The sequence below is a fragment of the Mesorhizobium sp. WSM4807 genome, from assembly GCF_055811615.1.
This window is the reverse complement of record NZ_JBVVQY010000001.1, coordinates 168,485-225,092: the sequence shown is the minus strand read 5'-3', so window position 1 is coordinate 225,092 and position 56,608 is coordinate 168,485. Positions and strand designations below refer to the sequence as shown.

Genomic DNA, 56,608 nt, shown 5'->3' with positions numbered 1-56,608 from the left:
TCATGGCCGAGCGTGGTGCAGCCGCACATCGGTTGCACGGCCGCCGGATTGTACTTGTCGCCGATGGTCAGCACCATCAGCTTTTCGACCAGCCCGGTGCAGGAGCCGCAGGAAGCGGACGCCTTGGTGTGGGCACGCACGTCGTCTAGCGAGGTCAGGCCCTTGGCCGTGATTGCGCCTGATATCTTTCCCTTGCAAACGCCGTTGCAGCCGCAGATTTCCGCATCATCCGGCAAGGCTGCAACGGCCGCCATAGGGTCCAGGGAGGCGCCTCCCTGGTAGGACTGGCCGAAGATAAGCGTGTCGCGCATTTCCGATATGTCGGTCTGCTTCTTCTTGAGGTCGTTGAACCAGGCGCCGTCGGCCGTCTCGCCGTAGAGCACGGTGCCGATGATGCGGTCATCCCTAAGCACCAGCCGCTTGTAGACGCCGGCGGCGGCATCGCGCAGCACGATCTCCTGGCGGTCCTCGCCCTCGGCGAAGTCGCCGAGCGAGAACAGCTCGATACCGGTGACCTTGAGCTTGGTCGGCGTGTCCATATGGACGAAAGCCGCCGCCTCGTTGCCGGCAAGCTGGCTGGCTGCGACGCGCGCCATCTCGTAGAGCGGCGCGACCAGCCCGTAAACCTGACCGTTGACCTCCGCGCATTCGCCGAGCGCATAGATGTCAGGATCGTTGCTGCGCATCCCGGCGTCGACGACGATGCCGCGGTTGACGGCAATGCCGGCTTCCTTCGCCAGCGCCGCATTCGGCCTGATGCCCACCGCCATGACGACGAGCGTCGCCGGGATGATGGTGCCGTCGGCGAGCTCCACCTGCTCGACCTTGCCCTTGCCCGTGATCGCCTGGGTGTTGGCCTTGGTGATGACCTTGATGCCGCGTTGTTCGACGGCGCGCTGCAAGAGATATCCGGCGGCCGGATCGAGCTGACGCTCCATCAGCGTCGGCATGACATGCAGCACGGTGACGTCCATGCCTTGCGAGTTCAAGCCCGCCGCCGCCTCCAGCCCAAGCAGGCCGCCGCCGATGACAACGGCCTTGGCCCGCGACTGGGCGGCAAGCAGCATGGCCTGGACGTCATCGAGATCGCGATAGGTGAGCACGCCCGGCAGATCGTGGCCGGGCACCGGAATGATGAACGGCACCGAGCCGGTGGCGATGACGAGCTTGTCATAGGGCTCGGTGACGCCGTGGTCGGAGGTGACGGTCTTCGCCGACCGGTCGATGGCGACAATCTTGTGGCCCTTGTAGAGGATGATGCCGTTGGCGATGTACCAGCCGTCGCCATGGATGATGATCTCCTCAAAGGCCTTTTCGCCGGACAGCACCGGCGACAGCATGATGCGGTCGTAATTGACCCGCGGCTCGGCGTTGAAGATGGTGACCTGGTAGCGACCGGGCGCCTGTTCGAACAGGTGCTCCAGCATCCGCCCGGGCGCCATGCCGTTGCCGATGATGACGAGTTTTTCGGTCATTGAGCTACTCCGCGGCTTCGACGAAGCGGTGGCGTTCGTAGAGGAACTTCAGCACCGCCTCGCGGCAGCGCAGGAAGGTCCGGTCGGAGGACAGCTCGACGCGCCGGCGTGGTCGGGCCAGCGGCACGGGAAGCACCTCGCCGATGGTCGCCGATGGACCGTTGGTCATCATGACGATGCGATCGGACAACAGCACCGCCTCGTCGACATCGTGGGTGATCATGATCGTCGTCGAGCCAAGCCTCGAATGGATATCCATCACCGCATCCTGCAGATGGGCGCGCGTCAGAGCGTCGAGCGCACCGAAGGGCTCGTCGAGCAGCAGGATCTTCGGCTCCATGGCCAGCGCGCGGGCGATGCCGACGCGCTGCTTCATGCCACCCGATATCTCGGCGGGTCGCTTGTCCCTGGCATGCGCCATTTGCACGAGGTCGAGATTGCGCATGATCCAGTCGTGCCGTTCGGCCCGGCTCCTGGTGCGGCCGAAGACTTTCGACACCGCCAGGTTGATGTTTTCGTAGACAGTGAGCCAGGGCAGCAGGCTGTGGTTCTGGAACACCACGGCGCGTTCAGGACCGGGGCTGTCGACCTCCTTGTCTTCGAGCAGGACCGCACCGGCGGACACTTTCGTCAGCCCGGCTATCAGATTGAGCAAGGTCGACTTGCCGCAGCCGGAATGGCCGATGATCGAGACGAATTCGCCCTTGTCGATAGTCAGCCGGATGTCCTTCAGCACCTCGCTGACCTGACCACCGCGGGCGAAGGATTTGTCGATATGGTCGAGTTTCAGGTAGGCCGTCATGACGCCTCTCCTCACTTTGCCGTTGTGCCGCGGGTGACGAAGGCGCCGACCGCCGCGACCAGGCGATCGAGGCAAAAGCCGGTGACGCCGATATAGGCGAGCGCAACGATGATGTCGGGCAGCCGCGACGAGTTCCAGGCATCCCAGATGAAGAAGCCGATGCCGACGCCGCCTGTCAGCATTTCGGCGGCGACGATGGCAAGCCAGGACAGGCCGATGCCGATGCGCAGGCCGGTGAAGATGTAAGGTGCCGCGGCCGGCACCATGATCTTTACGAAGAACTCGAGCTGGTTGAGCCTGAGGATGCGGGAGACGTTGCGATAGTCCTCTGGAATGTTGCGGACACCGACGGCGGTGTTGATGATCACCGGCCAGATCGAGGTGATGAAGATGACGAAGATCGCCGATGGGCTGGAATCGCGGAACGCGGCCAGTGACAGCGGCAGCCAGGCGAGCGGCGGCACGGTGCGCAGAATCTGGAACACAGGGTCGAGGCCGCGCATCGCCCAGATCGACTGGCCGACCAGAGCGCCGAGCGCGACGCCGACGATTGCAGCCAGGCCGAAGCCGATGGCGACGCGCTGCAACGAGATCAGCACCCGCCAGGCCAATCCGATATCCTGCGGACCATAGTCGAAGAACGGATGGGCGATCAGATCGTAGGCCTCGGTCCATACCTGGCTAGGTGGCGGCAAGCTGGCGTTGAGCGACGAGCAGGCGATCTGCCAGATGACGAGCATGACGACGATGACGACTGCCGGCGGCACCAGCGTGCTCGCCAGTTTGCCGGCGATCGCGCCGGGATCGAAGCGGCGCCTCACCTTGGCAGTGAAAGCTATGACCTCTGCGGGCTTGGCAGGCGTGGGGAACGCCTTCCCCTTGGTGTCCTCGATGGCTTGGATAGACATTTCGCAAAAAGCTCCTTGAGCACTTGGAGTGACAAGCGGCGCCAGCGGCGCCGCTTGTCGTCAACGTCAGGCCGATGCCTTGATCTTCAGGCTGTCGAGATAGGCGGACGGATCGGCCGGATCGAATATCTTGCCGTCGAAGAAGGTCTCGGCACCGCGCGATGAAGACGCCGGGATGTCGGCCGCAGCGACGCCGAGATCCTTCGCCGCCTCGCGCCACAGATCTTCCCGGTTGACTTGATCGACCAGCGCCTTGATGTCGGTGGTCGCCGCGAATTTGCCCCAGCGGATGTTTTCGGCGAGGAACCAGCTGTCGTGGCTCTTGAACGGATAGGACACACCGCCCTTCCAGAACTTCATGTAGAGGTCGGTGCCGGTGGCGACGCGGTCATTGCCGTAATTGATGTCGCCCTTAAGGCGACCGATGATGTCGGCGGTCGGCACGTTCATCCATTGCCGCTTGCCGATGATGGCCGCCATCTCGTCCTTGTTCTCCATGGCTTCGCACCATTGCTGGGCTTCCATGACGGCCATCAGGATCGCCTTGGTGGCGTTCGGGTTCTTGTCGATGAAGGCGGCGCGCAGGCCGAGCGCCTTTTCCGGATGGCCTTTCCACAACTCGCCCGTCGTGGCGGCGGTGAAGCCGACGCCCTGATGGACGAGCTGCTCGTTCCATGGCTCGCCGACGCAGAACACGTCCATATTGCCGACCTTCATGTTGGCGACCATCTGCGGCGGCGGCACAACGATGGTCGAGACATCCTTGTCGGGATCGATGCCGCCGGCAGCCAGCCAGTAGCGCAACCAGAGATCATGGGTGCCGCCCGGGAAGGTCATGGCGGCTTTCACCTCCTTGCCTTCGGCCTTCTTGGCCGCAAAGGCGTCCTTCAGCTTGGAGGCATCGAGGCCGACGCCGGTGCCGGCATATTCCTGCGCGACGGAAATCGCCTGGCAGTCATAGTTGAGCCGCGCCACGATCGCCATCGGCATCGGCTGATTGTTCTGCGTCACCTTGCCGGCGTGCATCAGGTAAGGCATCGGCGTCAGGATATGGGCGCCGTCGATGCCGTTGGCTTCGCCGCCGAGCATCAGATTGTCGCGTGTCGCGCCCCAGGAGGCCTGCTTGAGCACCTCGACATCGGGCATGCCGAATTTTTCGAACAGGCCCTTCTCCTTGGCGATCATCAGCGGCGCTGCATCGGTCAGCGCGATGAAGCCGAGCTTGGCGCCAGTGACTTCCGGCGCCGCCGTTGCCGCATAGGCGCCGGACGGCAACAGCGCGCGTGCCGCCGCCAGCGTTGCCGCGGTGGCCGCGCTCATCATCAGGAAATCGCGGCGCGTTACGCCCGTGAGGGCGGATTGGGTTTTGATGCGTTTCGTCATCGTCATCTCCGTTGGGCGCGGCTTGGGATCTGCGCCGTCGATTGCGTGTTCGACCAAAACAAAAAAGCCGCCGGCCAGGCCGCCGCATCCGTTGATCCGGATCGCGTGTTGACCTGAGCGGCAGCTTTGCCTGTGGCGCCCGCCATTGGACGCCGTATTCAATGGCCCTGAGGCCCATGGATTACTAAGCAGGAACCGTGCCAGTTTGAAGAAACGGTAGATTCAGCAATGAAAACAATCGAGAGAGCGGGCGTAAAGGCTGGAGCGCCGGATTGTCGATGCTCATGCGACAATCACGTTCATTGTGCAGCGGCACAAAAATTGTGCAGTGCATGATAGTGCGCAAGGAATGCTCAACCCGTCGGCATTGCCCAGTCGCGGATGGCGAGATAGTCGTCGATCCTGTCCGGATCGAAGATGCGGCCGTCGAAGAAACCATCCGGACCAAGCACGAGGCTGGCGCCCGCCGAGCCGACCGGCGTGGCAGCGGTCAGGGCCCCCTCGACCTTGGCATTGGCTCCCGGCAGAGCGACGCCGAGCGGCTTCAGCGCTGCGCGATAGAGGTCGGGTCGGTAGGTGTCGCGCGCGAGCGCCATGTGGGCAGCGCTGTGCTTGACCTGCCCCCAACGGACCATCTGCGTGTAGAACCACAGCGCATGGCTCTTCCACGGAAAATTCGCCGCCTTGCCGAAAGGAAGAAAGAAGTCCTCGACGCTCAATTCCGCGCCGCCGCCCAGCGCAAGATGTCCGGTCAGGATCGGCATCTGCAGCGCCGGCGAAACGCCGAGGAAGGAAGGCTGCGCCATCAGGGCGGCCAGTTCACCGCGGTTTGCCGGATCCTGGCACCAGCGCGCGGCATGATGCAGCGCACGCAGCAGGGCCGAAAGGGCCTCCGGGTGTTTTTCGGCCCAGGCCTTGCGCACGCCGAGGACTTTCTCGGGGCTGGTCTTCCAGATAGCGGCCTTGACCGTGGCGATATGGCCGGTGCCGGCGACGACCGAGGCGCTGTTCCAGGGTTCGCCGACGCAGTAGCCGTCGATCCTGCCGGCGGCGAGTGCGTCGGCCATGAAGGGCGGCGGCACGATGACGATTTCTATTTCACGCGACGGATCGATGCCGCAGGCCGCGAGCCAGTAGCGCAGTTCGTAATTATGCCCCGAGTGCGGATGCACGACCGCAAAGCGCATCGGCTCGCGACCAGCATTTGCCCGTTCACGGATCAGCGCTCCCAAGGCCTTGCCGGCCCGCGCCGGATCGAGGTCGGGCAAGGCACCGTGCGCGGCCATGCCGGCCCAGAGCATATTCGAAACCGTTACGCAGTTGCCGCCCAGCCCAAGCGAAAACGGCACGATCGTATCGGAGGCGAGCGGGGTGAGCCCCAGATTGCAGGCGATCGGCATCGGTCCCAGCATATGCGCCAGGTCGAAATGTCCGATCGCAATGCGATCGCGGATGTTGGCCCAGGACGTTTCGCGACTGAGCGTCAGGTCGACGCCTTCGCGCGCGGCAAAGCCGATCTCCCTCGCTGCGACAAGAACGGCACTGTCGAAGAGCGGTATGAAACCGGCATTGATCTGGTGTTCGGCCGCCATGCTCAACTCTCTCCGGGATCCAGAAGGCCTGCCGCCGTCACCAGGCTCTGCGCGATTTCGCTGATCTTGCGATTCTGGTTCATGGCGGTCTTGCGCAAAAGCGTATAGGCCGCGTCCTCCGACAGGCCGCGCGACTTCATAAGGATGCCCTTGGCGCGGTCGATGACCTTGCGGTCCTCCAATTCACTTCGGGCCTCTTCCAGTTCGCGCGCCATCCGCGAAAAGGCGTTGAAGCGGCTGATCGCCATGTCGAGGATCGGCTTGACGCGCTCCTGGCGCAGCCCGTCGACGACGTAGGCGGAGACCCCCGCTTCCACCGCAGCTTCGATCGAAGCCTGGTCGGACCGGTCGACGAACATGGCGATCGGCCGCTTCACCACGCGCGATAGCTGGAACATGTTTTCAAGCATGTCGCGGTTGGGGTTTTCGAGGTCGATGACGATCACGTCCGGTTCGATCTCGGCAATGCGCCGCGCTATTCCCGCAACATCGTGAACGACCGTGACCTGCTCATGCCCGGCCTCCCGCAATCCCGCCTCAATGATGGAGGCGCGGATGTGGTTTTCGTCGATCACCAGGACGGTGAGGGATTTCCGGATCATGCTGCATTTTGCGCACGCTGCGTGATTGTGCAATGCGGCATATGAGAGAATTGACGCAGTTATCGCTTCGGGGACTGCCACAAGTTTGCGGAGCCGACCCCGTTAAGCTTCTTTAAATACCATTCATAGGGTCTACTTTGCTTTGTATCGCCTGCGCTATTTTTCAGTTTGCGAACCTTGTCTCGCTGGCTAGAAGATTGGAGGTTTCCATGGATCGGCGATCATTTTTGACAGGAATGTTTGGCATTGCTTGGGCAGCAGCCCTTGCGAGCGCAGTTCGGCCAATCAACGCGGTCGCCGGCGTACCGGGCGCCAGAAGCGGCATTCTCGATGAACTCGACGCGCTGGATACGGAAGCCTTCGAGGATGAAGATACTCAAGCGGAGCCGGTCCGCCATCGGCACTGGCACCGCAGGCGGCGGCGCAGGCGGCGCGCTTGGAGAAGGATCTGCCGTCGTTACTGGCGAAATGGCTATCGGCGCGTCCGGTGCCGTCGCAGGCGTGTTTGGGTCTGGGATTGGTATTACTAGCAGCTGTTGTGCTGAAAACCCCGGTGGTTGCCGGGGTTTTCAGCTTCAGACTAGCCGAAATACAGCGAAATTATTTCAGGGGACCCGCCCGGTTTTGTCGAGCCTGCCAGTGACAGGCAGGTCTAAAGAGACTGATTTTCCCGAGAGAAACTGGTGGAGCCAATCGGAATCGAACCGACGACCTCTTGAATGCCATTCAAGCGCTCTCCCAACTGAGCTATGGCCCCACTCCGGCAGTTTACCGGCGCCGTTGCCGGCGAAGAGATCCGGCGCGGGTTGAGACCGCGCCGTTAGTGCAGCGGCTTCTAACCCCGCCTTCCGTCAATATCAAGCCTTCAAGAGCCGCTTTTTCTCAAGACGCCGCGAAAGTCGGCATCCGCCTGCGCCACAGGCCGGATCAGACTTCGTCGTCGTCGTCGCCGACGCCGATCATGTCGGCGACATCATCGTCTTCTTCCTCTTCGTCGGCGAGGAAAGTATCGTCGTCATCGCCGAGGTCCACATCGTCCTCGTCATCGCCGAGATCGGGAAGATCGTCGGGTTTCGCATCCTCATCCGCCTCTTCGAGCGAGACGACCTCGACGCCCTCTTCCTCCTCGGCGTCCACTTCCTTCTCGGCAACTTCCTCTTCCTCCTCAAGGGGGGCAATCTTGCCTTCCTCGAAATAAGAGCGGGGATAGCTCTTGCCGGTATAGGGCGAGACGACCGGATCCTTGTTCAGGTCGTAGAATTTTTGACCCGTTTCGGGGTCGATGCGTTTGGTGCCAAGTTCGGGTTTTGCCACAGCAAGCCTCGTCGATGAAAGTTTGGTCCCCATAACCACAGTTTGCGGCGCTGTCAAAGCCTAAAGCCAGCCTCATAAATCCCCGTGTTGAGCGACCTCTTGCAAGGGGATGACCATTTCCGTCCGCCGTGATACGAGACCGCCGAAACCAAAAGAAAAAGGCCGGCCACCGGCGTTTTCACCCAGGGAAAAGCCATGTCGCATACTGCCGCCCCGAAACCGGCCACCGCTCGCAAATCGTCAGCGCTTTCCGGCGCGGCGCGGGTACCCGGCGACAAGTCGATCTCGCACCGCTCGTTCATGTTCGGCGGCCTCGCCTCCGGCGAGACCCGCATCACCGGTCTGCTGGAAGGCGAGGATGTGATGCGCACGGGCGCCGCGATGAAGGCGATGGGCGCGCATATAGAGAAGCGCGGTGCCGAGTGGGTGATCCGCGGCACCGGCAACGGCGCGCTGCTGCAGCCGGAAGGCCCGCTCGATTTCGGCAATGCCGGCACCGGTTCGCGCCTGACCATGGGCCTGGTCGGCACCTATGACATGGAGACGACCTTCATCGGCGACGCCTCGCTGTCCGGCCGGCCGATGGGCCGCGTGCTCGAACCTTTGCGCCAGATGGGCGTGCAGGTGCTGAGGGCGACGCCCGGCGACCGCATGCCGATCACGCTGCACGGGCCCAAGCATGCAGCACCCATCACCTACCGCGTGCCGATGGCCTCGGCGCAGGTGAAGTCGGCGGTGCTGCTCGCCGGGCTGAACACGCCCGGCGTCACCACCGTCATCGAGCCGGTGATGACGCGCGACCACACCGAAAAGATGCTGAAGGGATTCGGCGCCAATCTGTCGGTCGAGACCGACGAGCGCGGCGTGCGCCACATCTTCATCGAGGGCCAGGGCAAGCTCACCGGCCAGACCATCGCTGTGCCGGGCGACCCATCCTCGGCCGGCTTCCCGCTGGTGGCCGCACTCATCGTGCCGGGCTCGGACATTACAATCGAAAACGTGCTGATGAACCCGACCCGCACCGGGCTTTTGTTGACGCTGCAGGAAATGGGCGCCCGGATCGATATAATCGACCCGCGCAATGAAGGCGGCGAGGATGTCGCCGATCTGCGCGTACGCTATTCCGAGTTGAAGGGCGTCACCGTGCCGCCCGAGCGGGCGCCGACGATGATCGACGAGTATCCGGTGCTTGCCGTCGCCGCCAGCTTCGCCGAGGGCGAGACGCTGATGCAGGGGCTAGAGGAGTTGCGGGTGAAGGAATCCGACCGGCTGTCGGCAGTCGCGAACGGGCTAAAGGTCAACGGCGTCGACTGCACCGAAGGCGAGGCCTCGCTGGCGGTGCGTGGGAAACCGGGCGGCAAGGGGCTCGGTCAACACCCAAATGGACAGAGCACCATCGTCCAGACTCATCTCGACCACCGCATTGCCATGAGCTTTCTGGTCATGGGACTGGCAACGGAAAAGCCGGTGACCATCGACGACCAGGCGATGATCGCGACGAGTTTTCCTGAATTCATGGGCCTGATGAAGGGGCTGGGCGCGAAGATCGAGTAGCGGTACTGCGAGCAGGATTTCCACGTTCAGCGCCAAACTAGCCGCGCCAGCGGTCTTGTGAGCAACTTTCGATTTCTTTGTAAGCAACCGCGCAGGGGGGTGAGTGGATGGCAAGTCCTGATTTTCAGAGGCCGGGGGCCAGGGGCTCTCATTGGCAAAGGCAAGCAGACGGTACTTTTCTGTTCCGCTTGGACAGGTCCGCCAAAACCCGGATCGTCAATGCCAATGAACTTACCAGCCTCATCGAGATCCAGAATCGCGAATGGGCGTTTGTTTTGTTCACTCTCATTCCCATGCTCGTGTTCATCGTGCTTTGGCTTTCCGACCGGATGGATAGTATCTGGGTTCTCCCTGCTGCAGCGATATGGATTGCACTGAACCATCACATGCATCGCAAGTTGAGAGCACAGACTGGAGCTATTCTTTCTACTACCCAAATGTCTTCCGATGAGTTCGTTTTTCCAAAAGCCTCGATCGATGGGATAGCTATTGAGATCGCAAAGAAGGTTTCTGCTCGCTCCGGTAATTTTTGTCTTGTGATGTCGATATTGTTTACCGGAGCTGGCGCGGTAGCCTTGGTAGACGGCATATTTCATCTGGGTCTTGGCGGGCAGGAGATAAGTCCGCTGGCCAGCGGCTATGCATTCGCCTTCTTTGGCCTCCTATCCTACCTATTTTATCGTGTCCGAAAGCTACGCCCTTGACCTTCACCATCGCCATCGACGGACCCGCCGGCGCCGGCAAAGGCACGCTGGCGCGGCGGCTGGCTGACCATTACCGCCTGAACCTGCTCGACACCGGCCTCACCTATCGCGCGGTCGCCCATGCGCTGCTTCGGCTCGGCCTGCCGCTCGACAATGTCTCGGCGGCGGAAACCGCGGCGCGGCAGGTCGACCTGGCGAAGCTCGACCGGTCGGTGCTGTCGGCGCATGCGGTCGGCGAGGCGGCTTCGAAAGTGGCTGTCATCCCGTCGGTGCGGCGCATACTGGTCGAAAAGCAGCGCGAATTCGCCAAGGCGCCGCCGGGCGCGGTGCTCGACGGCCGCGACATCGGCACCGTCGTCTGTCCCGACGCCGACATTAAGCTCTATGTGACGGCGAGCGCCGAGGTGCGGGCAGAGCGGCGGTTGGCCGAGATCGAGAGCATCGGCGGCACCGCCGATTTCGACGAAATCCTGGCCGATATCCTGCGCCGCGATGAGCGCGACATGGGCAGAGCCTCCTCGCCCTTGAAGCCGGCCGCCGATGCGCACTTGCTCGACACGTCGGAAATGGCTATAGAAGCCGCGTTTCTTGCGGCCAAGGCGATCATCGACGACGTTCTGGCCAAGAGAAACAAAGCCTGAGCCGGGTTTTCCTCCCGTTGCCGATTGCCGGCGGCGAAAAGATACCCATATCGGGCACGAACCAGCCTGCCAGCATTTTTCATGCGCCGGAATTGCCGCTTAGGCGGCCAAGGGCTTTTTGAAGCCCGGAACGCCGGCAGGCCAACGCAACGCTAACCCACGGCGCCCGCCCCGCTTGAGATGCGGGGCATTCCAGGAGAAACTATGTCAGTTGCAAATCCCACTCGCGATGATTTCGCGAGCCTGCTCGAAGAATCTTTTTCCGCCGGCCATTCCGGCGAAGGCCAAGTCGTCAAGGGTACGATCACCGCGATCGAAAAGGACATGGCTATCATCGACGTCGGCCTCAAGGTCGAAGGCCGCGTGCCGCTGAAGGAATTCGGCGTCAAGGGCAAGGAGTCGACGCTCAAGGTCGGCGACACGGTCGAAGTCTATGTCGAGCGCATCGAGAACGCGCTTGGCGAAGCGATGCTTTCCCGTGAAAAGGCCCGCCGCGAAGAGAGCTGGGTCCGTCTCGAAGAGAAGTTCACCAAGGGCGAGCGCGTCGAAGGCGTCATCTTCAACCAGGTCAAAGGCGGCTTCACCGTCGATCTCGACGGCGCCGTGGCCTTCCTGCCGCGCAGCCAGGTCGACATCCGCCCGATCCGCGACGTCTCCCCGCTGATGCACAATCCGCAGCCTTTCGAGATCCTCAAGATGGATCGCCGCCGCGGCAACATCGTGGTGTCGCGCCGCACCGTGCTCGAGGAAAGCCGCGCCGAACAGCGTTCGGAAATCGTGCAGAACCTCGAAGAGGGCCAGGTGGTCGAAGGCGTCGTCAAGAACATCACCGACTATGGTGCGTTCGTCGACCTCGGCGGCATCGACGGCCTGCTGCATGTCACCGACATGGCATGGCGCCGCGTCAACCATCCGACCGAAATCCTCAACATCGGCCAGACGGTCAAGGTGCAGATCATCCGCATCAACCAGGAAACCCACCGCATCTCGCTCGGCATGAAGCAGCTCGAGAGCGATCCGTGGTCCGAGATCGGAACGAAATTCCCGATCGGCAAGAAGATCAAGGGCACCGTCACCAACATCACCGACTACGGCGCGTTCGTCGAGCTGGAGCCGGGCATCGAGGGCCTCATCCACGTTTCGGAAATGTCGTGGACGAAGAAGAACGTGCATCCCGGCAAGATCCTGTCGACGACGCAGGAAGTCGACGTGGTGGTGCTCGAGGTCGATCCGGCCAAGCGCCGCATTTCGCTCGGCCTCAAGCAGACGCTCGAGAACCCGTGGCAGGCTTTCGCCAGCAGCCATCCGGTCGGCAGCCAGGTCGAGGGCGAGGTCAAGAACAAGACCGAGTTCGGCCTGTTCATCGGCCTCGAAGGCGATGTCGACGGCATGGTCCATCTTTCCGACCTCGACTGGACCCGTCCGGGCGAGCAAGTGATCGAGGAGTACAATCGCGGCGACATGGTCAAGGCGCAGGTGCTCGACGTCGACATCGACAAGGAGCGCATCTCGCTCGGCATCAAGCAGCTGGCCAAGGACACGGCCGGCGAGGCGGCAACTTCAGGCGAACTGCGCAAGAACGCCGTCGTCACCTGCGAGGTCACCGGCGTCAAGGATGGTGGTCTGGAAGTGCGGCTGGTCGACAGCGGCATCGAGACATTCATCAAGCGCTCCGACCTCAGCCGTGACCGCGACGAGCAGCGCCCAGAGCGCTTCACGGTCGGCCAGAAGGTCGATGCCCGCGTCATCGCCTTCGACAAGAAGACCCGCAAGCTGCAGGTCTCGATCAAGGCGCTGGAAATCGCCGAGGAGAAGGAAGCGGTCGCCCAGTACGGCTCGACCGACTCCGGCGCTTCGCTGGGCGACATCCTGGGTGCCGCGCTGAAGAAGCAGGGCAGCTAGGTCCACTAACGCCGCGCTCGCGCGGCCTATTAAAAAACCCCGCCGGAGCGATCCGGCGGGGTTTTGTTTTGACCATGGTCAGAGCATCGTAACCCAAACGTGGCAAACCGATTTTGGGAAATCCGCGCTTTAGACAAAGAGATAAATCAGGCCCTGCCGTAAAGCGGCACCAGCGTGCCGCTCATCGCCAGATTGGCCGGCGAAGCGAGGTAGGCAATGGCCTCCGCGGCCGCTTCGAGGCTAACCCATTTGCCGAAATCGGCAGCCGGCATGTCAGCCCGGGTAGCCGGCGTATCGAGGATCGAGGGCGCGACGGCATTGACCAGGATGCCCTTGCCCTTGAGTTCTTCCGCCATCGCCACCGTCATCGCCGCGACGGCCGCCTTGCTGGCGGCATAGGCGACCATGCCGGAACCGCGCCGCAGGTCGAGCCCGGCGCGCGCCGTGACATTGACGATACGGCCCGACACGGAAGATTCCAGCATCGAGCGTATCGCCGCGCGGCAGCACAGGAAGGTGGTGCGGGCGTTGGTGTCCATCATTTCGGCAAAGGACGCGGGCTCGATCTTCTCGACCGGCGCGGCGGTGAAGCCGCCGGCCAGGTGGATGGATGCCCACAAATCCGTAACACTGGCGTAGAACGCATCGACTTTGGCGGCGTCGGCTAGATCGACATTGTGCGCCAGCCTGACGCGCTCATGGGCCGGGAAGGGAAAATGCGCGGGCGCGGCGGCATGGGCATTGGGCACATGGCAGATCGCGCCCTGCTCCAGCAGTTTGCCGACAACCGCGCCACCGAGCGCCCCGGTGCCGCCGGTCACCACAACATGCCTGCCGTCCAGTGTATCCGTCATCTTCGACCGCTCCAGTCACTTATATGCCGCTGCTCGCCGCCGCCGCCGAAGGTCGCGCCTTTCGCGCGATCACTCAACCGAAATCTCGATGACGCGGCGTCGTTTGCGCGCGTCAAGCCGGCGGCCATCAGTCGAGGATCGCATCCCCAAGACGCTGCCACAGCACTCAATCGACAGTGATCTCGATGACATACGGCAGTCCGGTCGCACGCGCGCGCTTGAGTGCGTCCGCCAGATCGTCGATACCAACAATCCGCTCGGCGGCAATGCCATAGGCCTCGGCCAGCTTGCAGAAATCAGGCGGCGCCGGTGAGACGCCGACCGGCTCGACGCCGACATCGAGCATCGAGGTTTCGATTTCGCGATAGCCGAGATTGTTCCAGACGACGAAGATCACCGGCGCCGCAACGTCGAGCGCGGCGCCAAGCTCCGGTAGCGTGAACTGGAAACCACCGTCGCCGGTGAGACAGACGACCGGCGCATCAGGCACGGCAAGGGCCGCGCCGATCGCCGCCGGCGGACCATAGCCCAGCGCGCCGAAGCCGGTGGCGGCGTTGAACCAGCCGCCCGGACGGTCGTGATCGTAATAGAGGTTGGCGGCGTAGACCGGCTGGGTCGAATCGCCGACGATGATCGAGCCCGGCAATGCATCGCGGATCATCTCGACGGCGCGGGTTTGCGCCTGGAGGGCCGGGGCCATTTCGGCAAAGGCCGCTTGCCTTGTCGCAGCGGCGCGAGCCTGACCGTCGCCCGATGGCGGCTGGCCCGTACCAATCTCGACAAGCAGCGCCTTGAGTGCCGCGCCGCAATCGGCATGGATCGAAATCCGGGCCGGCCGGCGGGCAAGCTGGTCGGCGCCGATGTCGATGCGGATCAGATTGGACGGCAGGACAAAGCCACCGTCGCTATATCCGTCGTAGTCGGTCGGGCCGAATTCGGTGCCGGCGGCAATGACCAGATCGGCCTCGGCCATCAATGCACGCACCGCCTTCAGACTGGGGCTGGCCGGCACGCCGAGCGGATGGCGGTGCAGCAGGCCGCGGGCATTGGCCGTCTGGACAACCGGCGCTTCCAGCCTTTCGGCAAGGCGCTGCAACGGCGCTTCGGCTCTCTTGGCGCCGCCGCCGGCAAGGATCAGCGGGCGGCGGGCAGCCGCGCAAAGTTTTGCCGCCTCTGCTATCGCCGCCGGATCCGGCTCTGGCGGCGCGACATTAGTCAGCAAAGCGGCGATGCCGTCGGCCGGCTTGCCCATGATATCGGTCGGGATCTCGATGTGGACCGGGCCCGGACGCGACGACGAAAACAGGGCGAAAGCGCGGGCAAGAACGCCCGGCAGTTCGTCGGCGTCGGTGACACGGTGCGAAAACAGCGCGACCTTTTCCATCATGCCGCGCTGGTCGGGCAGTTCGTGCAGATGGCCAAGGCCTTTGCCCAGTGTCGGCGTGGCGTTGACGCCCGAGATCACCAGCATCGGAACCGAATCGGCGCGGGCCTGGCCCATGGCGGTGATGGTGTTGGTCAGCCCCGGTCCGGTGATGACGAAGGCGATGCCGGGCCTGCCGCCGGCGCGCGCATAGCCGTCGGCCATGAAGCCGGCGCCCTGTTCATGACGCGGGGTGACGTGGCGAATCTTCGAGCGCGCCAAGCCGCGATAGAGTTCGACCGTATGCACACCCGGAATGCCGAAGACCGTGTCGACATCATGGGCTTCGAGCAAAGTGATGAGCGCTTCGCCGACTGTCGTCATTGTCTGAGCACCGGACGTGTGAGGCAGGTCGGCCCGCCCTCGCAGGCGATGCACAGCGCGTCCGCCTCGAAGGTTGAAACCCTGCAGCCGGCGGCCGCCATGGCCGCCGCCGTCTTCGGGAAGCCGGCAACGGCGATCACCTCGCGCGGCGCGGTCGGCAGCACATTGAGGCTGAGGCCGTTGGAGGCGAAGAACTCCCCGGCGTCGCCTTCGACCAGGCGAATGCCTCGCGCCCGCAGCATCTGGTAGAAGGCAGCCGGCAAAAGCGGTGCATAGACCAGCGCCAGATCGTCGGCGAGCGGACTGATCACCGACATCAGATGCAGGCAGGCGTCCTCGCCATGCCAGAGCGGCAGGTCGTAGCCATAGACCTGGATACCCCTGGGGGTGAGCAGGTTGGCGAGTTGCTGGATGCCGTCCTGGTTGGTGCGCACGCCGCGGCCGACGGCCAGGGTCCCTGAATCGACCCAGACGCAATCGCCGCCCTCGACCTGTCCGGGAGGCTCGATGCGGCCGAGGATAGGCACGCCCATGCGCTTGTAGGCCGCCTCGTGCAGGCCGGGCTCGGCCCGGCGCAGCGCCTTGCCCATGGCAAGGATGATGGCGCCGTGGTCGGTCATCAACGAAGGATCATGTGTGAAGACCGAATCGGCAAGCCCGTCATCGGCGTCGGTCAGCCATTCGATCGCGGCGCCGGATGCCAGAACCAGCGTCGTCAGCGCCTCATGCTGGGCGGCGGCCTTTTGCGGATCGAAGCCCGCACCATAGTGCCATTCCGATGCTTTGGCGCGGTGCATGGCGCTTGCGGCGGACCGCATCAGCACGCGCTGCAGGGGCCCGGCCATGGACTGCGACCCGTATTCCTTTGCCAACAAGTGCTCCTTAAACGCCCATCCCAGCCAATAGCCACTCAGCGAGCCGTGATCAATGGTCCAAAAAGCATGGTTGACGGAGGCAAGCGGAACGGTACATCTTGAGAATGAGAAGTCTGTCCAGTGATGGTAATGGGTAAAAAATTCCAGCAGCGACGGGTCCAACCACTTCGTGAGGCACCGCAAAGGTGATAGCGCAAGGCACGGCCCCCGCCCTGAAGTACACGGCGCAGAACGACGCCGCCGAAGCCATCCATGTCGAGAACCTGCATAAACGATTCGGCGAACTGCATGTGCTGAAAGGCGTTTCGCTGTCGGCGCGCGACGGCGAGGTCATCGCCATCATCGGCGGCAGCGGCTCGGGCAAATCGACGCTGCTGCGCTGCATCAATTGCCTGGAGAACCCGACCAGCGGGATCGTTCGCGTCAATGGCGAGGAGATCCGGATGAAGGCCGACAGCCACGGCCACACCGTTCCCGCCGACCGCAAGCAGATCGAGCGCATCCGCTCCAAGCTCGGCATGGTCTTCCAGAATTTCAATCTGTGGAGCCACATGACGCTGATCGAGAACGTCATCGAGGTTCCGGTGCATGTTCTGGGCGTCAAGCGCGATGTGGCCATCGCCGAGGCGGAAAAGCTGCTTGCCCGCGTCGGCCTGGCCGAAAAGCGCGATGTCTATCCGGCCTATCTGTCAGGCGGCCAGCAGCAGCGTGCGGCCATCGCCCGGGCGCTGGCCATCAATCCACGCGTCATGCTGTTCGACGAGCCGACCTCGGCGCTCGACCCGGAACTGATCGGCGAGGTGCTGAAGGTGATCGGCGACCTGGCACGCGAAGGCCGCACCATGGTGCTGGTCACCCACGAGATGAAGTTCGCCCGCGAGGTCGCGACGCATGTCGTCTACCTCTACAACGGACTGGTCGAAGAAGAAGGGCCGCCGGAGCAGATCTTTGGCGCGCCGAAATCCGAAAGGCTGAAGCAATTCATCCGCAACATCGGTTAAGCCGAGGCGGATAAAAACGGGAACAACAACAAACTGGGAGTATTGATATGAAGACGGTTCTGAAGACATTTGCCGCAGCGCTTCTGCTCGGCGTCGCCGCGATGGGCATGGCAAAGGCCGAGCCGGTCAAGATCGGCGTCGCTGCCGAACCCTATCCGCCGTTCACCTCGCCGGATGCTTCCGGCAAATGGGTTGGCTGGGAGATCGAATTCATCGACGCCGTCTGCGCCGAGCAGAAACTCGATTGCGTCATCACCCCCGTCGCCTGGGACGGTATCATCCCGGCGCTGACGACCAAGAAGATCGACGTCATCGCCAGTTCGATGACGATCACCGACGAACGCAAGAAGACGATCGATTTCTCCGACAAATATTACAACACCCCGACCGCCATCATCGGGCCAAAGGACCAGAAGTTCGGCGCTACACCGGAAGATCTCAAGGGCAAAATCATCGGCGTCCAAGTTTCGACCGTGCATGCCGACTACGTCAAGAAGCACTTCACCGAAGCAGCGGAAATCAAGGAATACCAGACCCAGGACGAAGCCAATCAGGATCTTGCCGCCGGTCGCCTCGATGCGGTGCAGGCTGATTCCATCGCGCTCGACGCATTCCTGAAATCGGATCAGGGCAAGCAATGCTGCGACCTGAAGGGCATGGTCGCGCCGGATCTGGCCGTTCTCGGGCCCGGCATCGGCGCTGGTGTCCGCAAGGAAGATACCGAGTTGAAGGAGAAGATCAATGCCGGCATCAAGGCTATCCGGGCCAACGGCAAATATGACGAAATCAGCAAGAAATATTTCGATTTCGACATCTACGGCGACGATCCGCAGGCGAATTGACGGCATCCCTGAGCGAATAACCATGCGGCGCGGACAGCGCGCCGTGTGGCTTCGTCGAAATCCACCCATGCAAGCTTTTCGCTGACGGCATTGCCGACGGTTTTGGCGCCAGCAATTCGGGGCGACGCTGATCGACGCATTTCTACCGGCCTCTGTGGCCCGCATCATCGAACTGCTTTCGCCGACGCCACCTGGCTGGGGCGGAACGCTTCTGGTCGGACTGCTCCACTCGGTCGAGATCGCTGCCGGTGCTTTCGGTCTCGGCCTCGTGATCGGCATTTGCGGTGCGTATGGCAAGCTCTATGGCGGGCCCGTGGTGCGCGATCTGCTGGCAGTCTACACGACGATCGTCCGCGCCGTGCCGGAGCTGGTGCTGATCCTGCTGCTCTATTATGCCGGCACCGATTTGATCAACCAGTTGCTGACGGCAATGGGGTATCAGCGTATCGATATCAGCGGGCTGGTGGCCGGTATTGCCGTGCTCGGCTTCGTCCAGGGCGCTTATTCGACCGAGGTGATGCGCGGCGCGATCCTTGCCATTCCGCAGGGACAGATCGAAGCCGCGCGCGCCTATGGCATGTCTCCCGGCCTGCTGCTGCGACGCATCACGCTGCCGGCGATGCTGCCTTTCGCCATACCCGGCCTTGCCAATCTCTGGCTGATCGCCACCAAGGACACCGCCCTGCTGGCGGTCGTCGGCTTCTTCGAACTGACATTGGCCACGCGGCAAGCGGCAGGCGTGACCAAGGCCTATCTTACCTTCTTCCTCGCCGCAGGCGTGATCTATCTCCTGTTGACGCTGGTCTCCAATCTGATCATCGGCCGCATCGAGGTCTGGGCTCGGCGCGGCATGCCCTCTCTCAAGGAGGCGCGTTGATGGCTGTCGAAGCGACCATCGTCAACCTAGCCGCCCGCGCATCGCTGTGGTTGCAGCCGCACCGCATCGTGCTGATTGTGACTGGACTGGCGCTGGTTTTCGCAGCCGCTTTCTTCATGCGCTGGGACTGGCTGCCGCAATATTACGAAATGGCGCTTGTCGGCCTCTGGCGCACGCTCTGGATCCTCGCCGTCACCTGCACACTGGGCTTCCTGCTCGCCGTGCCGCTCGGATTGGCGCAGGCTGCCGGCCCCTTCTGGCTCGCGGCGCCTGCCAAGGCCTTCTGCACCGTCATCAGGGGAACGCCGCTGCTGCTGCAGCTCTGGCTGCTCTATTATGGGCTCGGCTCGCTGTTTCCACAGTACCCATGGGTACGCGAGTCCTGGATGTGGCCGTATCTCAGGCAAGCATGGCCCTACGGCGTCCTGGCGCTGACCTTGTCCTTCGCCGGCTACGAGGGGGAAGTGATGCGGGGTGCCTTCGCCGGGGTGCCGAAAGGGCAGTTGGAAGCAGCGCGTGCCTTCGGCATGAGCCGCTGGAAGATCCTGCGGCGGATCTGGCTGCCGCAAGCCTTCTACCGGGCGTTGCCGACGCTGACCGGCGAAACCGTGCTGCAGCTGAAATCGACGCCGCTGGTGGCGACCATCAGCGTGATCGACATATTCGCCGTCTCGTCCAAGGTGCGGCAGAGCACTTTCCTCACCTATGAACCCTTGCTGCTCCTGGCATTGATCTATATGGCGATCACCGGCATCCTGGTCTTCGCGCTCGGCAAGATCGAGGCGCGGATCCCGAACAAGATTGGTTAGCGAGTAGCGAATAGGGAGTAGCGAATAGAGGGAAATCAGCGAGCTACTCGCTATTCGCTACTCCCTAATCGCTACTCGCTAGAGCTTCAGGGCAGCTAAAGATGCAACTCAGTCTCGACCAGGCGACAGGGCTGTGCCGGATGGCGGCGCTCGGCGCCGGCGCCAATGAGGAAGCGGCGCAGTCGCTCGCAGCCTCCATCGTAGCGGCCGAGGCAGAAGGTCTGTCGACAGTCGGACTGTCGCATTTCATCGACTATCTCGAAGCGCTGGAGGCCGGCCGCATCGACGGCAAGGCCGAGCCGGTCATCACCAGGCCGGCTTTGGCGATCTATCTCTCCGACGCGCGCGGCGGGCTGGCGCATACCGGCTTCGATCGCACCATCGACGATCTCGCCAAGGCGGCGCGCCTGTTCGGCGTTGCCATCTTTTCGCAGAGGAACGCCTATACATGCGGCGCGCTCGGCTATTTCACCGGGCGGCTGGCCGCGCAGGGGCTGGTGTCCTTCGCCGCGACCAATGGGCCGGCCGTGCTTGCCGGCTCCGGCTCGGTCAAGCCGGTCTATTGCACCAACCCGATGTCCTTCGCCGCGCCCGCCGCCGACGGAGCGCCGCTGGTGATCGACCAGTCGTCGAGCGCCACCGCCTTCGTCAACATCCGCAAGGCGGCCGAGGACGGCAAGAAAATTCCCGAAGGCTGGGCACTGGACGTCAGCGGCAACCCGACCACCGATCCCGCCGCTGCCATGAAAGGCGCGATGCTTGCCTTCGGCGGCCAGCGCGGTGCCAACATCGCACTGATGGTCGAAGTGCTGGCGGCGGGCCTGTCGGGCGCCAACTGGTCGCTCGATGCGCCATGGTTTAGCGGCGGACCGGACAGTCCCGGAACCGGCCTCTTCGTTCTGGCCGTCGAGCCCAAGCTGCTCGATCCGGATTTCGAGAAACGCATGAAGGACCAGCTCGACCGGTTGCGCCGCCGCTACGGCGTGCATGTGCCCGGCCGTGCCCGGGCCGAAGCGGCGGAGAAGGCCGCGGCACGCGGCATAACGGCTCCGAAAGCCGTGGTGCAGCGCATCTCCGAATTCGCCGCGCGGTATTCTTCCTGAAGACGCCCTTCGGATAGTTGGTCGCGCGACAGCGGGCGTACTTGCCGTTACGCCCAGGCTGCCTCGTCGAGACACGTTTCGGAAACAGAAGTCACCCGGAAATCCCGCGTCGGTTGGTTTTCCCGCATCTGATCAGTAACATGCATTTCCCGGTCAACTTTTGTTCATTTGACTTTGACTGGGGTGGCGGCTGTTTGCGCGAAGCAGCAAAAGAGGAGCCCAGATGTCCGCAAGCACCGACAATTCCAGCAGAAGCCTTTTCGTCCCGGCCCTTGGCAGCCTCTATGCGGCGCTGCACACCACCTCTGAAACCATCCTGCGTGCCGTGGCCGGCATCTTCCTCACCATCCATGGTTCGCAGAAGATCACCGATCCGTTTGGCGCCGCCGAAATGGTCGAAGGTCTTGGCTTCTATCCCGGTGCATTCTGGTCCCTGCTCTTGGCCTGCACCGAATTCTTCGGCGGCATCTTCATCGCCATCGGTCTGTTGACCCGCCCGGCCGCCTTCGCCGGAATGTTCGTGCTTCTGGTCACGGTCTGGTTCCACTGGGTCACCAAGGGCGAGGGCTTTTCGGGTGCCGAAAAATCGCTGCTATGGGCGGCGATCCTGTTCTTCTTCGTTATTCGCGGCGGCAACCGCCAATCGGTCGACGCGCGTATTGGCAGGGCGTTCTGAACCAGCCGACACCGCGGCAAACGGCGACAAAGGATCGCCCTTTGCCTTCGGCGCGAAACGGATTATGAACGACTTCAGCCAAGCCCCAGTAAATCTGGGCACCAGTAAATCTGGAAACCGCGCCGGAGCCAGCAATGACCGAAATCCTGCAGACCCCAAAGCTCGTCGTCGTGTTCGGCGGCTCCGGCTTTGTCGGCCGCCATGTGGTGCGGGCGCTGGCCAGGCGCGGCTACCGCATCAGGGTCGCCTGCCGCCGGCCCGATCTCGCCGGCCATCTGCAGCCGCTCGGCAATGTCGGCCAGATCCAGCCGGTGCAGGCCAATGTTCGCGTGCGCTGGTCGGTCGACCGCGCCGTACAGGGCGCCGACCATGTCGTCAATTTGGTAGCCATCCTGCATGAGAGCGGCCGGCAGAAGTTCACGCCCGTCCACGAGTTCGGCGCACGCGCGGTCGCCGAAGCGGCGCGCGCCGTCGGCGCCGGCCTCACCCATATCTCGGCGCTGGGCGCCGATCTGAACGCGCAATCGGACTATGCACGCACCAAGGCGCTCGGTGAAAAAGCGGTCCTGGAAACGATTAGCGATACCGTCATCTTGCGGCCATCGATCAATTTCGGGCCGGAGGACAGCTTCTTCAACCGCTTCGCCAGCATGGCGCGCTATTCGCCGGTCCTGCCGCTGATCGGCGGCGGGCAGACCAAATTCCAGCCGGTCTACGTCGGCGACGTCGCCGAGGCGGTGGCGCACTCGGTCGACGGCAAAGTCCAGGGCGGCCGGATCTACGAGCTTGGCGGACCGCAGGTACTGTCCTTCAAGGAATGCATGCAGGAAATGCTTGCCATGATCGACCGCGAGCGGCTTCTGGTGTCGGTACCGTGGTGGGTGGCCAACATGCAGGCATCGATTCTCGGGCTTTTGCCCAATCCGCTATTGACCAAGGATCAGGTCCTGCAGCTGCGCGAGCACAACATCGTATCGGAAGCGGCCATCAGGGAAAATAGGACGCTCGCCGGCCTCGGCATCCAACCGCAGTCGATCGGCAGCATCCTGCCGAGCTATCTCTGGCGCTACCGCGCCGCAGGCCAGTTCCAGCGAAAGACGGCGGCCTAGCCAATCAGGCGCTCACTAAAGGCGCCGCGTGACCTGCATCGGCAGGCCGCCCTGCGGTTGCGTCGTCAGTTTCTGCACCGGCCACGGTTTGGTCTCGGCGGTGGTGTCGAAGCGGAAACGCGACAGCATGATGGCCAGCGCGATGATCGCCTCCTGCATGGCAAAGCTGGCGCCGATGCAGACGCGAGGGCCGGCGCCGAACGGCAAATACTGGAAGCGGTCGATTTTTTCGCGATTTCCCGGATGAAAGCGTTCCGGCATGAAGGCGTCAGGCCGGTCCCACAGCTTGCGGTGGCGATGGACAACCCAGGGCATGACCAGCACCGCGGCGCGCCTCGGTATATAGAGGCCGCTCCAGGTTTCGGGCTCGATCGGCTCGCGGTTGATCGACGGCGCCGGCGGGTAGAGCCTGAGCGCCTCGTCGAAGGCGGCGCGGGTGAACGGCATGGCGTCGAGCCACTTTGTCGGGTCGGGTTCTCGCGCCAGCACGGCGTCGATCTCGCGCTCGATCTTTTCGCGCTCCCAAGGCGCTTCGGCCAGGCAGTAGAGGGTCCAGCCAAGTGCCCGCGCCGTGGTCTCGTGACCGGCGCCGATGAAGGTGATGATGTTGTCCTCGACCTCGGCGCGTGTCAGCCCGTCCGGTCCCTCCGCCTTGAGCAAAAGCGTGAGAAAATCCTGCGGCACCTTGTCCGGATCGCGCTTGAGCCGCTCTTCGCGCATCTTGACTGTGTCGGTAACGATCTTGCGGAAATAAGCCATGGTCTTGCGGCCGCGGATGCGGGTCAGGCGCGGCAGCCAGTCGGGCGCCCGCAACAGGTCGAGCGGATCAACCCGGCCCATGGTCTCGAACAGCCGGTCGATCTCCTTGGCGAAGCTGCCCGGCTCGCCTGATATCTCGCCGGAAAACAGCGTCTCGGCCAGGATATCAAAAGTAAGCAGCGTCATGTCGTGGGCGATGTCCGACGTGCCGCCGCCCTCGTAGCGCGTGACGAACTCCCGCGTGCGCCTCAGCATCGGCTCGGCAAAACCGAATATGTGGCGCGGCGTGAACACCGGCGCCATCGCCTTGCGTGAACGCCTCCAGACCTCACCCTCGGCGGTCAGCAGGCCGTCGCGTAGGATCGGCCGCAGGATCATCTGGCGCACCGTCGCCATCTTGTAATTTTTGGCATTGTCGACCAGCACGTGGCGAATGAGGCCGGGGTCGTTGGCGATGACCAGCGGCCCGCCGATGCCGGTCACCGATATCCAGGGCTGGTTGTAGGTCGGCTCGCCCCACAGTTCGAGCGGGTTGCGATAGACGATGCGGATCATCTCGAGCGTCGACGGCGGCGACGTACGCGGCTTCGGCGCCGGCGGGACGAAGGGGGCGGGCTGACTGTCCATGGCGTGCTCCGCTGGTCACCTCAATGTAGTGGCTGGCAAGGCAAGCGTCCATGTCGCCGGCTCTCCGGAATGTGACCGGGCACTGGAAAGTGCCTGATCGTCGGAACAGGTCGGCCCTCTGTTGTTGCCGCCGCTCTGTTCCAAGTCCGGCTCCACTTTTGGGTCCGATGCCCTGGCCGGTCAGGCGCGCTCTTCTTCCATTCGGAAATGCTTGCAAATCTTGGAAAAACCGCCTTTTGCACCTATATCTTGGACATCAAGGACGCGCGATTCGGAGCCGATTTTTTGCGCTGGATGTGCGGCATCAATCAGACAGGTTTTCATGAGCGATCAGATCGACAACGCCAACGGCGCTGAGGCCGAGTACGGCGCCGATTCCATCAAAGTTTTGAAGGGGTTGGATGCCGTCCGTAAGCGGCCGGGCATGTATATCGGCGATACCGACGACGGCTCGGGCCTGCATCACATGGTCTACGAGGTCGTCGACAACGCCATCGACGAGGCGCTGGCCGGCCATGCCGACCTCGTCACCGTGACGCTCAACCCCGACGGTTCGGTGACGGTCATCGACAATGGCCGCGGCATTCCGACCGATATCCACACCGGCGAAGGCATCTCGGCGGCCGAAGTGATCATGACGCAGCTGCATGCCGGCGGCAAGTTCGACCAGAATTCCTACAAGGTGTCTGGCGGCCTGCACGGCGTCGGCGTCTCGGTGGTCAATGCGCTTTCGGCCTGGCTGAAGCTGAAGATCCGCCGTAACGGCCAGATCTACGAGATGAGCTTCACGCACGGCAATGCCGACGCGCCGCTAAGGGTCACCGGCACCTACGAACAGCGCAAGGTTGCCGGCACCTATGACGGACGCAGCGGCAGCGAGATCACCTTCTTTCCGTCGGCCGAAACGTTCACAATGGTCGAATTCGACTTCGGCACGCTGGAGCACCGGCTGCGCGAACTCGCCTTCCTGAATTCCGGAGTGCGCATCATTCTGACCGATGCCCGCCATGCCGACGTCGTGCGTCATGAGTTGCACTATGATGGCGGACTGGAGGAGTTCGTCAAATATCTCGATCGCGTCAAGAAACCGCTGATCGACAAGCCGATTGCGATCAAAGCCGAGCGCGACGGCATCACCGTCGAAGTCGCCATGTGGTGGAACGACAGCTACCACGAGAACGTGCTGGCCTTCACCAACAACATTCCGCAGCGCGACGGCGGCACGCATCTTGCCGGTTTCCGCGGCGCGCTGACGCGCCAGATAACCGGCTATGGCGAATCCTCGGGCCTCACCAAGAAGGAGAAGGTGGCGCTGATCGGCGACGATTGCCGCGAGGGGCTGACGGCGGTGTTGTCGGTCAAGGTTCCCGATCCGAAATTCTCGTCGCAGACCAAGGACAAGCTGGTCTCGTCCGAAGTTCGCCCGGTGGTGGAAGGGCTCGTCAACGAAGCGCTCGGCACCTGGCTCGAAGAGCACCCGACCGAGGGCAAGGTGGTCATCGACAAGGTCATCCAGGCGGCAGCGGCGCGCGAAGCCGCGCGCAAGGCGCGCGACATCACCCGCAAGAGCTCGCTCGGCGTCACCTCGCTGCCCGGCAAGCTGGCCGACTGTCAGGAACGCGATCCGGCGAAGTCCGAAATCTTCATCGTCGAGGGCGACAGCGCCGGCGGCTCGGCCAAGGGCGGCCGTTCGCGCCAGAACCAGGCCATACTTCCGCTGCGCGGCAAGATCCTCAATGTCGAGCGGGCCCGCTTCGATCGCATGCTCGGCTCCGACATGATAGGTACGCTGATCACCGCGCTCGGCACCTCGATCGGCAAGGACGAGTTCAACGCCGACAAATTGCGCTATCACAAGATCATCCTGATGACCGACGCCGACGTCGATGGCGCCCACATCCGCACCTTGCTGCTCACCTTCTTCTTCCGGCAGATGCCGGAACTGATCGAGCGCGGCCATCTCTATATCGCCCAGCCGCCGCTCTACAAGGTGACGCGCGGCAAGAGTTCGCAATACCTCAAGGACGAAAGCGCCTTCGAGGAATTCCTGATCGGCTCGGGGCTGGAGGAGGCGTCGCTTGCGCTCAGCGCCGGCGAGGTGCGGGCCGGACAGGACCTGCGCAGCGCCATCGACGATGCGCTGGCGGTGCGCCAGCTCATCAACGGGCTGCACACGCGCTATAACCGGGGCGTGGTCGAGCAGGCGGCGATCGCCGGCGCACTCAACCCTGAGTTGTTCGCCGATCTCGGCCGGGCCAACGCCATGGCTGAGCGTGTCGCCCGGCGCCTCGACATCATTGCCGAGGACACCGAACGCGGCTGGACCGGCCGCATGTCGACCTCGAACGAAGGCATCGGCGGCTATGTGTTCGAGCGCACGGTGCGCAGCGTCAAGGAGTTCGCGCATCTCGATCTCGCGCTGATCAATTCGGCCGACGCCCGCCAGCTCGACCGCTATGCGCCGCGCCTCGCGGAAGTCTATGGCGAGCCGCCGCTGCTGCGCCGCAAGGATGTGTCGGAAACCATCTCGGGACCGCTGGCGCTGCTCAACGCCGTGTTTGCCACCGGTCGCAAGGGCCTGACCATGCAGCGCTACAAGGGCCTCGGCGAGATGAACGCCGAGCAGCTCTGGGAAACCACGCTCGACCCGAATGTGCGCTCGCTGCTGCAGGTCAAGGTCACCGATGCCACCGATGCGGACAGTCTATTCTCGCGGCTGATGGGCGACGAAGTTGAGCCTAGACGCGAGTTCATCCAGGACAATGCGCTGTCGGTCGCCAATCTGGATATCTGAGGCCCAATCAATCAGGGTATTTGAGGTGTTGGCGTACTCCCGGCGCGCGTTTTTATGCTTCAGGTCGTTTCTGTGCGGCCTATCGTCGGCACCGCCTGACTTGGCTCCAGTTTGCGACCGAGGTCGACGGCGTCGCGCAGCACGCCAATATGCGAGCGCGGCGGCGTGCCGGCGGCTGCGGCGACCTCGACGCCGGTCGTCTTCAGCGACCAGTAGAGCGTGTGCGTGAAGATGCGGCCAAGCGAACCGCGCAGCTCGACCTGGATGTTGTCCACGCCGGGGCCGAAATTTTCCGCCATCGGCCCGGAGATCGGGTCGCCCGTCAGCCAGCCATTGCCCCTGTCGAAGATGTTGGTCCAACGCGTCGCGGCAAACACTGCACTATGATGCACCGCCCGCTGTGGCTTGCCCGAACGGCTGCGCCCTTCCTGATAGAGGACGGTTCCACCGGCCGCCGTCTCGGCAATCGGCGGACATGCCGAGAACAGCCGCTCAGCGATGCCGCGCCTGAATTCGGCGAGGTTGTAGGTCACCAGAAATTCGCTGTGGGTCAGCGGACTGCCGAGCGTGACGAAATCGCTGATCTTCCATGGCAATGGATGATCGGCGTCCCTGGTGCGAAGCTGCCGATAGAGCTCCCATTGGGCGCGGCGGAATCCGGAAAAATCATCCAAGCCGTCAGGCCACGCAGAACCATCGGCGTTGAGCGTGGACTTGTCGACGGCGCGGATCGCTTTCAGTCTCGCCTTGTCGCGGACCGCTTCCAGCTTTCGAGGCCTGAAATCGGCCCACAATATCTGCAGCAGATCGTAGGCGATGATCGATCCCAGGCTGTGTGAGACCAGCACGATCCGATCGTAGCCATCGTCCATCATGAGACGCCTCAGCAGCGTCAGGCCACGGTCGCGGACAAGGGCGCGCTTCTCGACCGTTGCCGCTTCAGCACGTACATAGGCGGCCACGTCGCCGAAATAAGGAAGGCCAAACCGGTCCACCAACCAGATGACGAACGAAGCCAGGATCGTGACGAGCGTACCCGTGGTCCAGGAAATATACCCTTGCGATGCCGACGTCGCGAGCAGGAGCGCCGCGCACAGGACTGTTATGACGGCCAGAAGCGTGACGACATACAGCCCGCGGGCATCGCGCGGAATGTCGGTGGGCTTGCGCCAAAGCAGATTCGTTACCCAGGCCGCAAGCCGGCCCCGCGTCGTGCCCTGCGTAATGTCGGCCCAGTAAAGCTCGTAGAAATCGGTGCGGCGGCCATCGACGTCGTAAGGGGTGGTGATCCGGCGAAGCTCGTGCGAGTTCGTCCGGCTGTCAGGCGTGATCCAGCTCTGGTTGATCTTCTCACCGTCGGGGTCGGCCGGATCAGTGACACGGGCATAAAACGGCGCGCGGGCGGGATCATGACTCCAGACAGCCTGAACAAATTCCCTCAGCGTGCCCATGGGCCGCTGTTCGCCCATGCCATGCACGATCACCACGGCCTGGCTGAGCTTGCGCGGCGCCTTTCCGGAGGCCGGCGGACTGGTCCTGGCCGGCGACGCAACAGGATGAGGGTCGGACACCAGTGCCTCCGTTGGTGACAAATCCCGGAACAGAATTTGCCCATCGTAGCTCTGAAACCGGGGTGAGAGCAAAGACGCTCCAGGCCGGATGCTCAGGGCCAAGAAAAAGCCCGGCGCGGAGCCAGACTTTTGGTTTCGAGCAACTGGCGGTGTACCGGCGTCGCTAACCCGGATCAGTGGTCCAAGGCCTTGACGATCTCTTCGGTCATCTTCTTGGCGTCGCCGAGCAGCATCATGGTACCGTCCTTGTAGAACAGCGTGTTGTCGATGCCGGCATAGCCGGAGCCGAGCGAGCGCTTGACGAACAGGCAGGTGCGGGCCTTGTCGACATCGAGGATCGGCATGCCGAAAATAGGGGAGCTCTTGTCGTCCCGCGCGGACGGGTTGGTGACGTCGTTGGCACCGATGACATAGGCGACGTCGGCCTGCGCGAATTCGGAGTTGATGTCCTCGAGCTCGAACACTTCGTCGTAAGGCACGTTGGCTTCGGCCAAGAGCACGTTCATGTGGCCGGGCATGCGGCCGGCGACCGGATGAATGGCGTATTTGACGTCGACGCCGGCGGCCTTGAGCTTGTCGGCCATCTCGCGCAGCGCGTGCTGTGCCTGGGCGACCGCCATGCCGTAGCCTGGCACGATGATGACTTTCTGCGCGTTCATCATCAGATAGGCGGCATCGTCGGCCGAACCCTGCTTGACCGTGCGCTCGATGCCGTCATCGGCGGTGGCGAAAGTCTCGCCGCCGAAGCCGCCGAGGATGACCGAGATGAATGACCGGTTCATGCCCTTGCACATGATGTAGGACAGGATCGCGCCGGACGAGCCGACCAGCGCGCCGGTGATGATCAGCGCCAGATTGCCGAGCGTGAAGCCGAGTGCCGCAGCCGCCCAACCCGAATAGGAATTCAGCATCGAGACGACCACCGGCATGTCGGCCCCGCCGATCGGGATGATGAGCAGGACGCCAAGGACAAGCGATGCCGCAACGATCAGCCAGAACACCAGCTTGGACTCGGTGGTGACCAGCAGCACGATCAGCACGATCAGCGCGATGCCGAGGGCCGCGTTGATGAAGTGACGGCCGCCGATCATGATCGGCTTGCCCGACATGCGGCCATCGAGCTTGAGGAAGGCGATGACCGAGCCGGTGAAGGTGATGGCGCCGATGGCGACGCCGAGGCTCATCTCGATCAGCGCCTGGGCGTGGATGTCGGCTGCCGTGCCGATGCCGAAACTTTCCGGCGCATAGACGGCGGCAGCCGCCACCATGACGGCGGCAAGGCCGACGAGCGAGTGGAAGGCGGCGACCAGCTGCGGCATTGAGGTCATGGCGATGCGCCGTGCGGTGACCGCGCCCACCGAGCCGCCGATCAGCAGACCGAGCACGATGAGGCCAAAGCCTCCCGCCGAAGGGGTCGCCAGCGCCAGCGTGGTGACAATGGCGATGCCCATGCCGATCATGCCGTACATGTTGCCCTGGCGGCTGGTGGTCGGGTGCGACAGGCCGCGCAACGCCAGGATGAACAGGATGCCGGAGACCAGATAGAGGAAGGAGGCGAAGTTGGCGTTCATGTCGCTCTACCTGTCCTTCTTCTTGTACATGGCCAGCATGCGCTGGGTGACGAGAAAGCCGCCGAAGATATTGACCGAGACCAGCATCAGCGCGACGAAACCGAAGCCGGTGGCGATGCCGGACGCCGAGATGCCGACGGCAAGCAGCGCGCCGACGACGATGACCGAGGAAATGGCGTTGGTGACGGCCATCAGCGGCGTATGCAGCGCCGGCGTCACCGACCAGACGACGTAATAGCCAACGAAGATCGCCAAGACGAAAATAGCGAAGCGGAAGACGAACGGATCGATCGCCCCGCCGGACAGCGCGTGCGCGGCGTCGGCTGCCGCATCGGTGCCGCCTGGAGCGGTGGCCAGATCCTGCACCGCGAGCCGGACGGCGGCGGTCGCCTGGTCGAGCTGGTCGAGGGCTTTCTGCAAGGTCTGGTCCATCACGCGATCCCTTTCGGCTTGGCAGCGGCAGGACTCTTGAGTGCGGCAGCTTTCTTTGGCGCAGTCGGTTTCTTCGCGGCAACGGGCTTCGCAGGTTCAGCCGAGGCGATCATCACCGCCGGCTTGCCGGCGAAGGCCGGATGCACGACCTGGCCGCCATCGGTCAGCATCGTCGCCTTGACCAGATCGTCGTCGCGGTTGATGGCCAGCGTCTTCGTGGTCTTGTCGACCAGCGTCTCGAGGAACGCAAAGAGGTTCCTGGCATAGAGCAGCGAGGCGGAGGCCGCTACGCGGCCCGGCACGTTGAGATGGCCGACGATTTTTACCCCGTTGGCCGTGGTCACCACCTGCCCGGGCACAGCGCCTTCGACATTGCCGCCGCGTTCGACCGCGAGATCGACGATCACCGAGCCCGGCTTCATCGAGGCGACCATCGCGGCCGAAACCAGCTTCGGCGCCGGACGGCCAGGAATCAGCGCCGTGGTGATGACAATGTCCTGCTTGGCGATGTGCTCGGCGGTCAGCGCAGCTTGCTTGGCCTGGTATTCCCTAGACATTTCCTTGGCGTAGCCGCCAGCCGTCTCGGCCGCCTTGAACTCCTCATCCTCGACCGCCAGGAACTTTGCGCCCAGCGAGGCAACCTGTTCCTTGGCAGCGGGGCGCACATCGGTGGCAGTGACCACAGCGCCAAGACGTCTTGCCGTCGCAATTGCCTGCAGGCCGGCGACGCCGACGCCCATGATGAAGGCTTTCGCCGCCGGCACCGTGCCCGCGGCCGTCATCATCATCGGCAGCGCCCGGTCATATTCGGCAGCCGCGTCGATCACTGCCTGATAGCCGGCGAGGTTCGCCTGGCTGGACAGGACATCCATGGATTGGGCGCGCGTGATGCGCGGCATGAACTCCATCGAGAAGGCGGTGACGCCGGCCGTTGCCAGAGCATCGACGGCAGCATCGTTGCCATAGGGATCCATGATGGCGATGACGGCAGTGCCCGGGCGATAGGCCTTCAGCTCCGCCTCATCAGGCCGGCGAACCTTCAGCACCACATCGGCCTTGGCGACATCACCGACCTTACCGATCACAGCGCCGGTCTTGGCGAACTCCTCGTCGGGAATGCGCGATGCCGTGCCAGCGCCGCTTTCGATGATCACGGCGAACCCCAGCCCCGCCAGCCGCTTCACCGTGTCGGGCGAGGCAGCAACGCGCGGCTCGTTCGCATCGAGCTCACGAGGGATGAAAACCGTCTGTCCCACCGCATGATCCTTTCGGCTGGAACCTGTCTGCGCAGGACGCCGGCCGGATTTCCGGCGATGTCACGGGCAAGGGGTTTTGAAGAATTTACCGGAGAATGAAAGCGCCGACGGCGAGGATCAGTGCGAACAGGACAAATCCCGAGAAGAAGCCGCCCGCAAAGAAGCCGAAAGCCATTGCCAGAAGCACGGCGAGGCAAAAGAGCGATCCGTATTTCGCCAGCCTGAGGAATCCGGCATAGGTGCGGTCGTGCTCGGCATAGTCCATCTTCGCGCCCAGTTCGACAGGACCGGTCGGCGAGTGATCAGCCATAGGAATACCCCTTCGAAGACATCTTTCAGGCACATAGCGAAAAGCCGAGCCGAGGGCAATGGCGCTATTGCCGCATCGCCGGAAACGACAGCCTCAAAGGAAAGTTGAAGCCGCCTGATGCAGGAGGATATTCCGGAGGCGAGCGTGGCTGCCGCCTTGCGCTTCCTTGCGGCTGAGGCTTGTCACATCAGCCGGCGAGCTGCGGGAACAGCCCAAGCAGGCCGACGACGATCAGATAGAGCGCGACGATGTAGTTGAGGAGCCGCGGCATCACCAGGATCAGCACGCCGGCAATCAGCGAGATCAGCGGAGTGAGTGCGAGCGTGGAAATGGTCATGTCGTTTCCTTTCGGTAGGATTGTCGTCAACGCTATGCGGGTCGGACGTCATTCATTGCGCCATCGGCGCGCCTCTCAGAACGCCGAAGCGGCCTGAAAGCTCCATGGCCAGGTTGCAAAGTTGCCGAATGTCTTGCCTTTGTTTTGATGCATGTCGTTGTCCCAAAGCTGCTGCACACTTTTGCGCGACATGCATCAGGCGGCTTCGCGAAAATACTTGGCTGTGGGCAGGATGGTCAGCGGCGCGAGTTCACCAAGATTAGGCATGTCGAACAGCATGCGCTGCTCCATCGGCGTCGAACGGAAAAACGGGAACCGGGAGAGGGAGCGCTCGCGGATCGCGTTGACGTCGGCACGGTAGAGCACGACCTTATTGTACACGCCGGGATAGGCGCGGGCCTCGCTGATCTTCTCGGAATAGTAGATCCGCTTGTAGAAGCCGGCGTGGTCCTCGCGAATGGTCGACAGGCAGTAAGGCGCGTTGAAATGAAAACACGCCATGCCGGCGAGCCGCAATGTGAGATAGGGAATTTGCGGATAGACGCGTGACCAGTCGGGGTCGGAGGCGAACCGGCTGGGACAGATGAAGCTCAGTCCCTTGGCCAGCATCGGCATGACGATATCGCCGAAAGCCTTGGTGGAAGGCGACATCGGCGTCGCCGGCGCGACGTGGTGAATGCGCAGTGTGCTGACGAGTTCCTGGTCGATGTAGACGCCGAAACGAAAGACATTCGGCGCCTCGTCGAGCTCGTCGTGAATGGTATGGTTCTCGCTATCGGGCACCATATCGTTGGAGCGATACGACTTGTAGCGCAGGCGGTAGATGTCCTCGAGGTCTTCGCCCTTGTCGCAGCGACGGTATTCCGTCCGCTCAAGCATCGCCGAGACATTCCTGGCAAAGCTGGACATAGTGTCGGACGCATCACTCCCGTCCGCACCCGCCGCCTGGCGAGGCGAAATCAACTCAACAACCATGAACTCAATCCCCGTACAACCGCCGCGAACAACCCTACGGCAGGGTCGTAAGATGTAAAGCTGAAAACAAGATAGAGATCGTTTACCAGCTATTAAGGTTAATAATTGTAAATATTATACCAAAGTGGAGATTCCTCCCATGGAAATCAGCCACAGAGATCAGCGAAGCGTCGCCTTCCTGGCCGTATTGATGTCCTTGGCGAAGGGCCAGACCGTGCTCGACATGGTCTCGATGCCGGACGCGCTGAGCGCCGAGCCGAACAGGAAACCTTGAACCAGGTCCGGCTTCACCTGCAAGGCCAGGATCTTGAGCTGCTCGAAAGTCTCGACGCCCTCGACCGTCACCGAAAGCCCCAGCGGCCGTGACAGATTGACGATGCCCTTGAGCAGTTCGAGCGAGCGGCTGTTCTGGGTGACGTCCATCAGGAACGATCGGTCGATCTTGATCTTGTCGAGCGGCAGTTTGTGGAGATAGCTCAGGCTCGAATAGCCGGTGCCGAAATCGTCGAGCGCGATGCGCACGCCAAGCCGCTTCAATTCCTCGATATACTGACGCGTCAGCGACTTGTCGTCGAGCAGCGCCGTCTCGGTGACCTCGATCTCCAGGCGACCGGCGGCGAGACCGGAGCTGGCGAGCGCATCGCAAACCTTCTCGATAACGTCGCGGTTGCGGAAGTCCTTGGCCGAGAGATTGACCGAGACACTGGTCTGTGCGGGCCATTTGGCGCACTCGGTGCACGCCGCATGCAGGACGAAGGTGCTGATCTCGGAAATGATGCCCATTTCTTCCGCCAGCGGAATGAAGATGCTGGGCGAAATTGGTCCGAGATCGGGGTGGTCCCAACGGCACAGCGCCTCGCAACTGGCTATGCGCATCGTGCTCATCGTCACGATCGGCTGGTAGACCACCCGCAACCCCTTGCTTTCCACCGCGGTGCGCAGATCGGCCTTCATCAGCTGACGGTTGCGGAAAGCGGCATCTATCGATGCTTCGAACAACCGCCAAGTGTTCTTGCCGAGTTCCTTGGCCTTGTAGAGCGCGAGGTCCGCCTTGACGATCATGGCGTCGACATCGCTGTTCCTGACCCGCGACAGCACCGCGCCACCGCTGGCCTGGATGCGCAGTCCATGACCGGCGACGTCGACCTCGCCCTGCAGGTCAATGAAAATCTCGTCGATTTGGCTGATCAGATGGCTCTCGTCCTCGACGCGGTCGAAGAAGATCATGAACTCGTCGCCACCGAAACGGCTGACGGTGACGCCTGGTCCGGCGACCGCCGCCAGCCGTTCAGCGACGGCGTAGATCAATCCATCGCCGACCGGGTGGCCAAGCGTGTCGTTGACGCTCTTGAAGTCGTCAAGGTCGAGCACGGCGAGCCCGCAGAGACGCTCGAGGTCGCCGGATGCCATCGCCTCTCCGATCAGCTCTTGGAAATAGGCGCGGTTGGGCAGGCCGGTGAGGCTGTCGTAACGCGCCATGAAGCGTATCTTGTCTTCCGCCTCGACGCGGGCCGTCACATCCTCGAAGGTGACGACGCCCAGTTCCTGGCTGCCTTCGCGCGCCGAGAACTCATAGTGCTGACCGTTCGCAAGCGAGACGAGAACCTTGCGATCGCGGCCCTCGCGCAGGGCGCGCGTAAGCTGGGCTTCGATGTAGCGGCAGTCCTTCAGCGCCAGCATGCCGCCGGCAACGCCGCGCATCAGCAGACCGTGGATCGATCGCCCGAGCAGCGCGTCGGGCGACTTGAGCGACATCAAATGCGCTGCTTCGGCGTTGGCCACCGCCACCCGGCCGTCCGGTCCGAGCATGACAAGGCCATGCGACATGGTGTTCAGCGCCCGATTGAAGCGCTGGGCGAGGCGGTTCGCCTTCTTTTCCTCCGACACCGCCGCAAAAAGCACATCGCGCACCGTGTTGGCGAATTTGCGGATCGCGAACAGGAATGGCGCTGACAGCAGGCCAAGGAAAACATGATAGATATCGCCGCGCAGCAGGAAGCCCAGCGAGATGGGCCAGGTCAATGCAAGGGTCAGGATGATCACCATGCGCGGCGAGCCGTAGTTGCGGCCGGCAATGGACGTCGCGGTCGCCAGCGTCAGGCAAACGGAGGCGATCTCGGCGAAATCGTCGCGCGCAAAGTAGATGCCGAGCAGGCAGAAAGCCCCGAGCGTAAGCCCATGCAGGGAGCCGTAGAATATGTAATCGTTTTCGCGCTTGTGCGCTTCCTCCCAGGTCGTCGGTGACGGCAAGTTGTTGTATTTTTGGAAGTTTCTCATGCGGAATATGCCGACGAGAACCATCGCGATCGCAACAACCAGGTAACGCGGATCGCCGTTCTTCCACCAGACAAGGCCGATAAGGAAGGTTTGCGCGAGAATGCCGATCGAAAGCGTCACCCCGTCGCGAAACAGAGTTTCCACGAACGGGATATAGACGTCGACAGGAATCTCGTTTTTTCTTTTTAGATTCACGCCTGAATCCCAACCCTGGGGAGCCAAGCTGTGTCACATTAGCCTTAAGAAAGATTTAGAGGGGCCGTCTGGGGCCTCACCGTCAGGTCGGTTGACCCAGGGGAAGCTGTCCTTCAGGTAAACGAGGCGTATCGATCACTCGGCGGCCTGGAGTTTTGGCCGAACCGGCGTCTTTGCCAGGCGATCGAGCAGCCTTAGGCGCTCTCCAGCGGCCTTTTCGGCACTGGCCTGCTTGACGTGACCATAGCCGCGAATGAGCGCCGGCACCGAGGCAAGTGCTGCCGCGGCCTCGACCTTGCCCGGCGCCAGCGCGCCGGCGACAAGCTCCAGGTCGGCCTCGTATTGCGCAAGAAGCTGCCGTTCCATACGCCTTTCGGTGCTGTAGCAGAACACGTCGAAGACCGTGCCGCGCAAGCCTTTCATCGCCGCCAGCAGGCGGAATCCCTTCATCATCCAGGGACCGAAACTCGACTTCCTCGATTTGCCGTCGTTGCCGCGCCTGCCCATGATCGGCGGCGCGAGATGGAATTCGAGTTTGTCGTAGCTCTGGAACTGCTTCCCCAGTTCGGCGGCGAAGGAGCCGTCGGTGTAGAGCCTTGCCACCTCGTATTCGTCCTTGACCGCCATCAGCTTGAACAGGTTCCTCGCGGCGGCTTCGGTCACAGCAGTCGAACCGGGCACCGCACTGGCTTCGGCCCTGCGCAGCGCGGCCAGTCTGTCGGCGTAGCGCTTGGCATAAGCGGCGTTCTGATAGCCGGTGAGGAAGGCGACCCGGCGGGCGATGATGTCGTCCAGCGTCTCGGCGACAGCGGCGTTCTGTGCAGCCGCGCCCGGCTGGACAACGAGGCCGCGCACGAAATCCGGCTGGTGGGCGGCGCGGCGGCCCCAGCGGAAGGCTGAGACGTTCATCGCCACAGCCTGGCCGTTGAGCTCGATCGCCTTTTCGACTGCCTCGGCTGACAGCGGCAAGCCGCCATGCTGGAAGGCGAAGCCGAGCATGAACATGTTGGCGCCGAGCGAACTGCCGAACAACGCGGTGGCGGTGCGGGTGGCATCGAAGAAATGCGCCTTGTCGTCGCCGGCGGCAGTGCGGATCGCCTTTTTCAGTCGCTCGACAGGCAGCGAGAAATCCGCCGACCGGGTAAACTCGCCGGGCATGATCTCGGCGGTGTTGGCGAGGAAGATCGTGTGGCCCTCACGCGCCGCGGCGAGCACCTTTTGGGCGCCCGACACGACAAGGTCGCAGCCAAGCACAAGGTCTGCCTTCCCCGCCGAAACGCGGATGGCATGGATATCGCCCGGGCTGCGCGCGATGCGGACATGGGTGAACACCGAACCGCCCTTCTGGGCAAGGCCGGCCATGTCGATCATGCCGCAGCCCTTGTCTTCGAGATGGGCCGCCATGCCGAGCACCGCTCCGATGGTGACGACGCCGGTGCCGCCGACGCCGTCGATGATCGCCGCCCAGCCTTGTTCGCCGAGCGGGAATTCAGCGGGCGCGGGCACGCCGTCGAGCGGATCGGTCGTGCCGGCAATACCCTCTGCCTTCCTGATCTTGGCGCCATGCACGGTGACGAAGGACGGACAGAAGCCGTTGATGCAGGAGAGATCCTTGTTGCAGCTCGACTGGTCGATCCTGCGCTTGCGGCCGAATTCGGTCTCGACCGGCTGGATCGACACGCAATTCGACTGCACCCCGCAATCGCCGCAGCCTTCGCAGACCAGTTCGTTGATGAAGACACGCTTGTCGGGATCCGGGAAGGTGCCGCGCTTGCGGCGGCGGCGCTTTTCGGCGGCGCAGGTCTGGTCGTAGATCAGCACGGATGTGCCCCTGACCGCGCGCAATTCGCGCTGGACGAGGTCGAGATCGTCGCGGTGATGGATGGTGGCGCCGGCGGGGAATTCGACCTTGCCGGTATATTTGTCCGGCTCGTCGGTGACGATGGCGATCCGCTCGACGCCCTCGGCCCGCACCTGCCTGGCGATCATGTCCACGGTCAGGCCACCCTCGTGCGGCTGACCGCCGGTCATGGCGACGGCGTCGTTGTAGAGGATCTTGTAGGTGATGTTGGCGTCGGTCGACAGCGCGAAGCGGATCGCCAGCGCTCCAGAGTGGTTGTAGGTACCGTCGCCGAGATTCTGGAAGATGTGATCGCGCTTGGAGAACGGTGCCTGGCCGACCCATTGCGCGCCCTCACCGCCCATCGCGGTGAAACCAACGGTGTTGCGATCCATCCACAGCGCCATGAAATGGCAGCCGATGCCGGCGGCGGCGAGCGAGCCGTCGGGCACCTTGGTCGAGGAATTGTGCGGGCAGCCGGAGCAGAAGAAGGGGGTGCGCGAGGCGATGTCTGGCGTGTCGGCGAGCATCGCCTGGAACTGGCGAAGTCTCGCCACTCGTGCGGCGATTTCGTCCGACGGGCCGATCGTTCGCAAGATTCTCTCGCCGAGCGCGATTGCGATGTCATTGGGGTCGAGCGCGCCCTTGGCCGGGAACAGCCCGTCGCCGCGCTCGTCCTTCTTGCCGACGATGACCGGCTGCATGGCGGTGCCGTAAAGGTTCTCGCGCAGTTGCACCTCGATCAGCGAGCGTTTCTCCTCGATGACGACGATGGCGTCGAGGCCGCGAGCGAAATGGGCGATGTGCTGCAGGTCGAGCGGCCACGGGCAACCGACCTTGAACAGCCTGATACCAATGCGGTTGGCGGCAGTCTCGTCGACGCCGATGTCTTCCAGCGCCTGGCGAACGTCGAGATAGCTCTTGCCGATGGTGACGATGCCAAGCTTCGGGGCACGTCCACCGGAATAAACGATCCGGTTCAGCCCGTTGGCATGGATGAAAGCCGAAGCGGCGGCGCGCTTGTATTCATGCAGCCGCTCCTCCTGGCCGAGCATGTCGATCTCGTTGCGGATGTTGAGGCCGCCGGGCGGCATCTCGAAGTCCGGGGTGACGATATCAAGCCGTTCGAGCGCGGCATCGACCGAAGCCGTCGATTCGATGTTGTCCTTGACGCATTTGATCGCCGCCCACGTGCCGGCGAAACGCGACATGGCAAAGCCGTAAAGCCCATAGTCGATGATCTCCTGGACCCCGGCCGGATTGAGGATCGGCACCATGGTGTCGACGAACAGGAACTCGGTCGCGTGCGCGTTGGTCGAGGATTCGGCCATGTGGTCGTCGCCCATCAGGGCAAGCACGCCGCCATATCTGGACGAGCCGGCGAGGTTGGCATGGCGGAACACGTCGCCGGAGCGATCGACGCCCGGTCCCTTGCCGTACCAGACAGAAAAGACGCCATCATGCGTGCCCTCGCCCAGCAATTCGGCCTGCTGCGATCCCCAGCATGCCGTGGCCGCGAGTTCCTCGTTGAGGCCGGGCTGAAAGACGATGTCCGACCGGGCGAGCTGCTTCCTGGCCTTCCAAAGCTGCATGTCGAGGCCGCCGAGCGGCGAGCCGCGATAGCCGGAGACGAAGCCGGCAGTGTTCAGGCCAGCCCGGCGGTCGCGCTCGCGCTGCATCAGCAGCATGCGGATGACCGCCTGCGCGCCGGAAAGGAAGATGCGCTCCTTTCCCAGGTCGAACTTGTCGTCGAGCGCGACATCATGCAGCGTCATCAGGCATTTCCTGTGCGGAGGCCGCAGTTCGAGCGCAGCCAACGTCGGAGTCGAGTGCCTACAGTCTTTCTTCCCTTGCCGGGGAGGTCAAACAAAATCGAAGGTGCCAGACGGCGCGCAACAAATGATCCGTGCGCGGCCGTGTGGCGCCACGAAACGCCTGTCGGTGAGGATGGCCGAGCACGAAAATTCCGGCGGCGGTCAGTGCGCCGCTGGTGACGCATCATGCAGCCTTTGGGCAACTGAGCTTCGGTTCGCCGGGCAGCTTGCCGTCGACATGGCCGGCCAGGTCCTTGTTGAGCTCGTAGACTGGCCCGACCACGAGAGGCCGGTCGGGCAGGACCGACTGGTCGAGCGAGGACGTCAGTGTCGTCTCGAAACTCTGCAGCAACTTGCCGCTGGAATCCTCGATGCGGATCGACACCGCATAGGGCTTGTTCTTGACGACGCAGGTGAGCGGCGGGCTGGTCAGGGTCACATGCGGCAGCTTCGGCCATATTTTCTGGGTGACGATGATCGGATCACCACCGGCCGGGTTCTGGAAGAAGACCACGGCGACCTGTCCCTCACCCACCGGCCGCAGCGGATTCAGGGTGATGACATAGGTGGCGATGCCCAGCCGGTAGTTGAACTCGAACAGCTTCCCGGAAATGGCGAACAGCTGGTCCTTGCCGGAGTCACGGCAGGCGCCGAGAGCGGCCACCGCGAACAACGCCGCGACGACAATCATCGCGCGCGAAAATCTTTTAGACATTGGTGACCTCCCTCGCCGCGGTCCGGCGGCGATAGTATCGGTTTGCCTTCTGTCGGTTGCCGCACACCGCCATGTCGCACCAGAGGCGGCTGGAATTGCGGCTTTTGTCGACAAACAGCCAGCTGCAGTTCGGACATATCCTCAGCCTGGCGATTGTTTCGCCGCGCAGCAGCGACAGCGCCGAGACCGCAAGCGCCGCCTCGAAGGCAATCGGCGTCGCCGGATTGCCGAACGGTTTTCCGGGCCTCCCGATTTCGGTGCGGCTTTCGGCGAGTCCGTCGGCGCAGGCTTCAAGGAATTCAGGCATGTCTCCGGTGGCGATCGCACCTTCCGAAACCGCACGGCGAAACAGCCGATCGGTCGTCTCCCTGATCGACAGCACCACCGGCGCGATCTTTCCAGGCGCCGGCGCTGCGAGCGGCCTGCCGCCGAGCTCGGCGGCGCGAAAGCCGCTCGCCGCTTCGGCAAAGCGGGCGATCTCGGCCGGATCTTTGAGCCGGTCGAAGGTTTTCTCCGGATCGTTCCGCAAAACGACGGTGTTCGCCGTGTCGAGCGCAAGCATGCCACCGGTGAAGCGGTGCGGAGTCCAGGATACTGCCATATGGCGAATCTAACCGATAAAACGCATTTGACAAGTTAGATACCGGGTGCAACGCTCGTCACGGAGGCGATCGCGATAGCCTAGTCTTGAGAATGTCGTTCGTCCCAAACCGCTGCGCCCCGAATGCGGGGGGCATGCATCGAGGACATTGCATGCTCTATTTCTTCCAGCAGGTTCTGAACGGGCTGCATTCGGGCGCGCTCTACGCATTGCTTGCCTTCGGCTACGTGCTGACCAACGGCATCCTGCACCGCACCAATCTTGCCTATGGGGCGCTGTTCGCCTTTTGCGGGCATACGATGATCCTCACCGCGGCGTTCGGCTATCAGGCGCTGTGGCTGACGCTGTTTGCATCCGTCGCGCTCGGCGTAGCTGCGGCGTTCCTTTATGCGGCGCTGCTCAGCCATGTCTTGTCGCGAAGCATCTTCGAACCGTTGGCCGACCGCTCGCCCAACGCCATCGTGGTGACGACGCTCGGCATATTGCTGGCCCTGTCGGAAGCCAGCCGTATCGCCGCCGAAACCCATGATCTGTGGCTGCCGCCAATGCTGGCCCAGCCCATCATTTTTGCGCGGGGGGCCAATTTCAATGCCACGCTGACGCTCATCCAGTTGCTCGACTGCGCTGTCGTCGCGGCAACTATCGGGCTCGCCGCCTGGGCGTTCGCCCAATCAAGCTTCGGTCGGCGCTGGCGCGCCGTGTCCGACGATCCCAGGGCGGCAGCGATGTGCGGCGTCGATGTTCGCGCGGTGCTTCGGCGTGCGGTGCTTTTCGGCGGCCTTTGCGCGGCACTGGCCGGCGTGCTCGCCGCCTTCTACTACGGCAACATCAGCTTCGGCACAGGGTTGGTCTACGGGCTGAAAATCCTGTTTGTGACGGCGGTGGGCGGCTATCTCTCGCCGTTGCGGGCAGCACTTGGCGCCGCCGCTTTCGGCATGGCCGAATCGCTGTGGGCCGGCTATTTTCCGCTCGAATGGCGCGATGGCTGGATGTATCTGTTCCTCGTCGCCATGCTGGTGCTGATCGGCACCGGCCGCGATCAGGGCAAGATCGCCTGACTGTACCAAGCCTGGGTAGACTTTGGTTGCATGACGTCTACAGCGCGCGCGTCCTCTCGGACGCGAAAAGGCGTTGTAGCACTTTGATTTTGCGCATGATCCCCAGCGAAAATCGATTCCGATTTTCGGGGTCATGCGCCGGGTCAGCCGGCTGTTTCGCCCCCTTCCTCATCTCAAAAGCCCCTTCCTCACCTCACAAGATTGTTTTAGTCGGTCTGCCCTGTGTTGACCCGCCGGGCCACGCACGGCATACCGTTGGGCCACATCGAGGCGGCGGAAAAACAAGCGGGAATTGGCGCGCCGCTGATACTTTGAGTCATGCATCGTGCTTTCCGAAAATCGACACCGATTTTCGGGCCGATGCGTAAAGGGAGGAATGCATGGCAGGGCTGCTCGCTCTATCCAGAACCATTGACCGGGTGAACGAATTCATCGGCAAATGGGTGTCGTGGCTGATCCTGCTGGCAATCCTGGTCAGCGCCGCCAATGCCGTCATCCGCAAGACGTTCGACATGTCGTCGAACGCCTGGCTGGAACTGCAGTGGTATCTGTTCGGCGCCGCATTCATGCTGGCCGCCGCCTACACGCTGAAGCAGAACGACCATATCCGTATCGACATTGTCTACGGCATGTTCTCGCGCCGCGTGCAGCACTGGATAGACCTTCTCGGTCACCTTTTTTTCCTGATGCCGTTCGTGACGCTGATGGTGATCTATTTCGTTCCCTATGTGTCGCTGTCGTTTCGCAGTGGCGAAATGTCGAACAATTCCGGCGGGCTGATCATCTGGCCTGCAAAGGCAATCCTGCTGGCCGGCTTTTTCCTGCTCGCGCTCCAGGGCATCTCCGAGATCATCAAGAAGATCGCCATCATGCGCGGCGACATGGACGATCCGACGCCGTTCATATCGGTGCATGAGCAGGCCGAGCTCGAAGCGAAGGCGCTCGCCGAAGAGGTGCGCTCGTGATCGAGTTCATCGCCCAGAACATGGCGCCGATCATGTTCGCCTCGCTGGTCATCTTCCTGCTGATCGGCTACCCGGTCGCCTTCTCACTCGCCGCCAACGGCCTGCTGTTCTTCTTCATCGGGGTTGTGCTGTCACCCTATTCGGGCGGCTCGATCAATCTCGCCTGGCCGCTGCTGCACGCGCTGCCGGACAATTTCTACGGCAGCCGGGTGATGTCGAACGACACGCTGCTGGCCATCCCGTTCTTCACCTTCATGGGCATCGTGCTCGAGCGATCGGGCATGGCCGAAGACCTGCTCGACACGATCGGCCAATTGTTCGGGCCGATCCGCGGCGGTCTCGCCTATGCTGTGATCTTCGTCGGCGCGCTGCTTGCCGCAACCACGGGGGTGGTGGCTGCCTCCGTCATCGCCATGGGCCTGATCTCGCTGCCGATCATGCTGCGCTACGGCTATGACCGCCGTGTAGCGTCCGGCGTCATTGCCGCATCGGGCACGCTCGCCCAGATCATTCCGCCCTCGCTGGTGCTTATCGTTCTGGCCGACCAGCTCGGCCGCTCGGTCGGCGACATGTATGCGGGCGCGCTGATCCCGGGGCTGGTTCTGACCGGCCTTTACACGACGTACATCGTGATCATGTCGATCGTCCGGCCGAAGTCGATGCCGGCGCTGCCGCTGGAGGCCCGCACGCTCGGCCACGGTGTCCTGTCGCTGCTGTTCGCAGTGTTGGCGGCAGTCGTGGTTTCCTACGCGGCGTATCGCTATCTTGCGCCATCGCAGGGCCAAAACGCCGACATTCTCGGTGCCACCATCGGCGTGATCCTCATCTACGTCGTGGCAATCGCCGACCAGCGCCTGAAGATCAACATGATGTCGCGGCTGGCGCAGCAGGTGATCATCGTGCTGATCCCGCCGCTGGCGCTGATCTTCCTGGTGTTGGGCACCATCTTCCTGGGCATCGCCACACCGACCGAGGGCGGCGCCATGGGCGCTGTCGGCGCGCTGATCATGGCGGCGATGAAGGGGCGGCTGTCGCTGGACGTGATCAAGCAGGCACTGGCGTCGACGACGCGTCTGTCGTCCTTCGTGCTGTTCATCCTGATCGGGGCGCGGGTGTTCTCGCTCACCTTCTACGGCGTCAACGGCCATATCTGGGTTGAACACCTCCTGACATCGTTGCCGGGCGGCGAAGTCGGGTTCCTGATCGGCGTCAACATCCTCGTCTTCTTGCTCGCCTTCTTCCTCGATTTTTTCGAGCTCGCCTTCATCATCGTGCCGCTTTTGGCGCCGGCCGCCGACAAGCTCGGGATCGACCTGATCTGGTTCGGCGTGCTGCTCGGCGTCAACATGCAGACCAGCTTCATGCATCCACCCTTCGGCTTCGCACTGTTCTATCTGCGTTCGGTCGCCGCCCGCGTGCCCTATCTCGATCGCCTCACCGGCAAGAAGATCGCGCCGGTGACCACCGGCCAGATCTATTGGGGCGCGGTTCCCTTCGTTTGCATCCAGGTCATCATGATCGGCCTGACCATCGCCTTCCCGCAGATGGTGATGCACTACAAGGGCACGGCAGTGGACCCAGGCACGATCGATTATCAGGTGCCGGAAACGCCGAGCCTGTCGCCACTCGGCGCACCTCCGGCGGATGGCGGCACGGCGCCGACCGCGCCCGCACCAGACCTGTCGCAACCGCCGAATTTCGGCGAAACGCCGCCTGCCAAGCCAGCAGCGCCAGCAACCGATCTGTCCCAACCACCGAGTTTCAATTGATGCCGGAGGCGTAACAAAGATGAAAGCGGTGCGGCTGGAGGGCGTGGGCAGCATTGCCCTGCGCGAGGTCGGCAAACCGTCCGCCGGACCGGACGATCTCCTGGTGCGGATCGAGGCATGCGGCGTCTGCGGCACCGACCGGCATCTTTTCCATGGCGAATTTCCCTGTACGCCGCCGGTGACGCTCGGACATGAATTCTCCGGGATCGTCGAGGCGACTGGAACCGCTGTGTCCGGCTTTTCGGTCGGCGATCGCGTTACCGGCGATCCCAACATCGCCTGCGGGCACTGCCCGCACTGCCACGCGGGTCGCATCAATCTCTGCCATAATCTAGTTGCCATCGGCATCCGCCGCGACGGCGGCTTCGCCGAATATGTCGTGCTGCCTCAGAAGCAGGCCATTCTCCTTCCGAAAGACCTGAGGCCGACGCATGGCGCGTTCTGCGAGCCGCTTGGCTGCTGCCTGCATGGCGTGGACCTGGCGCAGATCAGACCCGGCTCCTCGGTCGCCGTGCTTGGCGGCGGGGTGATCGGCCTGCTCACCGTGCAACTGGCGAGGCTTGCCGGCGCGACGACAATCATCCTGTCGACGCGCCAGGCCTCGCGGCGCGCCCTTGCAGGAGAATTGGGCGCAACGGTGACGGTCGACCCCAGCGCTTGCGATATCATCGACACGGTCTTCGGTCCGTCGGGCCTCATGCCGGGCGGCGTCGATGTGGTGTTCGAATGTGCCGGCGTAAGAGAGACGGTCGAACAATCGATGCGGCTGGCCAAAGCCGGCGGTACGGTGGTCGTCGTCGGCGTGACACCTCAAGGCATGAAGGCCGAGTTCGAGCCTTTCAACCTGTTGTTCCGGGAATTGAAGGTGCTCGGCTCGTTCCTCAATCCGTTTACGCATCGCCGGGCCGCCGATCTCATCGCCTCGGGTGCGATCGAGATCGACAAGCTCATCTCACGGCAGGTGACGCTGGAGGAGGCGGCTGCGGTGATCGCCAATCCGCCTGCGCCAGGCGAAGTCAAGGTGCTGGTGGTGCCGCGCTGATCAGGCAAATCGAAATGTGACGGCGCAACGCGTCCGAAGAGCGCGTGGCGCCGTAACTGTTGTCAGAGCTTGCCGGTGCGCTGCTGGACCATCATGAAGGTGTCGTAATTGTACTCGGCCACCTGCGCCCAGAGATAGTGCTCCTTGCGGAAGGCCTTGATCGAGTCCCATATCTTCTTGAACGGCGCGTTCGAAGCTTCCATCTCGGCATAGACCTCGTTCGCCTTTTCGGAGCAGGCTGCCAAGATTTCCGGGCTGAACGGGCGCAATTTGGCGCCCGCGGACACCAGCCGCCTCACGGCCGCCGGATTCAGAAAGTCGTATTTCTGCAGCATGTTGGCGTCGGCGGCCTGCGCCGCGGTGTGCACCAGCGCCTTGTAGGCCGGCGAAAGCTCCTCGTATTTTGCCTTGTTGAACATCAGATGGACGGTCGGCCCGCCTTCCCACCAGCCAGGATAATAATAATTGGGCGCGACCTTGTAGAAGCCGAGCTTCTCATCGTCATAAGGGCCGACCCATTCGGCGGCGTCGATGGTGCCTTTTTCCAGCGCTGGATAGATATCGCCGCCGGCGATCTGCTGCGGCACGACGCCGAGCCTTTGCACCACTTTGCCGGCAAAGCCACCGATGCGCATCTTGAGGCCCGAAAGGTCGGCGACGGTGTTGATTTCCTTGCGGAACCAGCCGCCCATCTGCACGCCGGTATTGCCACCGGGCAGGCCAAAAAGGCCCTGCGTGGCCAGAAACTCGTTGAACAGGTCGATGCCGCCGCCGTGGTAATGCCAGGCATTGATGCCGCGCGCGTTGAGCGAGAACGGAACCGCGGCACCCAAAGCCCATGTCGGGTCCTTGCCCCAATAATAATATGCCACCGTATGGCAGGCCTCGACGGTGCCGGCGGTGGTGGCATCCGCGACCTGCAGGCCGGGCACCAGTTCACCGGCAGCGAAGACCTGGACCTGGAAGTTGCCGTCGGTCGCCTCCGAAAGCATCTTGGAAAAGACCTCGGCGCCACCATAGATCGTATCGAGGGATTTCGGGAAGGACGACGCCAGGCGCCATGTCACTTTCGGATTGGTTTGGGCGATAGCCGGCGCTGCAAGCGCCGCCGTAGCCGCCGCAGCGCCGACACCGGTCACACCGGCCTTGCGGATGAATGATCGACGATCCATGAAGTCCTCCCTATTGGATCAACAGACCGACGTTCGGGAGATGCTCTGTGCCCCGGATCGGCTTCGCGGCAAACAATACACGGGCAAGAAGTCGAGTCTAGCCATGGGAGCCGGTTTTGCCGGCGGCGTTTTCGCGAAAAACGCGGCGCGAACGCACCTCCTGCAACTTAAGTCTAACGCCCCTTCCGTGGCCCATGCGACATGCCGAACTTGTCATGGCAAAGCGCCGTCGGATCGCCTATTTTAAAGGCAGAACATATCCTTGCACTGAATAGACTCGGATCAAAAATGCAGCAGCCGCTAGTCGCCATATCGACCGATGTCCGCCAGTTCGACAACTACACCTGGCATGCCGCTCCGCAGCAATATCTGGAGGCGGCGCTTTCGGCCGCCGGCGTGTTCCCGGTGCTGGTGCCGTCCTTCGGCGACCGGCTCGATTTCGATGAACTCCTGTCATCAGTCGACGGCGTCATGATCACCGGCTCGAAGTCCAACGTGCATCCCACGCTCTATGGCGGCGATGCCAGCGAGGCCAACGGCCCCTACGATCCGGCCCGCGACGCCACGACGCTGCCGCTGATCCGCAAGGCAGTGGAGCGCGGCGTGCCGCTGCTCGCCATCTGCCGCGGCATCCAGGAGATGAATGTGGCGCTGGGCGGCACGCTGGCCACAGAAATCCAGGAGCGCGAGGGATCGCTGGACCATCGCGCACCGGCGAGCGACAATCAGGACGAACGCTTCGCCATCCGCCAGACCATTTCGATCAAGCCCGCAAGCTGCCTCGCCGGCGTGTTCGGGGCGGGCGACATCATGGTCAACTCGGTGCATCGCCAGGCGATCGACCGGCTCGGCCCGAAGTTGCAGATAGAGGCTGTCGCCACCGACGGCACGGTCGAGGCGGTTTCGGTGCGGGACGCCCGTGCCTTCGCCGTGGGCGTCCAATGGCATCCCGAATACTGGGTCAATTCGGACAGCGTCTCGGCAAAGATCTTCCGCGCCTTCGGCGACGCGGTGCGCCTGCACGCCACGGCGAAATCCGGCGCGCGCACTGCCGCGGAATAATTCAGCCGTCGGGCGTCAACGTCGATCGCTGCTGGCCGCCAGCGACAGCAGCGGCAGAGTTGGTGCGTAGGATTCATAACCGTCGCCGTCGGCGACGCCGAACGTGACGATCGGGTCGATGCCGTTCACGCTGAAGATGACCGTGCCGTCATCCTGCTCACGCCAGAATTTCGCGCGCTCGATGCCAGGCAAAACCCGGCGGCAATTCGCAGTGACCGTCAACAGAGACAGGCCTTGTGCAACCTCAGTGCCGCGCTTGACCGCGCAGGACGCTTCGTCGCCATTGGCCACCAGCCTGTAATCGCCGGGCGACTGCGTTGAGTGATCGGCTGTGCGGCCTTCGCCGCTGCCGCCGTGAAACAGGTGAACGCTGCCGAACAGCGCCGCCACCGATATCAATGCAGCAAGTGCTTTCATCTGCGTTCTCCGCGTGTTTGGCGATAGATAAAAAATGATTTCAAAGCGTTAAGCCGACGTTAACAAATAGGAAAGCTTGCCGCTCAGCTGCGCGCCTTGACCTTTTCCGTTTCCGGCACCGGCGTCAGCGCCCTCCCTTCCGAAAACCAGGAAACCAGATTGTCGACGCACAGATCGGCCATGGCGCGGCGGGTATGTTCCGAAGCCGAGCCGACATGCGGCAAAAGCGATGTGTTGGGAGCGGCGAGCAGCGCTGGCGGCACGTTCGGCTCGTCGGCGAAGACGTCGAGCCCGGCAGCGGCGATGGTGCCATTGGCCAGGGCTGCCGCAAGTGCTGCCTCGTCCACCGTGCTGCCGCGGCCGATATTGACGAAGACGCCATTCGGGCCGAGAGCCGACAGTATCTCGGCATTGACCGCCTTTTCCGTCGAGGCGCCGCCGGGCGCCACCGAGATCAGCGTATCCACCGCCTCGGCGAGGCCTTTCAGCGTGCCGTGGTATTCATAGGACAGGCCTTCGACCTGGCGCCGGTTGTGATAGGCGATCGGCAGCCCGAAGGCCTCCAGCCGGCGCGCAATGGCAATGCCGATGCGGCCCATGCCGAAAATACCGACACGACGGCCGCGCAAGGTCAGCCGGCTCAAGCGATAGTTGCCGTCGCGCGCCCAACTGCCGTCGCGCAGCCAGGTCTCGGCGCGCGGCAACTCGCGGATGGTATTGATCAGCAGGCCGAGAGCCGTGTCCGCGACCTCCTCGGTCAGCACGTCAGGCGTGTTGGTGACCATGACACCGCGCTGCGCTGCGTGACGGGCATCGACCGAATCATAGCCGACGCCGAAATTGGCGATGATCTCGAGATTCGGCAGCGCGTCGATGAGGGCTGCATTGATCCCGCCAAAGGCGGCAATGCCGCGCACCGACCGGCGCAGCTCGTCGGTGACCAGCGACGCTTCCGGCCGTTCGATCCAGACGCGGCTGAACATTCGATCGATGCGGCCGACCGCATGGTCGTTGAATTGGCCCGGCACCAGAATGGCGACTGCTTGCTGCTGTTCGGCTTTTGTCATGCACGCTCCACCGGTTTGCCGGTCGACTGACGCACATGCAGTTCCGGCTTGATCAGTTCCTGCGACGGCCGCACCATCTGCCCATTGAGCTTGTCGAGCAGCGCGCTGGCGGCGCGGCGGCCGACTTCACGCTGGCCGTTCCAGACGGTGGTCAGCGCCGGCGTTGCGATCGCCGCCTCCTCGAGATCGTCATAGCCGGTTACGGATATGTCAATGCCCGGCACCAGCCCGGCGCGTGCAATACCGTTCATCAGGCCGATGGCGACAAGGTCGTTCCAGCAGCAGGCCGCGGTCGGCTTGTCCTTCAGCGACAAGAACTGGCCGGCCGCTTCGAACCCGGCCTGTTTGGTGCGCGGACCGGCGATGCGCCAGGACGGCCTGACCTCCAGCCCGGCCGCCTCCATGGCGTTGACATAGCCCTGGTAGCGGTCACGGCCGGTCGAGGTCTGGTCGGTGCCGCCGACCATGGCGATGCGCTTGTGGCCGAGCGAGATCAGATGGTTGGTGGCAAGCCCGGTGCCGTAGGCATCGTCGCCGCGAAACACCGGCACGTCGGCGCCTTCGACGGTGCGTGCGATCAGCACCGCCGGCAGGCCGTTTTCCTCGGCCATCAAGATGTCTTCGGGCGGCGTGCCGATGGCCGGCGACATGATGACGCCGTCGGCGCCGAGCTGCAAAAGCGTGTCGATGAAGGTGCGCTGCTTTTCGAGCTGGTCGTAGTGGTTCGACAGGATGAAGGTCTGCCGGCTGCGATCAAGCTCGCTTTCGATCGAGCGCAGTATCTCGGCGAAGAACGGGTTCATGATGTCGTGAACGACGACGCCGACGATGCCCGAACGCGAGGTGCGCAGGCTGGCGGCGCGGCGATTGTAGATATAGCCGATGGCGCGGGCATGTTCCTTGATGCGGTCGCGGGTGCCGCCGGCAACCAGCGGACTGTCGCGCAGGGCCAGCGAAACCGTGGCCGTGGACACGCCGAGTGCATCCGCGATCGTCGAAAGCTTAATCTTCTGTGCCAGCGCCTTGCGCTCCCCGACGATCTAGAGCTGATCCATGATCTCCAGCGAAAACCGGATCATGAACTAAACAGTTTAAACGCGGCCTTATGCCACCCTTCCGGAGCAAATCAAAGTTTTTTTGCCAGCGCTTCCACCTCGACGTCGAGGGCGGCGCGGTTGCGCACACGAAGCCGGTGCTCGCGATGAACGTTATAAAGGCCGCTGGCGACGATGACGGCAGCGCCGACGAGCGTCCAGCGGTCGGGAACTGGTTGAAGACAATCCAGCCGGCAATGATCATCCCAATGATTTGCGCATACCGAGACGATAGCCCGCACCAGGTGCCAATGGCAGACGATGCCGAACACGCTAAGCATCAGAAGGATGAATCAGCCGCCACAGGCTTGGTCTTTCTGCATGTCGTCATCCCAAAACCGGTGCGCACTTTTGGGCGACATGCACTAGGGATGCATGCGGGCGCCCTTGGTGATCTTGTCGACAAGCTTCTTTTCGGCGCGCAGCGCGATACCGACGACCTTGGCGTCGTCGGGTGCGAATTCGGCAAAGACGGCGCGGTTCGCCGCGTCGTGGCCGGTCGAAAACATCTCGTCGACGTAGAGCGAGGTCGTCACACCGCGCTCCACCGCCCGTCGGTGGATCGCACTAAGCGTCGGGCGATCGGCCGAAAGCACGATGACCGGCTGGATCGAGAGCGGATTGTAGATATTGCCGGCGCGGTCGCGATAGGGTTCGCCGATGATTTCGCTATACTGCGCGACGATGCCGCTGGTCAGGAAGGCGGTGACATTGAGCTTTTGCCAGATGGGAAGGTCGTCCTGCAGCACGATTGCAAATTTCGTGTCGAACATGAGACATTTACCATTCAGGTTTGTGAAATGAAGCGATGTCACACGGTCTAGATGGCGAGGCCTTTCAGGGTCTTGGACGTTTGTGCGTTGACGCGGCTGAGAACTGTGTCATCTCGGCCCCCGATTGCGTCGGAATGGAGCGTATCGAGGCCCGGTTCCACGGCAGCGCGTTCGATCTCCATCGTCATGATACCTACGCCATCGGCGTGACGCTGCATGGCGTCCAGACCTTCCGTTATCGCGGCGCGACGCATCACAGCCTGCCCGGCCAGATTATCGTGCTCCATCCCGACGAATTGCACGACGGCGGCGCCGGCACCGAAGACGGTTTGCGTTACAGGATGCTTTATCTGGAGCCGTCCATCGTGCTGGACTGCCTCGATACGATAGGCGCATCGCTGCCTTTCGTCAGGAATGCCGTGGTGACGGATCCTGTTTTCCGCACGAGGCTGCTTTCGGCGCTGGGGCCGTTGGACCAGAAGCTGGACGACCTCTTTGTCGCCGACTTCATTGCGCAATTGATGCAAAGCTTGGCACGGCATGCAGGCCTGCAGGCGAAACCGATCCCAAGGACAGCATGGCGGGCTGCCAGCCTGGCACGCGACTATCTGGAAGAAAATGTTTTCCGTATCGTCCGTTCCGAAGAGCTGGAGGCGATCACCGGACTGGATCGCTATGCCCTATCGCGGCATTTCCGTGCCGCCTTCTCCACCAGCCCGCATCGCTTTCTCTTGATGCGCCGGCTTCAACGAGCACGCCGCATGATCGAGGCGAGCGAGCCATTGGCGCAGATCGCGATAGCGGCCGGTTTCAGCGACCAAAGTCATTTTAACAGGCACTTCAAGAAGGCGTTCGGTGTCACGCCGGGCCGCTGGTCGGCATTGGTCCATGGATCGTCGGCAGCCGCAGCCTGATGGCGTCAGCCGCGGATCATTCGTCGGCGTCGATCTCATCATCGACGAGAACCATCTCGCCGTTCGAGAGGTTCGCCTCGACGCGGGCGAGCAGCTTGAACAACGCCTTCTGGTCCCTTTTATCGAGACCCTTCAGCGCCTGCTTCTCGGTCTTTTTCACCGATTTCTCGATGGCGTGGATGATTTCGCGGCCGGTGTCGGTCAGGAAGATGTGGGCCTGTCGGGCATCGGCGGAAGAAGCGCGCTTTTCCAGAAAGCCCTGGGCCTGCAGCCGGTTGATCGTCTTGGTGATGGTCGGCGGGCGCACACCGAGGCGGCCGGCGAGATTGCCGGGCGTCTGCCCGTCCTCACGGTCGAGCGCCAGCATGATCTGGTCCTGGCCGGCGTAGAAGCCGTGGGTCAGAAGCCGCGCGGCGAGTGCCGTACGCGCCAGCCGCGCCGCCGAATGCAGCCGGCTCATTGTCGCAGTCTTGTCCGCCTTGGCCATGGTCATCCCTCTTCGGGCCGAACCGGTGCGGACAGCATAGCGGCAGCCGCCCGGTTGGCAATCGACGATCAAACAGATCCGGCTTTGCAAAATAGCTTTGCCGGCAAGCAATGCGATGCCCGCCGTGGCTAATGCCAGAAGTTTATTTCAGTTAGATGACAAACGACTTTTCAGTGCAGGTGGAAGCTTTCCGCAGGAGCGACGCACACGCGAAACGAGACTCATGCAGCCTTTACTGCGACGATCATCAGGGCCTGATAGGCGTCCGCCACCTCGCGCAGCGCCGCCTGCGACAGCGGCCCGGCGCGCCGCGCGATACCGTCCCTGGCATTCGGCGTATCCCGCCTGCCGGACCGATCGGTGTAGGGCGCGACAGTGGTGAATATCTGCTCGCTCAGGCTGTCGGGGAAAAACAGCTGGCCGGTCATCACCGAATTGTCATCGGGGAAGACCTTGAAGTGGATGTGGGTGGTGCGGCCGCGATACCAGCCGGGATAGATGGTGGTGAACGAGACGATGCCGGTGTCATCCGCCTTCTGCCAGCCGCGCAGAAAACTCTGGCCTGACGTATCGACATCCTGGCCGTCGCCTTGTCCCGGATAGCCCGAATAATGGCCTTGCGCGTCGCAATGCCAGCTGTCGACGCGCGCGCCGGCAAGCGGCCGGCAGGCCGCGTCGACGACCTGCAGCCGCACATTGAGGCCAATGCCCGCTTTGCCTTCGGTGATATCGGCGCGTTCGAGCTTCGGGTCGAAATAGAACGGCCCCTCGGTCGCTTCCGGCGTGATCGCGCAGACGCCGGCACCGCTATCGAACAGGGCAAGCCCGGCATAGGGCGAGGCCTGCTGAGCCATCGCGATGCCCGGCAGAAAGACGCCGCCGCCCGCGCTGACGGCAATGAGGGCGAGCGCCTGACGCCGGCTCAAAGGCAAGGAGGACGGTTTGTCGGACATCGGGCACCTCTTCTGGTTCTTCTGAGCAAGCGACCTTGTTCTTAATCTAGGCAGTGAGACCCGCCAGCGCCAATGAAGTCCAGCGATGTTGGGAAAGTCCGGCAATGTTGGCGACCTGTTTGGCCCATCGGTTTGCCGCGTGCAAAAGCACGGCGCACATCCTATATGGATCCAACAATCCCTTTTCGAGGCCCAACATGAGCGATGCACAGACGACGCAGATCCCCGTAACCGTTCTCACCGGCTATCTCGGCGCCGGCAAGACGACACTGCTCAACCGCATCCTTTCGGAAAACCACGGCAAGCGCTACGCCGTCATCGTCAATGAATTCGGCGAGATCGGCATCGACAACGAACTGATCGTGGAATCCGACGAGGAAATCTATGAGATGAACAATGGCTGCGTCTGCTGCACGGTGCGCGGCGACCTGATCCGCGTCGTCGAAGGCCTGATGCGCCGGCCAGGCCGCTTCGACGCCATCGTGGTCGAGACGACCGGCCTCGCCGATCCGGTGCCGGTGGCGCAGACCTTCTTCATGGACGAAGACGTGCGCTCCAAGACCAGGCTCGACGCGGTCGTGGTGCTGGTCGACGCCAAGCACCTGCCATTGCGGCTGAAGGATTCCCGCGAAGCCGAGGACCAGATCGCCTTTGCCGATGTCGTCGTGCTCAACAAGACCGACCTCGTCACGCCGGAGGAACTGAGCAAGGTCGAGGCGACGATCCGCGCGATCAACCCGGCGGCCAGGATCCATCGCACCACTCGCGCCGGCCTGGCGCTGTCGGAGGTGCTCGACCGCGGCGCCTTCGATCTTTCGCGGGCGCTGGAGAACGATCCGCATTTCCTCGAGGCGCATGACGACCACGATCATCATCATCACGACCATCACGATCATGACGGGCATCATCACCATGACGGGCACGACCATCACGCACACCCTTCCGATATCCATGACGTGACGGTGCAGTCGGTGTCGCTGCGCGGCGGCGAGATGGACCCGAAGAAATTCTTCCCGTGGATCGAGAAGGTCACCCAGATGGAAGGCCCGAACATCCTGCGGCTGAAGGGCATCATCGCGCTCAAGGGGGATGATGAGCGCTATGTCATCCAGGGCGTCCACATGATCATCGAGGGCGACCACCAGCGCGCCTGGAAGGACGGGGAGAAGCACGAGAGCCGGCTGGTCTTCATCGGCCGCGAGCTCGACGCCGAGCGGCTGAAGATGAGTTTTGAGGCCTGCCAGGCCGCTTGATTTCCAGGCCTTATAACGCTAGCGCTGCACCTTCTTTCCTTCTCCCCTTGCGGGAGAAGGTGGCCGAGCGAAGCTCGGTCGGATGAGGGGTGTTCCAGCTTGGCAACGACGGCACTCCGTCCAGCACCCCTCAACCGTCTTGGCGCTGCGAGCCAATCCACCTTCTCCCACAAGGGGAGAAGGAGAGCTGCACCTACCCGCGCTGGCGGCTCCCGCGCGGGGGTAGACGACCAGCCGAAATCTCGAATGGAATAGTCTCACATGCCGACAGTCGCCCCGCTTGATCTCCAGGGACATTGTATCGCCGCCGTTTTCCTTGGCGACGTACCGCATTTCGCGCTGGCCGACGGCACAATCCATCGGCTGGACCATGGCCACAAGACGGCGCAGGCTAATGACGGGCTGCTCGCCGCCTTCCACGATGCGGCCAACGACCGGCTGATCACCGGCGGCGAGGACGGCAAGATTTTTTCCGTTACCGCCGGCGGCGATGCGGCGGAGCTGGCAAGCGCCGGGAAAAAATGGATCACCAGCGTCGCGGCTGGACCACAAGGCGCCGTCGCCTATGCCTCCGGCAAGTTCGCTTTTGTGCGCTTTGCCGACGGCAAGACTAAGGAATTCATGCATCCGCGTTCGGTCGAGGGGCTGGCGTTCTCGCCCAAGGGCATGCGCTTTGGTGTCGCCCGCTACAATGGCGCGACGCTGCATTTCCCGGCGGCGAACGGCAAACCGGTCGAGCTGGAGTGGGCCGGCGCCCATACCGGCATCACCTTCTCGCCCGATGGCGCCTTCCTCGTCACCACCATGCAGGAGAACGCGCTGCATGGCTGGAAGCTGGCCGACGGCAAGCACATGCGCATGAGCGGCTATCCCGGCAAAGTCAAAAGCCTGTCGTGGAGCGCCAAGGGAAAATGGCTGGCCAGTTCCGGCGCGCCGGCGGCGATCGTCTGGCCTTTTTCGGGCAAGGACGGGCCGATGGGCAAGGCGCCGCTGGAGCTCGGTACGCGCGGCAACGCCATGGTGACCTCGGTCGCCTGCCATCCCAGCCAGGATGTCGTCGCCGTCGGCTATGACGACGGCATGGTGATGGCGGTGCGTTTCGCTGACGCCAAAGAGGTGCTTCTGCGCCGACCGGGCAAGGGCGCCATCACCTCGATGATGTGGGATAGGGAGGAACGCCGCGTCGCCTTCGGCAGTGCCGCCGGCGACTGCGGCGTCATCGACATTTCCGCATAACCGGGAGTTCTCTACTCGGCCCCGCAGGAGACTTTGCCGGTCAACGCGGCAGGCATGCCATCGCCACCCGTGTCAGCAGTGCCCTCATAGATGGCGAGCGAATAGCGCCCGTCATAGGTGCCTTCTTCACTGGACTTGGTCACGATCGTCAGTTCGACAGAGCTGTAGGTGTTTGCGACCTCGTGCTCGCGATAGACGAGCAGCCGCAATTCCTTGCCGTCGAGCCAGTATTGCGTGAGGTTGGAATCCTCGAACACTGTCTTGCGCAAATCGTCGCCGACGGGTCTGCCGAGAATTTCGAGATCGCCCCGGAAATTGAACGTTGGACCGCCCATGCCTCTGGTGACGCCGGCTTCTACCTGGAATCTCACCGCTGCATCCTCGGCCGAGCACCAGATGCCGCCGGTGGCGAAGGCCGAGCCGGCCGATAACAGCAGCGTTGTTGCACAGAAGATCGTCCGCATCTTTCTTCCCCCAGCCACAAACCCTATCCGCATAGATG

General features: G+C 63.0%; 52 protein-coding genes, 1 tRNA gene and 1 pseudogene (1 of these 54 only partly in view). 20 read left to right on the top strand and 34 right to left on the bottom strand.

Annotated elements, in window-relative coordinates:
• The 9 genes from nirB to AC0L3N_RS01040 form a co-directional block, all read right to left on the bottom strand.
• A protein-coding gene (gene nirB, locus AC0L3N_RS01080; RefSeq protein WP_473544949.1) for a nitrite reductase large subunit NirB crosses the window boundary here: on the bottom strand, positions 1–1,475 show its 5' portion. 976 nt of this gene lie to the left of the window's left edge; 1,475 of the gene's 2,451 nt are visible here — the first part of the coding sequence; it begins with the start codon at positions 1,473–1,475; its stop codon lies off the left edge, out of view.
• A gap of 4 nt (positions 1,476–1,479) precedes the next feature.
• Positions 1,480–2,277 carry an ABC transporter ATP-binding protein gene (locus tag AC0L3N_RS01075; RefSeq protein WP_473544947.1) on the bottom strand — a complete coding sequence of 266 codons (798 nt, stop codon included), beginning with the start codon at positions 2,275–2,277 and terminating at the stop codon, positions 1,480–1,482.
• Positions 2,278–2,288: 11 nt separating this feature from the next.
• The gene (gene ntrB / locus AC0L3N_RS01070) at positions 2,289–3,185 is read right to left on the bottom strand and encodes a nitrate ABC transporter permease (RefSeq protein ID WP_473544945.1); all 897 of its coding nucleotides are present in this window, start codon (positions 3,183–3,185) and stop codon (positions 2,289–2,291) included.
• Between the two features lie 66 nt (positions 3,186–3,251).
• Positions 3,252–4,568 (bottom strand): CmpA/NrtA family ABC transporter substrate-binding protein, encoded by a 1,317-nt coding sequence (locus tag AC0L3N_RS01065; protein ID WP_473544943.1) that lies wholly within the window; start codon positions 4,566–4,568, stop codon positions 3,252–3,254.
• A 353-nt stretch (positions 4,569–4,921) separates the two neighbouring features.
• Positions 4,922–6,160 (bottom strand): CmpA/NrtA family ABC transporter substrate-binding protein, encoded by a 1,239-nt coding sequence (locus tag AC0L3N_RS01060; protein WP_473544941.1) that lies wholly within the window; start codon positions 6,158–6,160, stop codon positions 4,922–4,924.
• 2 nt (positions 6,161–6,162) lie between these two features.
• A complete protein-coding gene (locus AC0L3N_RS01055; protein WP_473544939.1) occupies positions 6,163–6,762 on the bottom strand; it encodes an ANTAR domain-containing response regulator in 600 nt (199 codons plus the stop codon).
• A gap of 221 nt (positions 6,763–6,983) precedes the next feature.
• Positions 6,984–7,142 carry a hypothetical protein gene (locus AC0L3N_RS01050; RefSeq protein ID WP_473544937.1) on the bottom strand — a complete coding sequence of 53 codons (159 nt, stop codon included), beginning with the start codon at positions 7,140–7,142 and terminating at the stop codon, positions 6,984–6,986.
• Positions 7,143–7,443: 301 nt separating this feature from the next.
• Positions 7,444–7,519 (bottom strand) — tRNA-Ala (locus AC0L3N_RS01045).
• A 170-nt stretch (positions 7,520–7,689) separates the two neighbouring features.
• Positions 7,690–8,076, bottom strand: a complete 387-nt coding sequence (locus AC0L3N_RS01040) for a TIGR02300 family protein (protein WP_473544935.1) — start codon at positions 8,074–8,076, stop codon at positions 7,690–7,692.
• Positions 8,077–8,271: 195 nt separating this feature from the next.
• On the opposite strand from AC0L3N_RS01040, the gene aroA reads away from it, so the two are divergent.
• The 4 genes from aroA (at position 8,272) to rpsA (ending at position 12,877) form a co-directional block, all read left to right on the top strand.
• Positions 8,272–9,630 (top strand): 3-phosphoshikimate 1-carboxyvinyltransferase, encoded by a 1,359-nt coding sequence (gene aroA, locus AC0L3N_RS01035; RefSeq protein WP_473544933.1) that lies wholly within the window; start codon positions 8,272–8,274, stop codon positions 9,628–9,630.
• Between the two features lie 107 nt (positions 9,631–9,737).
• Positions 9,738–10,334, top strand: coding sequence for a hypothetical protein (locus tag AC0L3N_RS01030; RefSeq protein ID WP_473544931.1), 597 nt, complete (start codon positions 9,738–9,740; stop codon positions 10,332–10,334).
• Entirely contained in the window at positions 10,331–10,975 is a 645-nt protein-coding gene (gene cmk / locus AC0L3N_RS01025) for a (d)CMP kinase (protein WP_473544929.1), read from the top strand. The genes AC0L3N_RS01030 and cmk overlap by 4 nt, the downstream gene beginning before the upstream one ends.
• Positions 10,976–11,179: 204 nt before the next feature.
• Positions 11,180–12,877 carry a 30S ribosomal protein S1 gene (gene rpsA, locus AC0L3N_RS01020; RefSeq protein WP_123146359.1) on the top strand — a complete coding sequence of 566 codons (1,698 nt, stop codon included), beginning with the start codon at positions 11,180–11,182 and terminating at the stop codon, positions 12,875–12,877.
• Positions 12,878–13,023: 146 nt separating this feature from the next.
• Here the strand turns inward: rpsA and AC0L3N_RS01015 are convergent, their stop codons facing one another.
• The 3 genes from AC0L3N_RS01015 to AC0L3N_RS01005 all read right to left on the bottom strand — a co-directional run bounded on the left by AC0L3N_RS01015 (position 13,024) and on the right by AC0L3N_RS01005 (position 16,323).
• Positions 13,024–13,731, bottom strand: coding sequence for an SDR family NAD(P)-dependent oxidoreductase (locus tag AC0L3N_RS01015; protein ID WP_473544927.1), 708 nt, complete (start codon positions 13,729–13,731; stop codon positions 13,024–13,026).
• A 166-nt stretch (positions 13,732–13,897) separates the two neighbouring features.
• A complete protein-coding gene (locus tag AC0L3N_RS01010) occupies positions 13,898–15,478 on the bottom strand; it encodes a 5-guanidino-2-oxopentanoate decarboxylase (protein ID WP_473544926.1) in 1,581 nt (526 codons plus the stop codon).
• Complete coding sequence (locus tag AC0L3N_RS01005) at positions 15,475–16,323, bottom strand: dimethylarginine dimethylaminohydrolase family protein (RefSeq protein ID WP_473545262.1); 849 nt, start codon at positions 16,321–16,323, stop codon at positions 15,475–15,477. Before AC0L3N_RS01005 ends, AC0L3N_RS01010 begins: the two co-directional genes overlap by 4 nt.
• A 218-nt stretch (positions 16,324–16,541) precedes the next feature.
• Here AC0L3N_RS01005 and AC0L3N_RS01000 point away from each other — a divergent pair, with 218 nt between their 5' ends.
• From AC0L3N_RS01000 to AC0L3N_RS00970, 7 genes are all read left to right on the top strand, one after another.
• Positions 16,542–17,354 carry an ABC transporter ATP-binding protein gene (locus tag AC0L3N_RS01000; protein WP_036261459.1) on the top strand — a complete coding sequence of 271 codons (813 nt, stop codon included), beginning with the start codon at positions 16,542–16,544 and terminating at the stop codon, positions 17,352–17,354.
• Between the two features lie 47 nt (positions 17,355–17,401).
• The gene (locus AC0L3N_RS00995; protein WP_128188052.1) at positions 17,402–18,196 is read left to right on the top strand and encodes a transporter substrate-binding domain-containing protein; all 795 of its coding nucleotides are present in this window, start codon (positions 17,402–17,404) and stop codon (positions 18,194–18,196) included.
• Between the two features lie 154 nt (positions 18,197–18,350).
• The gene (locus AC0L3N_RS00990; protein WP_208602491.1) at positions 18,351–19,073 is read left to right on the top strand and encodes an ABC transporter permease; all 723 of its coding nucleotides are present in this window, start codon (positions 18,351–18,353) and stop codon (positions 19,071–19,073) included.
• Positions 19,073–19,882: an ABC transporter permease gene (locus tag AC0L3N_RS00985; RefSeq protein ID WP_123146355.1), complete on the top strand. Its 810-nt coding sequence runs from the start codon at positions 19,073–19,075 to the stop codon at positions 19,880–19,882. The genes AC0L3N_RS00990 and AC0L3N_RS00985 overlap by 1 nt, the downstream gene beginning before the upstream one ends.
• Positions 19,883–19,983: 101 nt before the next feature.
• A complete protein-coding gene (locus AC0L3N_RS00980; RefSeq protein WP_473544923.1) occupies positions 19,984–20,985 on the top strand; it encodes an Ldh family oxidoreductase in 1,002 nt (333 codons plus the stop codon).
• A gap of 223 nt (positions 20,986–21,208) precedes the next feature.
• A complete protein-coding gene (locus AC0L3N_RS00975; RefSeq protein ID WP_473544921.1) occupies positions 21,209–21,661 on the top strand; it encodes a DoxX family protein in 453 nt (150 codons plus the stop codon).
• Between the two features lie 134 nt (positions 21,662–21,795).
• Entirely contained in the window at positions 21,796–22,770 is a 975-nt protein-coding gene (locus AC0L3N_RS00970) for a complex I NDUFA9 subunit family protein (protein WP_473544919.1), read from the top strand.
• A gap of 15 nt (positions 22,771–22,785) precedes the next feature.
• On the opposite strand, the gene AC0L3N_RS00965 is transcribed toward AC0L3N_RS00970, so the two are convergent.
• The gene (locus AC0L3N_RS00965; RefSeq protein WP_473544917.1) at positions 22,786–24,156 is read right to left on the bottom strand and encodes a cytochrome P450; all 1,371 of its coding nucleotides are present in this window, start codon (positions 24,154–24,156) and stop codon (positions 22,786–22,788) included.
• Positions 24,157–24,336: 180 nt separating this feature from the next.
• Positions 24,337–24,480, bottom strand: coding sequence for a hypothetical protein (locus AC0L3N_RS00960; RefSeq protein ID WP_165848410.1), 144 nt, complete (start codon positions 24,478–24,480; stop codon positions 24,337–24,339).
• Between AC0L3N_RS00960 and gyrB the strand changes: the two genes are divergently transcribed.
• Complete coding sequence (gene gyrB / locus AC0L3N_RS00955) at positions 24,479–26,950, top strand: DNA topoisomerase (ATP-hydrolyzing) subunit B (RefSeq protein WP_473544915.1); 2,472 nt, start codon at positions 24,479–24,481, stop codon at positions 26,948–26,950. The two genes, AC0L3N_RS00960 and gyrB, sit on opposite strands and share 2 nt — an antisense overlap.
• A gap of 59 nt (positions 26,951–27,009) precedes the next feature.
• Here the strand turns inward: gyrB and AC0L3N_RS00950 are convergent, their stop codons facing one another.
• The 11 genes from AC0L3N_RS00950 to AC0L3N_RS00900 all read right to left on the bottom strand — a co-directional run bounded on the left by AC0L3N_RS00950 (position 27,010) and on the right by AC0L3N_RS00900 (position 40,844).
• Positions 27,010–28,521: a hypothetical protein gene (locus AC0L3N_RS00950; protein WP_473544913.1), complete on the bottom strand. Its 1,512-nt coding sequence runs from the start codon at positions 28,519–28,521 to the stop codon at positions 27,010–27,012.
• A 173-nt stretch (positions 28,522–28,694) separates the two neighbouring features.
• Positions 28,695–30,092, bottom strand: coding sequence for an NAD(P)(+) transhydrogenase (Re/Si-specific) subunit beta (locus AC0L3N_RS00945; protein ID WP_123146348.1), 1,398 nt, complete (start codon positions 30,090–30,092; stop codon positions 28,695–28,697).
• Positions 30,093–30,098: 6 nt separating this feature from the next.
• On the bottom strand, positions 30,099–30,524 hold the full coding sequence (locus tag AC0L3N_RS00940; RefSeq protein ID WP_123146347.1) for a proton-translocating transhydrogenase family protein: 426 nt from the start codon (positions 30,522–30,524) through the stop codon (positions 30,099–30,101).
• Positions 30,524–31,780, bottom strand: coding sequence for a Re/Si-specific NAD(P)(+) transhydrogenase subunit alpha (locus AC0L3N_RS00935; protein ID WP_473544911.1), 1,257 nt, complete (start codon positions 31,778–31,780; stop codon positions 30,524–30,526). The genes AC0L3N_RS00940 and AC0L3N_RS00935 overlap by 1 nt, the downstream gene beginning before the upstream one ends.
• 85 nt (positions 31,781–31,865) lie before the next feature.
• Positions 31,866–32,090 (bottom strand): aa3-type cytochrome c oxidase subunit IV, encoded by a 225-nt coding sequence (locus AC0L3N_RS00930; protein ID WP_123146345.1) that lies wholly within the window; start codon positions 32,088–32,090, stop codon positions 31,866–31,868.
• Positions 32,091–32,277: 187 nt separating this feature from the next.
• Positions 32,278–32,427 carry a DUF3096 domain-containing protein gene (locus AC0L3N_RS00925; RefSeq protein WP_065006071.1) on the bottom strand — a complete coding sequence of 50 codons (150 nt, stop codon included), beginning with the start codon at positions 32,425–32,427 and terminating at the stop codon, positions 32,278–32,280.
• A 195-nt stretch (positions 32,428–32,622) separates the two neighbouring features.
• Complete coding sequence (locus AC0L3N_RS00920; protein WP_473544909.1) at positions 32,623–33,402, bottom strand: N-acyl amino acid synthase FeeM domain-containing protein; 780 nt, start codon at positions 33,400–33,402, stop codon at positions 32,623–32,625.
• A 159-nt stretch (positions 33,403–33,561) separates the two neighbouring features.
• A complete protein-coding gene (locus AC0L3N_RS00915) occupies positions 33,562–35,874 on the bottom strand; it encodes a putative bifunctional diguanylate cyclase/phosphodiesterase (protein ID WP_473544907.1) in 2,313 nt (770 codons plus the stop codon).
• A gap of 135 nt (positions 35,875–36,009) precedes the next feature.
• Positions 36,010–39,489 carry an indolepyruvate ferredoxin oxidoreductase family protein gene (locus tag AC0L3N_RS00910; RefSeq protein ID WP_473544905.1) on the bottom strand — a complete coding sequence of 1,160 codons (3,480 nt, stop codon included), beginning with the start codon at positions 39,487–39,489 and terminating at the stop codon, positions 36,010–36,012.
• Positions 39,490–39,712: 223 nt separating this feature from the next.
• Positions 39,713–40,243 carry a hypothetical protein gene (locus AC0L3N_RS00905; RefSeq protein ID WP_473544903.1) on the bottom strand — a complete coding sequence of 177 codons (531 nt, stop codon included), beginning with the start codon at positions 40,241–40,243 and terminating at the stop codon, positions 39,713–39,715.
• Positions 40,236–40,844, bottom strand: a complete 609-nt coding sequence (locus AC0L3N_RS00900; RefSeq protein ID WP_473544901.1) for a CGNR zinc finger domain-containing protein — start codon at positions 40,842–40,844, stop codon at positions 40,236–40,238. The genes AC0L3N_RS00905 and AC0L3N_RS00900 overlap by 8 nt, the downstream gene beginning before the upstream one ends.
• 152 nt (positions 40,845–40,996) lie before the next feature.
• Between AC0L3N_RS00900 and AC0L3N_RS00895 the strand changes: the two genes are divergently transcribed.
• From AC0L3N_RS00895 to AC0L3N_RS00880, 4 genes are all read left to right on the top strand, one after another.
• Positions 40,997–41,902, top strand: a complete 906-nt coding sequence (locus tag AC0L3N_RS00895) for a branched-chain amino acid ABC transporter permease (RefSeq protein ID WP_473544899.1) — start codon at positions 40,997–40,999, stop codon at positions 41,900–41,902.
• A 380-nt stretch (positions 41,903–42,282) separates the two neighbouring features.
• Positions 42,283–42,867: a TRAP transporter small permease subunit gene (locus AC0L3N_RS00890; RefSeq protein ID WP_095493902.1), complete on the top strand. Its 585-nt coding sequence runs from the start codon at positions 42,283–42,285 to the stop codon at positions 42,865–42,867.
• On the top strand, positions 42,864–44,636 hold the full coding sequence (locus tag AC0L3N_RS00885) for a TRAP transporter large permease (RefSeq protein WP_208867593.1): 1,773 nt from the start codon (positions 42,864–42,866) through the stop codon (positions 44,634–44,636). Before AC0L3N_RS00890 ends, AC0L3N_RS00885 begins: the two co-directional genes overlap by 4 nt.
• 19 nt (positions 44,637–44,655) lie before the next feature.
• A complete protein-coding gene (locus AC0L3N_RS00880; RefSeq protein WP_123146338.1) occupies positions 44,656–45,678 on the top strand; it encodes a zinc-dependent alcohol dehydrogenase family protein in 1,023 nt (340 codons plus the stop codon).
• 62 nt (positions 45,679–45,740) lie between these two features.
• On the opposite strand, the gene AC0L3N_RS00875 is transcribed toward AC0L3N_RS00880, so the two are convergent.
• Positions 45,741–46,850: a TRAP transporter substrate-binding protein gene (locus tag AC0L3N_RS00875; RefSeq protein ID WP_473544897.1), complete on the bottom strand. Its 1,110-nt coding sequence runs from the start codon at positions 46,848–46,850 to the stop codon at positions 45,741–45,743.
• Positions 46,851–47,138: 288 nt separating this feature from the next.
• Between AC0L3N_RS00875 and AC0L3N_RS00870 the strand changes: the two genes are divergently transcribed.
• Positions 47,139–47,912, top strand: a complete 774-nt coding sequence (locus AC0L3N_RS00870; protein WP_123146336.1) for a gamma-glutamyl-gamma-aminobutyrate hydrolase family protein — start codon at positions 47,139–47,141, stop codon at positions 47,910–47,912.
• A 15-nt stretch (positions 47,913–47,927) separates the two neighbouring features.
• Here the strand turns inward: AC0L3N_RS00870 and AC0L3N_RS00865 are convergent, their stop codons facing one another.
• The 5 genes and pseudogenes from AC0L3N_RS00865 to AC0L3N_RS00845 all read right to left on the bottom strand — a co-directional run bounded on the left by AC0L3N_RS00865 (position 47,928) and on the right by AC0L3N_RS00845 (position 51,263).
• Positions 47,928–48,329, bottom strand: a complete 402-nt coding sequence (locus tag AC0L3N_RS00865; RefSeq protein ID WP_473526200.1) for a hypothetical protein — start codon at positions 48,327–48,329, stop codon at positions 47,928–47,930.
• A gap of 83 nt (positions 48,330–48,412) precedes the next feature.
• The gene (locus tag AC0L3N_RS00860) at positions 48,413–49,396 is read right to left on the bottom strand and encodes a 2-hydroxyacid dehydrogenase (protein ID WP_473544895.1); all 984 of its coding nucleotides are present in this window, start codon (positions 49,394–49,396) and stop codon (positions 48,413–48,415) included.
• Complete coding sequence (locus tag AC0L3N_RS00855) at positions 49,393–50,415, bottom strand: LacI family DNA-binding transcriptional regulator (RefSeq protein ID WP_473545260.1); 1,023 nt, start codon at positions 50,413–50,415, stop codon at positions 49,393–49,395. The genes AC0L3N_RS00860 and AC0L3N_RS00855 overlap by 4 nt, the downstream gene beginning before the upstream one ends.
• Positions 50,416–50,522: 107 nt before the next feature.
• Positions 50,523–50,783, bottom strand: a pseudogene (locus AC0L3N_RS00850) (EamA/RhaT family transporter); the annotation flags it as partial.
• A 72-nt stretch (positions 50,784–50,855) separates the two neighbouring features.
• Entirely contained in the window at positions 50,856–51,263 is a 408-nt protein-coding gene (locus AC0L3N_RS00845) for a DUF2000 family protein (protein WP_123146332.1), read from the bottom strand.
• A gap of 35 nt (positions 51,264–51,298) precedes the next feature.
• Here AC0L3N_RS00845 and AC0L3N_RS00840 point away from each other — a divergent pair, with 35 nt between their 5' ends.
• Positions 51,299–52,177, top strand: coding sequence for an AraC family transcriptional regulator (locus AC0L3N_RS00840; RefSeq protein ID WP_473544893.1), 879 nt, complete (start codon positions 51,299–51,301; stop codon positions 52,175–52,177).
• A 16-nt stretch (positions 52,178–52,193) separates the two neighbouring features.
• On the opposite strand, the gene AC0L3N_RS00835 is transcribed toward AC0L3N_RS00840, so the two are convergent.
• Together AC0L3N_RS00835 and AC0L3N_RS00830 are read right to left on the bottom strand one after the other, a co-directional pair.
• Positions 52,194–52,664: a MarR family winged helix-turn-helix transcriptional regulator gene (locus AC0L3N_RS00835; RefSeq protein WP_473484298.1), complete on the bottom strand. Its 471-nt coding sequence runs from the start codon at positions 52,662–52,664 to the stop codon at positions 52,194–52,196.
• A gap of 221 nt (positions 52,665–52,885) precedes the next feature.
• On the bottom strand, positions 52,886–53,617 hold the full coding sequence (locus tag AC0L3N_RS00830) for an intradiol ring-cleavage dioxygenase (protein WP_473544891.1): 732 nt from the start codon (positions 53,615–53,617) through the stop codon (positions 52,886–52,888).
• 197 nt (positions 53,618–53,814) lie between these two features.
• Here AC0L3N_RS00830 and AC0L3N_RS00825 point away from each other — a divergent pair, with 197 nt between their 5' ends.
• Entirely contained in the window at positions 53,815–54,870 is a 1,056-nt protein-coding gene (locus AC0L3N_RS00825) for a CobW family GTP-binding protein (RefSeq protein WP_123146329.1), read from the top strand.
• Between the two features lie 261 nt (positions 54,871–55,131).
• Entirely contained in the window at positions 55,132–56,106 is a 975-nt protein-coding gene (locus AC0L3N_RS00820) for a WD40 repeat domain-containing protein (RefSeq protein WP_123146328.1), read from the top strand.
• Positions 56,107–56,117: 11 nt separating this feature from the next.
• On the opposite strand, the gene AC0L3N_RS00815 is transcribed toward AC0L3N_RS00820, so the two are convergent.
• Positions 56,118–56,570, bottom strand: a complete 453-nt coding sequence (locus AC0L3N_RS00815) for a hypothetical protein (protein ID WP_123146327.1) — start codon at positions 56,568–56,570, stop codon at positions 56,118–56,120.
• Positions 56,571–56,608 lie beyond the last annotated feature (38 nt).

What these genes read in the sequence shown, in the direction of transcription:
- AC0L3N_RS01075 (WP_473544947.1), bottom strand. Translation starts at nt 2,277, where the DNA reads ATGACGGCCTACCTGAAACTCGACCATATCGACAAATCCTTCGCCCGC.
- ntrB (WP_473544945.1), bottom strand. Translation starts at nt 3,185, where the DNA reads ATGTCTATCCAAGCCATCGAGGACACCAAGGGGAAGGCGTTCCCCACG.
- AC0L3N_RS01065 (WP_473544943.1), bottom strand. Translation starts at nt 4,568, where the DNA reads ATGACGAAACGCATCAAAACCCAATCCGCCCTCACGGGCGTAACGCGC.
- AC0L3N_RS01060 (WP_473544941.1), bottom strand. Translation starts at nt 6,160, where the DNA reads ATGGCGGCCGAACACCAGATCAATGCCGGTTTCATACCGCTCTTCGAC.
- AC0L3N_RS01055 (WP_473544939.1), bottom strand. Translation starts at nt 6,762, where the DNA reads ATGATCCGGAAATCCCTCACCGTCCTGGTGATCGACGAAAACCACATC.
- aroA (WP_473544933.1), top strand. Translation starts at nt 8,272, where the DNA reads ATGTCGCATACTGCCGCCCCGAAACCGGCCACCGCTCGCAAATCGTCA.
- AC0L3N_RS01030 (WP_473544931.1), top strand. Translation starts at nt 9,738, where the DNA reads ATGGCAAGTCCTGATTTTCAGAGGCCGGGGGCCAGGGGCTCTCATTGG.
- rpsA (WP_123146359.1), top strand. Translation starts at nt 11,180, where the DNA reads ATGTCAGTTGCAAATCCCACTCGCGATGATTTCGCGAGCCTGCTCGAA.
- AC0L3N_RS01015 (WP_473544927.1), bottom strand. Translation starts at nt 13,731, where the DNA reads ATGACGGATACACTGGACGGCAGGCATGTTGTGGTGACCGGCGGCACC.
- AC0L3N_RS01010 (WP_473544926.1), bottom strand. Translation starts at nt 15,478, where the DNA reads ATGACGACAGTCGGCGAAGCGCTCATCACTTTGCTCGAAGCCCATGAT.
- AC0L3N_RS01005 (WP_473545262.1), bottom strand. Translation starts at nt 16,323, where the DNA reads ATGGCCGGGCCCCTGCAGCGCGTGCTGATGCGGTCCGCCGCAAGCGCC.
- AC0L3N_RS00995 (WP_128188052.1), top strand. Translation starts at nt 17,402, where the DNA reads ATGAAGACGGTTCTGAAGACATTTGCCGCAGCGCTTCTGCTCGGCGTC.
- AC0L3N_RS00985 (WP_123146355.1), top strand. Translation starts at nt 19,073, where the DNA reads ATGGCTGTCGAAGCGACCATCGTCAACCTAGCCGCCCGCGCATCGCTG.
- AC0L3N_RS00980 (WP_473544923.1), top strand. Translation starts at nt 19,984, where the DNA reads ATGCAACTCAGTCTCGACCAGGCGACAGGGCTGTGCCGGATGGCGGCG.
- AC0L3N_RS00975 (WP_473544921.1), top strand. Translation starts at nt 21,209, where the DNA reads ATGTCCGCAAGCACCGACAATTCCAGCAGAAGCCTTTTCGTCCCGGCC.
- AC0L3N_RS00970 (WP_473544919.1), top strand. Translation starts at nt 21,796, where the DNA reads ATGACCGAAATCCTGCAGACCCCAAAGCTCGTCGTCGTGTTCGGCGGC.
- AC0L3N_RS00965 (WP_473544917.1), bottom strand. Translation starts at nt 24,156, where the DNA reads ATGGACAGTCAGCCCGCCCCCTTCGTCCCGCCGGCGCCGAAGCCGCGT.
- gyrB (WP_473544915.1), top strand. Translation starts at nt 24,479, where the DNA reads ATGAGCGATCAGATCGACAACGCCAACGGCGCTGAGGCCGAGTACGGC.
- AC0L3N_RS00960 (WP_165848410.1), bottom strand. Translation starts at nt 24,480, where the DNA reads ATGAAAACCTGTCTGATTGATGCCGCACATCCAGCGCAAAAAATCGGC.
- AC0L3N_RS00945 (WP_123146348.1), bottom strand. Translation starts at nt 30,092, where the DNA reads ATGAACGCCAACTTCGCCTCCTTCCTCTATCTGGTCTCCGGCATCCTG.
- AC0L3N_RS00940 (WP_123146347.1), bottom strand. Translation starts at nt 30,524, where the DNA reads ATGGACCAGACCTTGCAGAAAGCCCTCGACCAGCTCGACCAGGCGACC.
- AC0L3N_RS00930 (WP_123146345.1), bottom strand. Translation starts at nt 32,090, where the DNA reads ATGGCTGATCACTCGCCGACCGGTCCTGTCGAACTGGGCGCGAAGATG.
- AC0L3N_RS00925 (WP_065006071.1), bottom strand. Translation starts at nt 32,427, where the DNA reads ATGACCATTTCCACGCTCGCACTCACTCCGCTGATCTCGCTGATTGCC.
- AC0L3N_RS00920 (WP_473544909.1), bottom strand. Translation starts at nt 33,402, where the DNA reads ATGGTTGTTGAGTTGATTTCGCCTCGCCAGGCGGCGGGTGCGGACGGG.
- AC0L3N_RS00910 (WP_473544905.1), bottom strand. Translation starts at nt 39,489, where the DNA reads ATGACGCTGCATGATGTCGCGCTCGACGACAAGTTCGACCTGGGAAAG.
- AC0L3N_RS00905 (WP_473544903.1), bottom strand. Translation starts at nt 40,243, where the DNA reads ATGTCTAAAAGATTTTCGCGCGCGATGATTGTCGTCGCGGCGTTGTTC.
- AC0L3N_RS00900 (WP_473544901.1), bottom strand. Translation starts at nt 40,844, where the DNA reads ATGGCAGTATCCTGGACTCCGCACCGCTTCACCGGTGGCATGCTTGCG.
- AC0L3N_RS00895 (WP_473544899.1), top strand. Translation starts at nt 40,997, where the DNA reads ATGCTCTATTTCTTCCAGCAGGTTCTGAACGGGCTGCATTCGGGCGCG.
- AC0L3N_RS00890 (WP_095493902.1), top strand. Translation starts at nt 42,283, where the DNA reads ATGGCAGGGCTGCTCGCTCTATCCAGAACCATTGACCGGGTGAACGAA.
- AC0L3N_RS00880 (WP_123146338.1), top strand. Translation starts at nt 44,656, where the DNA reads ATGAAAGCGGTGCGGCTGGAGGGCGTGGGCAGCATTGCCCTGCGCGAG.
- AC0L3N_RS00875 (WP_473544897.1), bottom strand. Translation starts at nt 46,850, where the DNA reads ATGGATCGTCGATCATTCATCCGCAAGGCCGGTGTGACCGGTGTCGGC.
- AC0L3N_RS00870 (WP_123146336.1), top strand. Translation starts at nt 47,139, where the DNA reads ATGCAGCAGCCGCTAGTCGCCATATCGACCGATGTCCGCCAGTTCGAC.
- AC0L3N_RS00865 (WP_473526200.1), bottom strand. Translation starts at nt 48,329, where the DNA reads ATGAAAGCACTTGCTGCATTGATATCGGTGGCGGCGCTGTTCGGCAGC.
- AC0L3N_RS00860 (WP_473544895.1), bottom strand. Translation starts at nt 49,396, where the DNA reads ATGACAAAAGCCGAACAGCAGCAAGCAGTCGCCATTCTGGTGCCGGGC.
- AC0L3N_RS00845 (WP_123146332.1), bottom strand. Translation starts at nt 51,263, where the DNA reads ATGTTCGACACGAAATTTGCAATCGTGCTGCAGGACGACCTTCCCATC.
- AC0L3N_RS00840 (WP_473544893.1), top strand. Translation starts at nt 51,299, where the DNA reads ATGTCACACGGTCTAGATGGCGAGGCCTTTCAGGGTCTTGGACGTTTG.
- AC0L3N_RS00835 (WP_473484298.1), bottom strand. Translation starts at nt 52,664, where the DNA reads ATGGCCAAGGCGGACAAGACTGCGACAATGAGCCGGCTGCATTCGGCG.
- AC0L3N_RS00830 (WP_473544891.1), bottom strand. Translation starts at nt 53,617, where the DNA reads ATGTCCGACAAACCGTCCTCCTTGCCTTTGAGCCGGCGTCAGGCGCTC.
- AC0L3N_RS00825 (WP_123146329.1), top strand. Translation starts at nt 53,815, where the DNA reads ATGAGCGATGCACAGACGACGCAGATCCCCGTAACCGTTCTCACCGGC.
- AC0L3N_RS00820 (WP_123146328.1), top strand. Translation starts at nt 55,132, where the DNA reads ATGCCGACAGTCGCCCCGCTTGATCTCCAGGGACATTGTATCGCCGCC.
- AC0L3N_RS00815 (WP_123146327.1), bottom strand. Translation starts at nt 56,570, where the DNA reads ATGCGGACGATCTTCTGTGCAACAACGCTGCTGTTATCGGCCGGCTCG.